General features: G+C 48.0%; 53 protein-coding genes (1 of these 53 running past the window's edge). 22 read left to right on the top strand and 31 right to left on the bottom strand.

Features of this window, described 5'->3' with window-relative positions:
- Nucleotides 1–509: 509 nt before the first annotated feature.
- The 4 genes from ACYVFD_RS16495 to ACYVFD_RS16480 all read left to right on the top strand — a co-directional run bounded on the left by ACYVFD_RS16495 (nucleotide 510) and on the right by ACYVFD_RS16480 (nucleotide 5638).
- Nucleotides 510–1877 (top strand): Gfo/Idh/MocA family protein, encoded by a 1368-nt coding sequence (locus tag ACYVFD_RS16495; protein ID WP_461091343.1) that lies wholly within the window; start codon nucleotides 510–512, stop codon nucleotides 1875–1877.
- 286 nt (nucleotides 1878–2163) lie between these two features.
- Nucleotides 2164–3480: a sugar MFS transporter gene (locus tag ACYVFD_RS16490; RefSeq protein ID WP_461091342.1), complete on the top strand. Its 1317-nt coding sequence runs from the start codon at nucleotides 2164–2166 to the stop codon at nucleotides 3478–3480.
- A 122-nt stretch (nucleotides 3481–3602) separates the two neighbouring features.
- A complete protein-coding gene (gene nagA / locus ACYVFD_RS16485; protein ID WP_461091341.1) occupies nucleotides 3603–4814 on the top strand; it encodes an N-acetylglucosamine-6-phosphate deacetylase in 1212 nt (403 codons plus the stop codon).
- Nucleotides 4815–4843: 29 nt separating this feature from the next.
- A complete protein-coding gene (locus tag ACYVFD_RS16480) occupies nucleotides 4844–5638 on the top strand; it encodes a 6-phosphogluconolactonase (protein ID WP_461091340.1) in 795 nt (264 codons plus the stop codon).
- Here ACYVFD_RS16480 and ACYVFD_RS16475 read toward each other — a convergent pair whose 3' ends face one another.
- From ACYVFD_RS16475 to ACYVFD_RS16465, 3 genes are all read right to left on the bottom strand, one after another.
- The gene (locus ACYVFD_RS16475) at nucleotides 5639–7411 is read right to left on the bottom strand and encodes a purple acid phosphatase family protein (protein ID WP_461091339.1); all 1773 of its coding nucleotides are present in this window, start codon (nucleotides 7409–7411) and stop codon (nucleotides 5639–5641) included.
- 114 nt (nucleotides 7412–7525) lie between these two features.
- Nucleotides 7526–8323 (bottom strand): queuosine precursor transporter, encoded by a 798-nt coding sequence (locus ACYVFD_RS16470; protein ID WP_461091338.1) that lies wholly within the window; start codon nucleotides 8321–8323, stop codon nucleotides 7526–7528.
- Between the two features lie 92 nt (nucleotides 8324–8415).
- On the bottom strand, nucleotides 8416–9828 hold the full coding sequence (locus ACYVFD_RS16465) for a hypothetical protein (protein ID WP_461091337.1): 1413 nt from the start codon (nucleotides 9826–9828) through the stop codon (nucleotides 8416–8418).
- 198 nt (nucleotides 9829–10026) lie between these two features.
- Between ACYVFD_RS16465 and rbfA the strand changes: the two genes are divergently transcribed.
- Both rbfA and ACYVFD_RS16455 read left to right on the top strand, forming a co-directional pair.
- Complete coding sequence (gene rbfA / locus ACYVFD_RS16460) at nucleotides 10027–10401, top strand: 30S ribosome-binding factor RbfA (RefSeq protein ID WP_461091336.1); 375 nt, start codon at nucleotides 10027–10029, stop codon at nucleotides 10399–10401.
- Nucleotides 10402–10469: 68 nt separating this feature from the next.
- On the top strand, nucleotides 10470–11693 hold the full coding sequence (locus ACYVFD_RS16455) for an ABC transporter permease (RefSeq protein ID WP_461091335.1): 1224 nt from the start codon (nucleotides 10470–10472) through the stop codon (nucleotides 11691–11693).
- A gap of 60 nt (nucleotides 11694–11753) precedes the next feature.
- Here the strand turns inward: ACYVFD_RS16455 and ACYVFD_RS16450 are convergent, their stop codons facing one another.
- The 4 genes from ACYVFD_RS16450 to ACYVFD_RS16435 form a co-directional block, all read right to left on the bottom strand.
- Nucleotides 11754–12827, bottom strand: a complete 1074-nt coding sequence (locus ACYVFD_RS16450) for a mevalonate kinase family protein (RefSeq protein WP_461091334.1) — start codon at nucleotides 12825–12827, stop codon at nucleotides 11754–11756.
- Entirely contained in the window at nucleotides 12827–14044 is a 1218-nt protein-coding gene (locus ACYVFD_RS16445) for a sugar MFS transporter (RefSeq protein ID WP_461091333.1), read from the bottom strand. The genes ACYVFD_RS16450 and ACYVFD_RS16445 overlap by 1 nt, the downstream gene beginning before the upstream one ends.
- Nucleotides 14045–14145: 101 nt before the next feature.
- On the bottom strand, nucleotides 14146–15507 hold the full coding sequence (locus ACYVFD_RS16440) for a Gfo/Idh/MocA family protein (protein WP_461091332.1): 1362 nt from the start codon (nucleotides 15505–15507) through the stop codon (nucleotides 14146–14148).
- A 78-nt stretch (nucleotides 15508–15585) separates the two neighbouring features.
- The gene (locus ACYVFD_RS16435; protein ID WP_461091331.1) at nucleotides 15586–16692 is read right to left on the bottom strand and encodes an MBL fold metallo-hydrolase; all 1107 of its coding nucleotides are present in this window, start codon (nucleotides 16690–16692) and stop codon (nucleotides 15586–15588) included.
- 292 nt (nucleotides 16693–16984) lie between these two features.
- Here ACYVFD_RS16435 and ACYVFD_RS16430 point away from each other — a divergent pair, with 292 nt between their 5' ends.
- Nucleotides 16985–17446 carry a 6-pyruvoyl trahydropterin synthase family protein gene (locus tag ACYVFD_RS16430; protein WP_461091330.1) on the top strand — a complete coding sequence of 154 codons (462 nt, stop codon included), beginning with the start codon at nucleotides 16985–16987 and terminating at the stop codon, nucleotides 17444–17446.
- Nucleotides 17409–18167, top strand: coding sequence for a GTP cyclohydrolase I FolE (folE, locus tag ACYVFD_RS16425; protein ID WP_461091329.1), 759 nt, complete (start codon nucleotides 17409–17411; stop codon nucleotides 18165–18167). The genes ACYVFD_RS16430 and folE overlap by 38 nt, the downstream gene beginning before the upstream one ends.
- Nucleotides 18168–18271: 104 nt before the next feature.
- Here folE and ACYVFD_RS16420 read toward each other — a convergent pair whose 3' ends face one another.
- The 3 genes from ACYVFD_RS16420 to ACYVFD_RS16410 form a co-directional block, all read right to left on the bottom strand.
- Complete coding sequence (locus tag ACYVFD_RS16420) at nucleotides 18272–19204, bottom strand: sugar phosphate isomerase/epimerase family protein (protein WP_461091328.1); 933 nt, start codon at nucleotides 19202–19204, stop codon at nucleotides 18272–18274.
- A 176-nt stretch (nucleotides 19205–19380) separates the two neighbouring features.
- Entirely contained in the window at nucleotides 19381–21585 is a 2205-nt protein-coding gene (gene rho, locus ACYVFD_RS16415) for a transcription termination factor Rho (protein ID WP_461091327.1), read from the bottom strand.
- 436 nt (nucleotides 21586–22021) lie between these two features.
- A complete protein-coding gene (locus tag ACYVFD_RS16410) occupies nucleotides 22022–22345 on the bottom strand; it encodes a T9SS type A sorting domain-containing protein (RefSeq protein ID WP_461091350.1) in 324 nt (107 codons plus the stop codon).
- A 593-nt stretch (nucleotides 22346–22938) separates the two neighbouring features.
- On the opposite strand from ACYVFD_RS16410, the gene ACYVFD_RS16405 reads away from it, so the two are divergent.
- The 3 genes from ACYVFD_RS16405 to lptC all read left to right on the top strand — a co-directional run bounded on the left by ACYVFD_RS16405 (nucleotide 22939) and on the right by lptC (nucleotide 25597).
- Nucleotides 22939–23733, top strand: coding sequence for a type III pantothenate kinase (locus ACYVFD_RS16405; RefSeq protein ID WP_461091326.1), 795 nt, complete (start codon nucleotides 22939–22941; stop codon nucleotides 23731–23733).
- Nucleotides 23734–23761: 28 nt separating this feature from the next.
- Entirely contained in the window at nucleotides 23762–24991 is a 1230-nt protein-coding gene (locus ACYVFD_RS16400) for a hypothetical protein (RefSeq protein ID WP_461091349.1), read from the top strand.
- A gap of 111 nt (nucleotides 24992–25102) precedes the next feature.
- Complete coding sequence (gene lptC / locus ACYVFD_RS16395; RefSeq protein WP_461091325.1) at nucleotides 25103–25597, top strand: LPS export ABC transporter periplasmic protein LptC; 495 nt, start codon at nucleotides 25103–25105, stop codon at nucleotides 25595–25597.
- 4 nt (nucleotides 25598–25601) lie between these two features.
- On the opposite strand, the gene ACYVFD_RS16390 is transcribed toward lptC, so the two are convergent.
- The 11 genes from ACYVFD_RS16390 to ACYVFD_RS16340 form a co-directional block, all read right to left on the bottom strand.
- Entirely contained in the window at nucleotides 25602–26015 is a 414-nt protein-coding gene (locus ACYVFD_RS16390) for a hypothetical protein (protein ID WP_461091324.1), read from the bottom strand.
- Between the two features lie 62 nt (nucleotides 26016–26077).
- Entirely contained in the window at nucleotides 26078–26497 is a 420-nt protein-coding gene (locus ACYVFD_RS16385; RefSeq protein ID WP_461091322.1) for a c-type cytochrome, read from the bottom strand.
- Nucleotides 26494–27165 carry an SCO family protein gene (locus tag ACYVFD_RS16380; protein WP_461091320.1) on the bottom strand — a complete coding sequence of 224 codons (672 nt, stop codon included), beginning with the start codon at nucleotides 27163–27165 and terminating at the stop codon, nucleotides 26494–26496. Before ACYVFD_RS16380 ends, ACYVFD_RS16385 begins: the two co-directional genes overlap by 4 nt.
- Nucleotides 27131–27586, bottom strand: a complete 456-nt coding sequence (locus ACYVFD_RS16375; protein WP_461091318.1) for a viral A-type inclusion protein — start codon at nucleotides 27584–27586, stop codon at nucleotides 27131–27133. Before ACYVFD_RS16375 ends, ACYVFD_RS16380 begins: the two co-directional genes overlap by 35 nt.
- A gap of 78 nt (nucleotides 27587–27664) precedes the next feature.
- Nucleotides 27665–29326 carry a DNA repair protein RecN gene (gene recN / locus ACYVFD_RS16370; RefSeq protein ID WP_461091316.1) on the bottom strand — a complete coding sequence of 554 codons (1662 nt, stop codon included), beginning with the start codon at nucleotides 29324–29326 and terminating at the stop codon, nucleotides 27665–27667.
- 46 nt (nucleotides 29327–29372) lie between these two features.
- Nucleotides 29373–30278, bottom strand: a complete 906-nt coding sequence (gene porD, locus ACYVFD_RS16365) for a type IX secretion system protein PorD (RefSeq protein ID WP_461091314.1) — start codon at nucleotides 30276–30278, stop codon at nucleotides 29373–29375.
- Nucleotides 30279–30307: 29 nt separating this feature from the next.
- Nucleotides 30308–31546 carry a bifunctional phosphopantothenoylcysteine decarboxylase/phosphopantothenate--cysteine ligase CoaBC gene (gene coaBC, locus ACYVFD_RS16360; protein ID WP_461091312.1) on the bottom strand — a complete coding sequence of 413 codons (1239 nt, stop codon included), beginning with the start codon at nucleotides 31544–31546 and terminating at the stop codon, nucleotides 30308–30310.
- An 87-nt stretch (nucleotides 31547–31633) separates the two neighbouring features.
- A complete protein-coding gene (locus ACYVFD_RS16355; protein ID WP_461091310.1) occupies nucleotides 31634–31945 on the bottom strand; it encodes a DNA-directed RNA polymerase subunit omega in 312 nt (103 codons plus the stop codon).
- 80 nt (nucleotides 31946–32025) lie between these two features.
- Entirely contained in the window at nucleotides 32026–32919 is an 894-nt protein-coding gene (locus ACYVFD_RS16350) for an outer membrane protein assembly factor BamD (RefSeq protein ID WP_461091309.1), read from the bottom strand.
- A gap of 124 nt (nucleotides 32920–33043) precedes the next feature.
- Nucleotides 33044–33709 (bottom strand): T9SS type A sorting domain-containing protein, encoded by a 666-nt coding sequence (locus tag ACYVFD_RS16345; RefSeq protein ID WP_461091307.1) that lies wholly within the window; start codon nucleotides 33707–33709, stop codon nucleotides 33044–33046.
- A 95-nt stretch (nucleotides 33710–33804) separates the two neighbouring features.
- On the bottom strand, nucleotides 33805–35637 hold the full coding sequence (locus tag ACYVFD_RS16340; RefSeq protein WP_461091306.1) for an OstA-like protein: 1833 nt from the start codon (nucleotides 35635–35637) through the stop codon (nucleotides 33805–33807).
- Nucleotides 35638–35670: 33 nt separating this feature from the next.
- Between ACYVFD_RS16340 and tilS the strand changes: the two genes are divergently transcribed.
- Together tilS and ACYVFD_RS16330 are read left to right on the top strand one after the other, a co-directional pair.
- Nucleotides 35671–37008: a tRNA lysidine(34) synthetase TilS gene (gene tilS, locus ACYVFD_RS16335; RefSeq protein ID WP_461091305.1), complete on the top strand. Its 1338-nt coding sequence runs from the start codon at nucleotides 35671–35673 to the stop codon at nucleotides 37006–37008.
- A 161-nt stretch (nucleotides 37009–37169) separates the two neighbouring features.
- Nucleotides 37170–39452, top strand: coding sequence for an OmpA family protein (locus ACYVFD_RS16330; protein ID WP_461091304.1), 2283 nt, complete (start codon nucleotides 37170–37172; stop codon nucleotides 39450–39452).
- Between the two features lie 90 nt (nucleotides 39453–39542).
- Here ACYVFD_RS16330 and ACYVFD_RS16325 read toward each other — a convergent pair whose 3' ends face one another.
- Entirely contained in the window at nucleotides 39543–39734 is a 192-nt protein-coding gene (locus ACYVFD_RS16325; protein WP_461091303.1) for a hypothetical protein, read from the bottom strand.
- Nucleotides 39735–39839: 105 nt separating this feature from the next.
- Nucleotides 39840–40355, bottom strand: coding sequence for a DinB family protein (locus tag ACYVFD_RS16320; protein WP_461091302.1), 516 nt, complete (start codon nucleotides 40353–40355; stop codon nucleotides 39840–39842).
- Between the two features lie 110 nt (nucleotides 40356–40465).
- Between ACYVFD_RS16320 and ACYVFD_RS16315 the strand changes: the two genes are divergently transcribed.
- The 3 genes from ACYVFD_RS16315 to ACYVFD_RS16305 all read left to right on the top strand — a co-directional run bounded on the left by ACYVFD_RS16315 (nucleotide 40466) and on the right by ACYVFD_RS16305 (nucleotide 43190).
- Complete coding sequence (locus ACYVFD_RS16315) at nucleotides 40466–41359, top strand: hypothetical protein (protein WP_461091301.1); 894 nt, start codon at nucleotides 40466–40468, stop codon at nucleotides 41357–41359.
- A gap of 134 nt (nucleotides 41360–41493) precedes the next feature.
- Nucleotides 41494–42270: a hypothetical protein gene (locus tag ACYVFD_RS16310; protein WP_461091300.1), complete on the top strand. Its 777-nt coding sequence runs from the start codon at nucleotides 41494–41496 to the stop codon at nucleotides 42268–42270.
- A 128-nt stretch (nucleotides 42271–42398) separates the two neighbouring features.
- Nucleotides 42399–43190 (top strand): hypothetical protein, encoded by a 792-nt coding sequence (locus ACYVFD_RS16305; protein WP_461091299.1) that lies wholly within the window; start codon nucleotides 42399–42401, stop codon nucleotides 43188–43190.
- Nucleotides 43191–43240: 50 nt separating this feature from the next.
- On the opposite strand, the gene ACYVFD_RS16300 is transcribed toward ACYVFD_RS16305, so the two are convergent.
- The 4 genes from ACYVFD_RS16300 to ACYVFD_RS16285 all read right to left on the bottom strand — a co-directional run bounded on the left by ACYVFD_RS16300 (nucleotide 43241) and on the right by ACYVFD_RS16285 (nucleotide 47314).
- A complete protein-coding gene (locus ACYVFD_RS16300; protein WP_461091298.1) occupies nucleotides 43241–44023 on the bottom strand; it encodes a glucose 1-dehydrogenase in 783 nt (260 codons plus the stop codon).
- A gap of 77 nt (nucleotides 44024–44100) precedes the next feature.
- Nucleotides 44101–45297, bottom strand: a complete 1197-nt coding sequence (locus ACYVFD_RS16295) for a hypothetical protein (protein ID WP_461091297.1) — start codon at nucleotides 45295–45297, stop codon at nucleotides 44101–44103.
- Between the two features lie 29 nt (nucleotides 45298–45326).
- The gene (locus ACYVFD_RS16290; protein WP_461091296.1) at nucleotides 45327–46163 is read right to left on the bottom strand and encodes a type 1 glutamine amidotransferase; all 837 of its coding nucleotides are present in this window, start codon (nucleotides 46161–46163) and stop codon (nucleotides 45327–45329) included.
- A 50-nt stretch (nucleotides 46164–46213) separates the two neighbouring features.
- On the bottom strand, nucleotides 46214–47314 hold the full coding sequence (locus ACYVFD_RS16285) for a carboxylate-amine ligase (RefSeq protein ID WP_461091295.1): 1101 nt from the start codon (nucleotides 47312–47314) through the stop codon (nucleotides 46214–46216).
- Between the two features lie 154 nt (nucleotides 47315–47468).
- On the opposite strand from ACYVFD_RS16285, the gene ACYVFD_RS16280 reads away from it, so the two are divergent.
- The 6 genes from ACYVFD_RS16280 to ACYVFD_RS16255 all read left to right on the top strand — a co-directional run bounded on the left by ACYVFD_RS16280 (nucleotide 47469) and on the right by ACYVFD_RS16255 (nucleotide 50833).
- On the top strand, nucleotides 47469–47636 hold the full coding sequence (locus tag ACYVFD_RS16280) for a hypothetical protein (protein WP_461091294.1): 168 nt from the start codon (nucleotides 47469–47471) through the stop codon (nucleotides 47634–47636).
- 314 nt (nucleotides 47637–47950) lie between these two features.
- Complete coding sequence (locus ACYVFD_RS16275) at nucleotides 47951–48502, top strand: RNA polymerase sigma factor (protein WP_461091293.1); 552 nt, start codon at nucleotides 47951–47953, stop codon at nucleotides 48500–48502.
- 4 nt (nucleotides 48503–48506) lie between these two features.
- Complete coding sequence (locus ACYVFD_RS16270) at nucleotides 48507–48845, top strand: hypothetical protein (RefSeq protein WP_461091292.1); 339 nt, start codon at nucleotides 48507–48509, stop codon at nucleotides 48843–48845.
- Between the two features lie 206 nt (nucleotides 48846–49051).
- Nucleotides 49052–49378, top strand: a complete 327-nt coding sequence (locus ACYVFD_RS16265; RefSeq protein WP_461091291.1) for a hypothetical protein — start codon at nucleotides 49052–49054, stop codon at nucleotides 49376–49378.
- A 12-nt stretch (nucleotides 49379–49390) separates the two neighbouring features.
- A complete protein-coding gene (locus tag ACYVFD_RS16260) occupies nucleotides 49391–49618 on the top strand; it encodes a hypothetical protein (RefSeq protein WP_461091290.1) in 228 nt (75 codons plus the stop codon).
- Between the two features lie 180 nt (nucleotides 49619–49798).
- Entirely contained in the window at nucleotides 49799–50833 is a 1035-nt protein-coding gene (locus ACYVFD_RS16255; protein ID WP_461091289.1) for a glycerophosphodiester phosphodiesterase, read from the top strand.
- A gap of 119 nt (nucleotides 50834–50952) precedes the next feature.
- On the opposite strand, the gene ACYVFD_RS16250 is transcribed toward ACYVFD_RS16255, so the two are convergent.
- From ACYVFD_RS16250 to ACYVFD_RS16235, 4 genes are all read right to left on the bottom strand, one after another.
- Entirely contained in the window at nucleotides 50953–52617 is a 1665-nt protein-coding gene (locus ACYVFD_RS16250) for a hypothetical protein (protein WP_461091288.1), read from the bottom strand.
- Between the two features lie 62 nt (nucleotides 52618–52679).
- A complete protein-coding gene (locus ACYVFD_RS16245) occupies nucleotides 52680–54908 on the bottom strand; it encodes a hypothetical protein (RefSeq protein WP_461091287.1) in 2229 nt (742 codons plus the stop codon).
- Entirely contained in the window at nucleotides 54905–56098 is a 1194-nt protein-coding gene (locus tag ACYVFD_RS16240) for a BatA domain-containing protein (protein WP_461091286.1), read from the bottom strand. Before ACYVFD_RS16240 ends, ACYVFD_RS16245 begins: the two co-directional genes overlap by 4 nt.
- Before the next feature lie 89 nt (nucleotides 56099–56187).
- Nucleotides 56188–56968 carry the 3' portion of a DUF58 domain-containing protein gene (locus ACYVFD_RS16235; RefSeq protein ID WP_461091285.1) on the bottom strand. 71 nt of this gene lie beyond the right edge of the window, so the window shows 781 of its 852 coding nt (coding positions 72–852); the start codon falls outside the window, past its right edge; it ends in the stop codon at nucleotides 56188–56190.

Below are 56968 nucleotides of genomic sequence, written 5' to 3'. Positions count from 1 at the left end.
AATCAGAAGCAGGTCAAGATTCACTGGCAGTTCACGGTGGACAAAGCCAGAGATACCATGAACAGCCAGTATGTGAAGGTCAATCCTGAAAACCTAAAATACAAGAAAACTTAGTTTACAGTGTACTTAGTACACTGTAAACTAAGTTTTCTTGTATTTTTCTGTCATTCCGACGGAGGAGGAATCTTCGGATGAGTCTAGTTTTTCTCCTTTACCCGAAGATTCCTCCTCCGTCGGAATGACAGAAAACTTACATTACACTGTACTGAGTAGGAGCCGATCAAAAAAATCTTCTGAGAACGAGGAGTCAATAGGGGGAATCGGCCCTTGTAACGGCTTTTCGGGGTCAGTGCGAACGATTTGAAAACCCGAAAAAACTAAGCTATGTCAGCCAGTCACTCCGTCCTAAGTCAAAATGTTGCGCCTGTAACCTGTAACTGCCTGTTGTTCAAGAGGCTGGTTACTACGCTTCTCTAATCAACAATAGTCTGTTTGTCAAAAGTTTTGTCATGAAAAACGCTGCACATGAACCCGCAACCGACACCCGTCGCGAATTCATCAAAAAAACACTAGTCGGCACTGTTGCGCTGTCGGCAGGGGGCGTACTGCCGGGGTTTAGTGCCCAAAGTTATGGGCGAATTCTGGGAGCCAACGAGAAAGTCCGCGTTGGAATGATGGGTGTCAATAGCCGCGGGCTGGCTTTGTCTAGCAATTTTGCGCTACAACCCAACTGCGAAGTGGCCACCATTTGCGACGTTGACACGCGAGCTGCCGAAAAAGCCATTACAACCGTAGCTGGACTCCAGTCAGGCAAACCAAAAAACGAGCCCGATTTTCGAAAAGCTCTTGAAGACAAAGATATAGATGCGCTGGTGATTGCGGCTCCCGATCACTGGCACGCTCCAGCCGCTATTCTGGCATCAAAAGCAGGCAAGCACGTTTATCTCGAAAAACCCTGTAGCCATAATCCTCATGAGGGTGAATTGCTGGTAGCTGTAGCGGCAAAGCATAAAAACGTAATCCAGATGGGCAACCAGCGCCGATCCTGGCCCAATGTTAAGCTGGCGATTCAGGACGTTCAGAATGGCGCCATCGGTCGGCCTTATTTTGCCAAAGGCTGGTACACCAACAACCGTGCTACCATCGGTATTGGTAAGCAGCAGGCCGTTCCTTCCTGGCTGAACTACGATCTATGGCAAGGCCCGGCACCGCGACGTCCGTATAAAGACAATGTCATTCATTACAACTGGCACTGGTTCTGGCACTGGGGTACGGGCGAAGCCCTGAACAACGGCACCCACATGCTCGATCTGATGCGCTGGGGGCTGGGTGTTGAGTACCCCAATAAAGTGGTGTCGCTGGGTGGTCGTTACCGGTACAAAGATGACTGGGAAACGCCCGATACGCAGGTAATCAGCCTTACATTCGACAACAACACGGCCATGACCTGGGAAGGGCGCAGCTGCAATGGGCGCACGGTTGAAGGTAGCGATGTCGGCGTTACGTTTTATGGTGAAAAAGGGTCGCTAGTATATGGAGGTGGCAATGCCTATAAAATCTTCGACCTCGACAACAAACTGGTGAAAGAAGTAAAAAACGACCTGCCGATTGATCCACGTAATAAAATGAATCCGTCGCAGGCGCTCGATGCTACCCATCTTCAAAACTTCGTTGATGGTATTAAAAAAGGCGCTCCCCTTGCATCGGGCATTGTTGGTGGCCATCAAAGTACGTTGCTGTGTCAGTTAGGCAATATTGCCCTAAGGTCGGGTGGAACGCTGGAAATCGACTCAAAGAATGGGCATATTCTGAATAACAAAGCCGCTCAGAAATTCTGGCAGCGCGACTACGAGAAAGGGTGGGAGCCGACGATTTAAAATTGGTCATTGATGGTCATTTGTTGTCATTCATTGCTATTGATAACCGTTCGTCGTGCTTTACATTACCCGGTTAGGAAGGAATGACAACGAATGACAGCCGAAGGCTAAATAAACTGTAATTTAAGTTTTCTGTCATTCCGACGAAGGAGGAATCTTCGGGTAAGGGAGAAAAACTAGACTCATCCGAAGATTCCTCCTTCGTCGGAATGACAGAAAAATACAAGAAAACTTAGTTTACACTGTACTAATGACAACGAATTACTAGTAATAACTCAACAAGCAAATGGCAACGTTAAGCATTGAGGCTGGTGTACTCAGCAAACGGGAAACAACGATTTCGATCTTTCTGGTCGGGCTGATGTTTTTCATCTTTGGGTTTATTTCGTGGGTCAATTCTATTTTGATTCCCTATTTCAAAATCGCTTGCGAACTGACTAGTTTTCAGGCGTATCTGGTCGCGTTTGCGTTCTACATTGCTTACTTTATCATGTCGGTACCGGCGTCGTATCTGCTCAGAGTTGTCGGCTTCAAAAAGGGAATGATGGTTGGGTTCTGGGCAATGGCGCTGGGGGCCTTCATTTTCGTACCGGCCGCTATGACCCGGACCTACGGTATTTTCCTGATGGGGTTGTTTACGATTGGCATTGGCTTAGCTATTCTGCAAACGGCTACCAATCCGTATATCACCATCCTGGGGCCCAAAGAGCGGGCTGCCCAACGAATCAGTATGATGGGTATCTGCAACAAAGCGGCTGGTATTCTGTCTCCCCTGATTTTTGCGGCTGTTATCCTTCGCCCAACCGATACCGATTTATTTGCCCAGCTCAATACCATGAGTCCGTCTGAACGGGGAGCCGCCCTCGACGAGCTGGTTCGGCGGGTTATCACACCCTATTCTATCCTGGGCACATTCCTGTTTGTGTTGGGTTATCTGGTTTACCGGTCGCCTTTACCCGAAATCGACACCGAACACGAGGATGCCGAAATAGCTACTGCCAATGCCGGAAAGTCCAGCATCCTTCAATTCCCACACCTGATTTTGGGGGCTGTCGCTATTTTCCTGCACGTAGGGTCGCAGGTCATCGCTATCGACACCATAATCGGGTACGCCAACTCCATGGGTATCGACCTCCTGAAAGCTAAAACGTTTCCGTCGTATACGCTTAGCTGTACCATCTGCGGTTACCTGATTGGCATCATTACCATTCCCCGGTTTATTAGTCAGGTCAATGCGCTGCGCTTCTGCACATTACTTGGTATGACATTTTCCTTGCTTATCATTTTTACGCATGGCACTGTCACGTTTCTAGGGCATACCGCCGATATTTCGATCTGGTTTGTCGTGCTGCTAGGACTGGCCAATTCCCTGGTATGGGCGGGTATCTGGCCACTAGCGCTCGACGGATTAGGGCGCTTTACCAAAATTGGCGCATCTATTATGATTATGGGCTTATGCGGAAACGCCATCATGCCCGTTGTCTACGGCTATTTTGCTGATAAATTCGATGTTCGTACAGCCTATTGGGTGCTTTTACCCTGCTACCTGTATTTGGTTTATTATGCCGTGTATGGCCACAAAATCAAACGCTGGAGCTTTTAATAAATGAATAATGTACAATGGAAAATGAATAATGGAAAACGAATAATGTACAATGAATAATGGAGATGGTTTCACGTTTTACATTATCCATTGTACATTATTCGTTTTCCATTACAAAAACCATGCGCTATAAATTAACCAATGGAACCATCCTGACACCTTTCCGGGCTATTCCAAACGGAACCCTGGTCATAGAAAGCGGAGTCATTCTGGGTGTTCATGAGCGATCGGTCGACGTACCCCAGGCTATCGAAATTGATGCAAAAGGACAGTTTATAGCACCGGGTTTTATTGACATTCATGTGCATGGTGGGGGTGGTTTCGACTTCATGGATGGTACCGAAGAAGCCTTTCTGCGCATTGCCGAATTGCACGCCCAATACGGAACGACTACACTGGTTCCTACGACACTTACTGCCGAACTCGACGATCTGTTACAAACGCTGGACGCTTTTGAGTCGGCAAATCGGGTCAATACCAAAGGATCAGCAATGCTGGGCGTGCATCTGGAAGGTCCGTATTTCGCCCTAAGCCAACGGGGAGCACAGGACCCGCGCTACATACGAAACCCCAACCCTGCGGAATACGAACGTATTCTGAGTCATTCATCATCGATTGTGCGTTGGAGTGCGGCTCCTGAGTTGGAAGGGGCTATTGCCTTTGGCCAACGACTAAGGCAGAAAGGCATCCTGGCAGCCATTGCCCATACCGATGCGCTCTATGATGATGTCCTGATCGCCTACGAAAATGGATATTCGCTGGTTACGCACTTATACTCAGCCATGTCGGGTGTTACCCGCCGGAATGCCTTTCGGTATGCAGGTGTCATTGAAAGCGCACTGTTGCTCGACCTGGACGTTGAGCTGATTGGCGATGGCATTCATTTGCCCGCTCCGTTACTCAAACTAGTCTACAAAGTAAAAGGCCCCGACCGGATTGCCCTGATCACCGATGCCATGCGAGCCGCTGGTATGCCCGAAGGGGAAAGCACGTTAGGTTCGCTTAAAAATGGCCTGGCCGTACTTGTTGAAGACGGCGTTGCCAAATTGCCCGACCGAACGGCTTTTGCGGGCAGTGTGGCCACTACGAATCAACTGGTCAGAAATATGGTGAAGCTGGCCGAGGTATCGGTGCTGGATGCCGTTCGAATGGCAAGCACCACACCCGCCCGCATCATGGGCATCGATTCCCGAAAAGGGTCGCTGGTAGCCGGTAAAGATGCCGATATTGTCCTGTTCGATAACGACTTTACCGTCAATGCCACGTTCGTTCAGGGAAAACCTATCTTTTCTAATCCTAACATCTTTATGCAAACGCAGCATCCGGTTCACTAACGGAAGCCTGTCCCCTTTTTTATTCCCGTATGACTACTCACGATTCGTTACTCCGCTCATTCAAGGTCGATCAACTGAAGGTAAGCCTCTATAAAAACCGGCAAGCGCTGGGAGAAAATGCAGCTATCGCGGCAGCAACAGCCATTCGTTCGTTACTGGAAAAACAACCCATTGTCAATATTGTGTTTGCCGCAGCCCCTTCGCAGAATGAGTTTCTGGATGCTTTGGCTATACAACCCGACATTGCCTGGAACCGTATCAATGCCTTTCATATGGATGAGTATGTCGGACTATCTGACAATGCTCCCCAACGATTTGCTAATTACCTGAAAAATCAACTGTTCGATAAGGTACCGCTGAAGGCCATTTACTACATCGACGGTAACAACGATCCTGTAGAAGAATGTGCCCGCTACGAAGCCTTGCTGAATGAGTTTCCGACCGATATAGTATGTATGGGTATTGGCGAGAACTGCCATATCGCCTTCAACGATCCGCACGTAGCCGATTTCAACGATCCAGTGCTGATCAAAAAAATAGACCTTGATCTGACCAGCCGCATGCAGCAGGTTCACGACGGTTGTTTTGCTTCGTTGGAGCAGGTTCCTGAATATGCACTTACGCTGACAATTCCGGCACTGGTTAAAGCACCTATGGTATTTTGTATGGTACCCGCTGCCCACAAAGCGGAAGCCATTTACCACACACTCACCGACACGATTCAGGAACCGTATCCATCAACGATTTTACGGCAACATGCGAATGCCAGTCTGTTTATTGACCAGGATAGCGCCCAAAAATGGCTGTCCAGCGAGGTGTCGTGACTATTGATTAAGCCAAAGTTTTGACTGATTACCCAACTGTACCTTAATGCCCGGATCGTAGGTTACTTTTTGGGCATGTACTTCGGTATTATCAGGAATGCTCACGATATGTTTTAGCTGTAAGGCATCGGCACTCGTCGGAACCCGGTTGCCCGACCAGACGCTGGGATCGGTCCAAATTCCCGCTTTTACGGTAAACATCATGCCTGCGCTGATCACCGTATAGCTGTCCTGGACACAGCTTTTGCTGTCACGCACCACGTAGGTGGCTGAGGTGCCCGGCGTAGGTGTGATGGTGATCGAACGGGTTGTTGCTGAAAAAGTCCCATCGGCAGGATTGCTCCATTGGTAATCGCTGATATATGAAGCGGTAAGTGTAGTTGATTGACCGACTGGGACCGATATAGTTTGTGTTCGGTCTACATCTTTCATGACCGTAAACTGATCACCGATGAAATAGGTGCCCCCGTTGGGTTGAATAAATTTGGCATCGAGTCGGTTATCTTCTACTTCGAAATAAAGAGCGCCACCTGGCGTTCGCTGAGTCGAAGCCATCACCGGATGTGGATTTAGGGCTGGGTTATACCCTAACGCTCCGGCTGAACCCGCTAGGACATAGACCGTTCCCTGCTTCTTTTTCGCCGATGTGTTTTTATAAGCGCATGAATTCGAAGAGCCATCATAACGCCCAGACCCTCGATCTTCAGGATAAATATAGGCCGACTGATTGGCGGTAAAATCGCTCATAGGGCCGTATTGATCATGAAGCGGATAGGAGCGTTCATAATCGTGGCTATGACCCATCAGAACCATATCGACACCAAATCGTTCGAGAATCGGGGCAATACGCTGACGGATAGCAACCAGATCGGCTTCAGTTTCGGAATTATGGCTTCCCTGGGTGTAGGGCGGGAAATGCATATAGACGATTTTCCACTTTTGATTGGTGGCCGCTAAATCCTGTTTCAACCAGATGGCCTGTGGGTGATTGGTTGTATCGCTATAGAAACGAATGTCGTTTCCAGCCACATTACGGGTACCAAATCCATCGAGCATTACAAAATGAATAGGCCCGTAATCAAACGAATACCACTCTTTAGTGCCTGAAGGGGTTCCGCCACTTTCAGCATTGGTTGGTAGGCTGAATATGGAAAAGTAAGGAATATTGTGTGAGGCCGCCAGGGTTAAGTTGTTGCTGTAGTCGTGATTGCCCGGCACGGAATACAGCATAGTATTCTTCATGAGGCTGGTTTGGTAGGGAGCAAAAAAATTCACCTGATAGGCCGCATCATCACCATCGTATGAGTTGTCGCCCATAAGCATCCATAAATCGGTCGGTGTAGCTCCCCGAAAATTCAGGAACGCATCCCGAACGTTTGATTGATTGTTGGCGGGGTTCATGCCACAATCGCCAAACGAAATCACCCGAATCTTTCGCCGGGTTGTCGTAGACGGGGCCGTCAGGAAATAATTGTCTGTGCCTTGCTGTAACACCTGACCGGTGGTGCCAACGCTATAAAAATACTGCGTGTCGCTGGTCAGGCCCGTTAATTTGATCTCATGTTCGGTGGTACTGCCCGGCTCAGTTGCGCTATGGGTAAGGCTACCCGCCGAAAGCCCGTACATGACCTGCCCAACGGTAGGAACGTCGGTTCGCCAACGGATCGAAACACTCGTTTGCGAACCGAGCTGCAAATAAGGACCTCGTGTAATGGACTGCGCTTGTACTGACGTATAAATCAGACACAACCAGACGCCTAAACCTATTCTCATAGCCAACCGTTGGAGCCGCCATACTGACAGACTGCTCCTGAAATTCTTCACTAGACTGTTAATAAATCAGGTTGGAAGGGTGTTAGATAGGCTAATTCGTAGGTTACTTCAACGCTACATAAACGAACTCATGGCCGACTCATTGGCCAGTTCTTCGGCGTGTTCTTTGCCCAGATATTGGTCAATGAAATAGTGCGCCACATACAGGATGGGGGTCAGCACAACAGCCGAAGTGGCTTTGTAAATATAATTAATAATTCCTACTGCCAGCACCTGCGTTAACGACCAGTTGCCGAAAATATAAAAGGCAATACCAAGGACAACAAACGAGTCGACGAGCTGCGATACCAGTGTGGAGCCCGTGGCCCGGAGCCAGATTTTACGGCTTCCCGTTATGCGCCGGAGTGAATGGAACACATACACATCCAGAATCTGACCAATTAGAAAGGCCGTCAACGAACCGATGATGATGCCCAGCCCCTGCCGGAAAATCATCTGGAAAGCATTGTTGATATTGATCGCGTTCCCCGCAGCATCCTTCGCATTGACGTCGAGCCAGAACTGGGCCGGGGGCAGCGTTGTGACGACATAAATAATCAGGAAGCTGTACCCGATAAAGCCCGCTGTCAGGAACGAAATTCGCCGAACACCCGCTTTGCCAAAGTACTCATTGATGATATCAGACGTGATGAATACAAACGGCCAGATAACCGCACCGGCAGTCAGATTGAAATCCAGAATAAAGTCGCCGAACAAGTGAATCTGTGCCGGTTTTGTACCCAGTAACGTTTCGACAGAAAAAATTTTAACGCCAATGATTTCGGCTACCAACGCATTGGTCAGAAAAATTGCACTCAAAAATATGTATAGATTCGTGCGTTTATTTGTAAATGAGTAGGAAGGGGAAGGCATAGAGCTAGTCGTTAGTCCGTAATCGTTGGGTGAGAGTTGGTTGGAGCAATGGCAAGATACATCACGATTGGTGGATGGCTATCGACGGAGAATTAATTTTTTCGCTTATACACATCGGCTACAGACGTTGGCTCATACTGACTGGCTAATGCCGGAATGCGCTGGAATAGCTTTTCAACCACTTTTTCGCGGTCGACAATATAATCGGGTGGATCTTTTCGGAAATGGTCGAATACATTGATGACGGCCTCGTAGTTATCAAGGTTTTTGAGGTCATACTTAGCCAAATCCCAGTTTAGATAGGGTGTTGCCAGCCGATTGTATCGGTAGGCACTCAGGTCTTCGCCGATGATAAGTACGTGTTGATTCCGAATATCGCCAGGCAGGGGGGAGGCCTGTACCTGTAAACTGCTCAACCGACCCAGCTCGGCCCCCGGAATCAACCCGAGAGCACCCTGATAAAAGAGCAGGAGAACCAGCAAAAACGCAGTCAGAAACGTAAGTTCGGCCAGCCATACCCGACGGATACCTTCAAAATAATAATAGGTGAAATAGGCCATCGGCGGCACAAAGCTTATAAAAACCATAGGAGCCAGAAAGGGCATCAGACCAATCGTTAAGAAGGCAATGACAAACCAGAGCGCCATGATCTGCTGGATTCGCTGTTGAAAATTGACATAGCGGTTACCTCGGTTCAACAACGTCAAAAAGCCCAGAATGCCTAATCCCAATGGAATCAGCAGGGAGGCCAGCAGCGATTGGAAATCGGATAGTGAATATTGACGAACCCGAAATACCGATGCCAGCAAGTTTCGATTAAAATCGTCCAGACTGTCGTAGAGATAGTAAAATAGTACGGTCGCGGCAATCGGAAACAAGAAGCCAAAAAACGACAAGGAGTACTGCCGGAACGATGCCCCCGTATAAAACAGCAGCGATAACATGGTCCAGATAATGAACAGAGCCGATGGCAGGTAAAATAAAGCGGCAATACCGACATAAAAACCAACTTCAAATACTTCGTCGGTAACCCCTCGGCGATCCATCTGCCGGGTAAGGGTACCAAATGCCAGTAATAAAAAACTGGTCGACATCAGTACCGGTGACAGCGTCAGGCAATCGTAGGATATATGCATGAACAGCATATAAATAAGACCCGGCCAGAACGTCCGATCCGGGTAAAGGTCGCGGTTGTTGCAGAGGTAATTGAAATAAACGATCTGGAACACCGAAACCAGTAAAGCGGCTGCATGAAGGGCCATAGTTGATCGGCCAAACAGGCTATCGAGCCCCCAGTACACCAGCGCCGATAGGGGACTGACACTATCCCAGATGTCGCGATACAGCAAATCTCCCTGATTGATCTGTTCCCCGATAATCATCCAGTTCAGTTCGGGCGTTAACAGGGGAAACGAATTCAGCAGGAGCGGCAATCGGATCAGAACCAGCAGTCCCAGCAAACTGACGTACAGGTAGGAAAAATATGATTGAAAAAAACGAAGCAAAGTAAATACCAGTTTACAGTTTACAGTGGCTGACGCACCATCATGTATAGTGACAGCAACAATTGCATCAGCTTACCGTAGCGACGGCCCAGCGAAAACTGCAAATCGTAAACTGACACCTGATGTAAAATTACAGTCAATTTCGGCAGAATGGAAAAATGGGTGGATATTTGCAAAATAGATTAAGCACCAGGTACTATGGAATCGAAAAGACAGCAGAAGGTAGCCCGGCAGATTCAGAAGGATTTAAGCGAAATTTTTCAACGCGAAGTGCCGCATTTGTTCAATGGAGCGTTTATTACCGTTACGAATGTGCGCGTTTCGCCCGATTTGAGCGTGGCTCGCATCTATCTGAGTTTTCTGGCCACGAAGAATAAAGCTCTTTTGCTGGAAACCATCCAGGAGAAAGGCAAAGTGATTCGGCAGCACCTCGGCGACCGGGTCCGGCATCAGCTCCGCATCGTCCCCGAGTTGAATTTCTTTATTGACGATACGGCCGAATACGCCGATAAGATGGACAAACTCTTCGCCGGACTCGACATTCCCCCAGCACCGGAAGAAGATGAAGAGTGAACGAATTTTGAATGAGTGAATAGCTGACACAACAATTATTCACTCATTCACTCATTCAAAATTGAAAAATGAACCTCCCCACCTGGATTGCCCGTCGGTATTTTTTCTCTCGCAAAAAACGCAGTTTTATTAGCTGGTTGTCCATTATGTCGATGCTCGGGGTGGGGATTGGCACGATGGCGCTGGTGGTTGTGCTGTCGGTGTTTAACGGGATGGAAGAATTGAATCGGCAGATTTTTAAGTCGTTCGAGGCCGATATGACCATTTCGCCGAAGCAGGGCAAGCGATTTATGGCTCCCCCTGCCTTGATGGCAGCGTTGCATAAGGTGCCGGGCGTTTATCTGCTATCGTCCATAGCGCAGGATAATGCACTGGCGCGGTATGCCAACGCCCAGACCGTTATCCGACTAAAAGGTGTCGATGAGAACTACCTGCAACGGCAACAGCTCGACTCTGCTTTGCTTGAAGGACGGTTACTGCTCCACAAGGATGGCGCTAATTATGCCATTGTGGCTGAGGGTGTTCGTCATGATCTGAGCATTTCGCCGGTCGATATTCTGACGCCCCTGGAAGTCCTCTACCCAAAGAGTGGGCAAACACTGAGCGTACTCAATCCAGATGCGTTCAGCCGGGAACGACTTACCGTTTCGGGCGTCTTTTTTATTGAGTCGCGTTACGACAACTTTGTGCTGGCTCCGTTGTCCGTTGCCCGTGAGCTATTCGGATATGCTCCTAATGAGGTAACCAGCCTTGAAATTCAGCTACAGCCAGGTACAAACGAGCAGACGGCTAAACAGGCTCTCCAAACCGTTTTAGACAAATTTGCGTCGGGCAATAGCCTGATGGTGCAAAGCCGCGACGACCTGAACGTTGACCTTTACCGGGCTATCTACGTCGAAAAACTGTTCGTTGCCATTACCCTGTCGTTTATTATTCTGGTGGCTTCGATCAACATTTTCTTTTCGTTATCGATGCTGGTCATTGAGAAAAAAGCTGATATCCGGATTCTGTTTGCCTTAGGAGCTACCAAGACCATGGTCCGGCGCATTTTCCTGACCGAGGGAGCTATCATTGCGTTAACAGGTGCCGTTGGCGGATTGATTTTGGGTGTGTTGCTCTGCCTGGCGCAGGAGCGCTACGGACTGGTGGGTATGGGTTTGATCGATTCAATCGTCGATGCCTACCCGGTACATCTTCAATGGGGCGATATAGCCCTGACAGGTGTTCTTGTTGTTCTGATTACGATATTAACTTCCTGGTTTCCAGCCCAGCGAGCGGCTAATGTGGAATAAGTATTTGGTTTACGTCAGCCCACCGTAACGACGGCCCGGCGTAAACCAACTACCATAAACTTATTCAACGCTTGTTCCCTTATCAATTGTAATCACATATGCTTTGCCACCTTCGCGTTCGATGGCTTCGGCTACGCGCTCAGGCTCGTTGGGCGCGTAGGCAAACATACAACCGCCCCCACCTGAACCATTAATTTTGCCACCCAACGCACCCGCTTTGAGCGAGGCATCCAGCATTCGGTCTATTTTTGGGGTGCTGATTCGTTGCGCTTCCCGAAGGTTCGTCTGGTGGTCGGTGAGTAGTTTGCCAAAACGGACATGATCCAGCTCATCTTCGTCTTGTAAAACCGTTAAGGCTTCCCGAAGGATGTCGCGGTTCGACAGATTCCCTTTCAGTAGCATGTAGTCGTCTTTACTCAGAAAGTCCTTGAATTCACCTACTTCGGTAATCTCGAAATCGGTTAGTGAAAACGCCTGGTTGATCGATTTGAGTTTTTGAATGATGTCGAGCATCCCCATTTTCACCCGTTTCAGGATACCAATAGTATCTTTTGGCTCCTGCGAATCGCCGAGAACAAATGTGCCTAATGAAGGGTGGAGCTTTTCCAGATGGATCTTCGGTTGTGATTCCAGATAGATCACATCGCCCACGGCGGTTGAGTAATGATCCATCATGCCGCCCGGTTCGCCAAATTCCAGCACTTCGGCCACGTAGGCAAGTTCGGCCAGGCGTTCCTGCGAAAGCTGCCGGGGTTGATCGGCCAGTTGAGTCAACACGTTGAGCCAGGTAACCAGCAGAGCCGATGAACTGGATGTACCCGAATTGATCGGGATATTGCCCCGTACTTCGCCTTCAATCCCTTTCGAAAAGGTAAACCCTTCGCGCAATAACACGTTCACCCCCGACCGGAAATAATCGCGGATCTGCGGATAGGTGAGTGGCTGACCATCGAACGGAATATCAATCGATGACTGGATGTCGGGCAGCTCCAGTCGGAATCCCAACTGGGGCGTTGTATGCGCTGACACCTGAATCCGACGCGAAATAGCGGCTGCTATGACGGGTAGCCCTAAATAGTCCTGATGTTCGCCAAAGAGGCAGATACGCCCAGGAGTGGATGCTGTAATCGCCATTACCAGCTCGTTTTCTTATAGCCTACTGTGGCATAATAAAGGATGAAAGTAAATAGTGGCAGCAGCAGCGCATAGGCCAGTTTAGGACTGATATGGTCAAATAGATAGCCATGTAGCGGAGGAAGTACAGCGCCACCGGCAATAGCCATAATCAGTAAAGCAGAACCAATTTTGGTAAATTTCCCCAACCGGTTCAGAGCCAGTGGCCAGATGGCTGGCCAGGCTGGAGCAATGGCAAAACCAAGTAGGGCAATGCAAAGGATAGAGGTAAACCCATCGGTAACTAAAGCCCCAACCGTCAGAATCAAGGCCAGAATCATTCCAAATCGAAGCGCATTTTGTTGTGAAATCCAGCGCGGAATTGCTACAATACCAAGGAGATAACCGGCTAGCAGGCCATAGAGTGTATACTCCGTAAAATACTTGGCTTCGTCGTTGCCAAAGCCAATAGCCTTGCCATAGTTAATAATGGTATCGCCCGAAATAACCTCAGCGCCAACATAGCAGAACAAGGCGATTACGCCCAGAACCAGGTTTGGAAACTGCCATACGCTCGTGTGAGCGGTCGCATCAGACGGTGAATCCTCCTGCTCTTCTGATACTTCCGGCAAACTTGACAGACGGATTAATCCAGCCAGCAGAATCAGAACACCCGTTAGAACCAGATAGGGAGTTACTACTTTTTCAAGGCTCTGTGGGCCCACAGCTACACTGGTTCCGGTGAGCAGTAACCCGCCAAATACCCGCTGGCTGATAATACCCGCCATTTTGTTGGCGATTCCCATAAAACTAATACGCTGGGCGGCACTCTCGCGGGGACCAAGGATGGTGGCGTATGGGTTCGAAGCTGTCTGCAAAACCGTCAGGCCAACGCCAATCAGAAACAGGCCGACCAGAAACAGCGGGTAGGAAAACGCACGGGCGGCCGGTACGAAAACCAGCGTTCCAACGGCCATAATCAATAAACCCAGCGACATGCCATTCTTGAAACCAGTGCGTTTGAGCACAGCCGATGATGGAATGGCCATCAGCGTATAAGAAATGAAAAAGGCAGAGGCTACCAGACTCGAAGCCACTGTACTGAGGTTAAAGGCCTGTTTGAAAAAGGCCATCAACACGCTATTGGTCCATGTTACGAAGCCAAAAACGAAAAAAAGAGCCCCAATGATGAGCAGAGGACCCGTATAATTCTGGGTTTTAGAAGGTGCCTGAACCAAGATTTCTATAGGTTTTAAGGATGCAGGATTTTATTTCCACGAAATGAATTCCAATGTTAACAAAATCCTGCCAATCTTTTCAATCCTGTAGCCATCCCGGCTTAGAAATTGTCAGTAAGTCCGAAAATGGGTTTGTTGGTTTTCCATTTGCCACGGGTGAAATCGGGTATTTCGACCGATTTGCTGCCACCGGCTATACTCTGCTCTGATAACGGGCTAATGGCGCTCCAGACGGCGGCATCGTACACGTCGATAGGCGGGGGTGTTTTGGTTTTCACCGATTCGATAAACGCCCGAAGTACAAAGAAGTCGATACCGCCGTGGCCTGCGTTTTCGGCAGTTTGCGTATGTCGCTTCCATAGGGGGTGATCATATTTGTCCTGATAAGCCGCAAAGGGCTCCCAGTTGTGGGGCTTCGGGCTTGTGCCTTCCAGATAAATCATATCGTTATCGTCCATCCAGATGCCTTGTGTGCCCTGCGCCCGGAAACCCAGCGAGTAGGGGCGGGGGGAGTTGGTATCATGGATGATAACGATGTTCTCGCCATTGGCGCACTGGACCATGGTGGTTACCACATCGCCCAGTTTGAAGTTGACTTTCGCGTTTGGGTGATCAGCACCGCCTTTATCGACAACGTATTTGTGCAGCCCCCGGCTTTTGGTTGCCATTGACGTCAGACGGACAAACTGATTTCCCCGATTGATATTGAGCCAATGTGCTACAGGGCCGAGACCATGTGTAGGGTAGAGGTCGCCGTTTCGATCTACCGAATGCTGGGTACGCCAATGCGCTTCCGAATAGCCTTTTGCGCCAAATTCAGCACCGACGCCACCAATGGATTTTCCATCGTTGAATTTAATATTGCGCAGGTCGTGCTGATAGCCACAGTGTGCGTAGAGCATTTCGCCAAACATCCCCTGTCGAATCATATTGAGCACGGCCAGTACATCACGCCGGTAACATACATTCTCCAGAATCATGCAATGAGAACCCGTTTTTTCGAATGTATCGACCAGATCCCACGACTCTTTTAGTGTAACCGTTGCCGAAACTTCTACCCCCGCATATTTGCCCGCTTTCATGGTCGCAACCGCCATCGGAACGTGCCATTCCCAGGGGGTAGCAATCACAACCCCGTCGATATCGTCACGTTTGAGCATATCGCGGAACGCTTCTCTGCCCTTGTCATAAACGGCGGGTTCTTTGCGCCCTGCTTTGGCGATCATGGCTTTGGTGCGGCTGATCGCTTCCGGGTCAGGATCGCTGATGGCCGTTATATCCACATCATCGCGAAACAAAGCCTGGGCTACGTGACTACGACCTCGGGCACCAACACCAATGAAGGCTAACCGAACTCTGGGATCGGCAGGTTTGGCACCGGTAAGAATAGTTGGAAAAACGGATGCGGCCGTTCCGGTAAGGGTCGCTGCTCGAATAAACTGACGTCGGTTAGGGTTTTGCATGCTAGTGTGTTGCAAATGTCGGTTAACAACCCAAAGAAAAACGTTTTAGTCTAAAAACCATATCTAACGTTCACTTAATCAGAAATTCCACCAAACTGTCCGAGGATAGGACGCATTCAGCACTACAGGTTCGCCAATGTGCGGGGTCGTTACATCCATACCCTGCTGCTCTGCTTTTTTGAGAAGTCGCTGAATCGGCTCATTCCAGGCATGCATAGCCAGTGAAAACTTGGCCCAGTGAACCGGCAGAATGGTACGGGCACGCAAATCCTGGGCGGCTGTGACGATCTCTTCGGGAAACATATGAATATTCGGCCAGTCCCGCCCATATTGCCCACATTCCAGAATCGCCAGGTCGAACGGCCCGAATTTATCGCCAATCTCCTGAAAGTGTTTTCCATAGCCCGAATCACCCCCCACAAACAGATTATAGCCATGAAGTTTCAGTACGAAGCTGGTCCAGAGTGTTCGACCCCGTGCGAAGCTTCGACCCGAAAAGTGCCGGGCAGGCGTAGCCGTTAGCTCAATGTCAGGTGCAACGGATTGACGTTCCCACCAGTCAAATTCAGCGATCTGATCGGGTTTGGCACCCCAGCTTTCGAGGTGAGCCCCTACACCCAGCGCCGTATAAATTTTCTTAACCTTCGGAATCAGTTTGCTAACGGTGAGGTAATCCAGGTGATCGTAGTGGTCGTGAGTCAGAATCAGATAATCGATGGACGGCATATCGTCGACCCCATACGCATCTGAACCTGGGTACGATTTACCAAAAAACGACACAGGAGATGCATTACCGCTAAAAACCGGGTCGACCAGAATGCTAACGCCCTTCGATTTGATCAAATACGATGAGTGCCCAAACCAGACAATGGTAGGCTTTTCATCAGCTAAGGTTTTTAAATCCGTTCTGACAGTGGGTATTGGGCGAGGGGGAACGTTGTTTTTTGGCTTGTTCAGATTTTCCCACATTACTGCCATATAGGATGCGCCTTCGCGCAGGGTAGGTGTCAACTCCAGATTCTGAAAGGCACCGTCGCGGTAGTTTGGCGATTGTTTGATTCGTTCAAGTCGGGCATCGGCGGGGTCGCTGCCAAACGGACTTTGTTGCATGAAAATGACGGTGGAGGCTACTAAACCAAGGACAATCAGGGTGAAAACTAACATGGTAGTTCGTAAACGTTTCATGGAGACAAAACGGGTAGGTCCTGATTGAGGTTCCCATCATTGTAAAGGGAATGGATAAGAGGGAACAATACCGGATGGGTGGGTGTTATGCTCTTGAAACGGTGCAATGGTTGTTCGATTTGTTTTGTTTAATATTTATCAATAAACGTTGAACAAAAATTGCCCGGAGCTGGTTAGTCAGCTATCAACTGCATACGAAAGAACGTCCTGGCTACACGTTCTGCTGTCTGCCTGTGTTGTACACATACTTTGTAACGACAGGTTGATTGAAAGTTTTTCGATTGGTCTTTTTATGGAAAATTCCAACATAGATGTTCCCGGAACGGACATCGCCAGGGTGAATACTCCCCGAGTGGCTGTATTTCGGAAAGAACATTTCAATGCGGCTCATCGTCTGAACAACCCAAACTGGTCGGATGAGAAAAACGCTCGGGTGTATGGCAAATGCAACAATCCGCATTTTCATGGTCATAACTACGATCTGATTGTCCAGGTAACCGGGCCGATCGACCCCGAAACGGGTTATGTTATTGATATGAAATACCTCGGCGACCTGATGAACCAGCATGTGATCAGTCGCTTCGACCATAAGAATCTTAACCTCGATACCGAAGAGTTTGCGGACCTGAATCCATCGGCCGAGAACATTGCCATTGTCATTTATACCATTTTACGTCCTTATCTGAGCGACAGCTTAGACCTTAAAATCAGATTGTATGAAACTGAACGGAACTTCGTCGAGTACCCCGTCTAATGGCCGGACTGTAGAGGACATCCATCAAAACGGTCATAGTTTTAACGGGCACCAGCACGACGAATTACTGGATGAGATTGGTGATGCGCACGGTGCTGCGGCCATTGATACGCCGATGCGCCCCGATGCGTTCGCACTGGACGACGACTTTAAAATCGATCTGATAGAGGAGCATTTCCGGGAAATTATGAACATCCTGGGCCTTGACCTGACCGACGACAGTCTGAAAGGATCGCCCCGGCGTGTGGCCAAAATGTACATAAAAGAAGTGTTCAGCGGCCTGAACCCAGCTAACAAACCTGACGTGACCTTATTCGACAATAAGTTCCGGTACAACGAAATGCTGGTCGAGAAAGATATTACCGTTCAGACCTACTGCGAACACCATTTCGTGCCCATCATTGGCAAAGCGCATGTAGCGTATATATCGAGTGGTAAGGTGATCGGGCTGTCGAAACTGAATCGGATTGTGGAGTACTTCTGCAAACGCCCTCAAGTGCAGGAACGGCTGACGGTTCAGATTGCCGATGAACTTAAACGGGTACTGAAAACGGATGATGTCGCTGTGATCATCGATGCCAAGCACCTCTGCGTATCGACGCGGGGCGTACGCGACGTGAACAGCTCGACGGTCACCTCATCGTATAGCGGTAAGTTTGCAGACGAAGTTACCCGGCAGGAGTTGCTCCGCATTGTAACCCAGCCTAGTGTGACGATTTAACGTAACGCGGCTGGAAAGCCGTGAAGCCGAAGGTTTATAGGTAGCAGCAATTAGTGCTTTACCCTGTAAGCCTTCGGCTTCACGGCTTTCCAGCCGCGTTACTATTAAACAATTGGTCCTACACGTTCCAGCAGCGCTTTAGATTTGCGGATGCCGTCGTATTCTTCCAGGGTATTGCCTTCATATTCAATGCCAACAATGCCTTTGAAGCCGCTACTTTTCACGATTTTCATGATGCGGTTGTAATCCGTTTCGACGCAGTTGCCGCTGGCATCGAAGTTGTAAAACTTGGCCGATACGCCTTTGGCAAATGGCATCATTTCCTGCGTACCCTTATAGCGGTCGTATTCTTCGATGCAGGCAAAATCTTTACCGGGGCTGTGCTTCAGGCAGAAATTGCCGAAGTCAGGTAAGGTGCCTACGTTTTTCATATTCACCTGCTTCATCACGTTCGCAATCCATTCGCCATTGGACGAGTAGCCGCCGTGATTCTCAACGATAACGTTAATATTCATCGTTTTAGCGAATTCGCCTAGTTTACTCAGACTATCGATGGCTCCTTTAGCCACCTCTTCGGCAGTACCTTGTCCGGCTGCGTTGACCCGGATGGTTTTACAGCCCAGATATTTGGCGCATTCGACCCATTTATGGTGATTTTCAATCGCTTTGGCTCGTTCGGCGGCATCGGTAGCGCCCAGATTGCCTTCCCCATCGATCATAATGAGGTGGTTGGTAATGCCGTTGTCTTTGCAGCGCGTTAGGAGGTCGTTAAGGTACGTTTTGTCCTGTGCTTTGTCTTTAAAGAACTGGTTAACATACTCTACAATGCTGATGTCGAATTCTTTACGAGCGATGGCCGGAAAATCCAGATTGGTGATCTTCTTGCCAAACAACGCTTTATGGAGTGACCATTCGGCCAGTGAAATATCGAAAAACATCTTTTTGGCAGGCGCTTCGGCAAAGGCAGCAGGCAAAACAGCCATACCAGCCAGAGAGCCAGCCGCTTGTTTCAGAAATGAACGACGATTAGTGGTCATCACGCAATAGGTTTTACAGGTTGATTTGGCGGTATTGAACCGCTTTCTGTGCCGAAAAAGCAAGATGTCGCGCGGAAATACTTGTTATAGATTATTTGTTTACGATGGCTTATAACAAACAACCCACATAGCTTACCTATGTGGGTTGTTTGTTATAAAACTAACAGGAAAGCGGCCTATCGGTTCATCGAAATCAGGAACTCTTCGTTGGTACGGGTTCCTTTCATGCGTTCGAGCAGGAAGTCCATCGTTTCCATGGGGTTCATGTCGGCCATGTGCTTACGCAGAATCCAGACACGCTGTAAGGTTTCTTTGTCCAGCAGCAGGTCTTCCCGGCGGGTTCCCGATGACAGTACGTCAACGGCTGGGTAAACCCGTTTGTTGGCAAGTTTCCGGTCGAGTTGAAGTTCCATGTTACCTGTGCCTTTAAATTCTTCGAAAATTACCTCGTCCATTTTCGAACCTGTGTCGATCAGGGCTGTGGCAATGATAGTCAGTGAACCGCCGTTCTCAACATTCCGGGCTGCGCCGAAGAATCGCTTCGGACGGTGTAGGGCATTGGCATCCACACCCCCCGACAGGATTTTACCCGACGAAGGTACTACCGTGTTGTATGCACGGGCCAGACGAGTGATGGAGTCGAGCAGAATAACCACGTCGTGACCACATTCGACCATCCGTTTTGCTTTTTCCAGCACCATGCTCGACACTTTCACGTGCCGGTCAGCCTGTTCATCGAAAGTTGACGAAATGACCTCGGCGTTGACGCTACGAGCCATGTCGGTCACCTCTTCCGGGCGTTCGTCAATCAGCAGGACAATCAGGTAGATCTCGGGGTGGTTTTTCGTAATGGCGTTGGCGATTTCTTTCAGCAGGACGGTTTTACCCGTTTTAGGCTGAGCCACAATCATACCGCGCTGACCTTTTCCGATTGGCGCAAATAAGTCCAGTACCCGCGATGAATAGTTTTCGGGCCGGGTGCTCAACCGAATGTGTTCTTCCGGGAACAGAGGGGTCAGGTATTCGAATGGAATACGATCTCGAATCTCTTCCGTTGTTTTACCGTTTACGGTCGATACACGCAGGAGAGCAAAGTATTTTTCTCCTTCTTTGGGCGGACGAATGGCTCCCCGAACGGTGTCACCGGTTTTCAGACCAAACAGCTTGATTTGCGAAGGCGATACATAAATATCATCAGGGCTGGCCAGGTAGTTGTAATCAGCCGAGCGGAGGAAACCATAGCCACCGTCGGACATGATTTCCAGTACACCCTCGTTATCGATAATCCCATCGAATTCCCGAATGTGCTGATTGTACTGACGACGGATGCGGTTCTGATATTCCTGCGCTTCGCGGCTAGGCTGATTAAGCTGCGCCTGAGTATGCTGACCCGGATCGACCGGCAGATTTGGGTCGGGCTGTATATCAGTGGTCATTTCTGCCGAGCCAGGCGCTGAATCGCTAACCGAAACTTCAGGCTCTCCGGCCGATTGCATATTGGGTGCCGTATCTTCCGTTACAACGGTTGGTGTCAGGAAATCGTCTTCAGCCGACCCTCCGTAATTAAGAGTCAACTCATCGGTAGCCATCCGTTGGGTCCGTGGACGGGGTTCCCGACGCTGATTGTTATCTCTGGGATTGCTCGTACCCGATCCGCCTTCAGTACGATCGCGGTTGGCGTCGAACCGTTGGCGATTGTCCCGTTGCCATTCGGGGCGGCCATTGCGTGGCTGATTTTGGTCCTGGCGTCCGTTCCGGTCCCGGTCGTTGCGGGGTGTAGTCTGCCGGAACGACCGATCTGATGCGTTTCCGCCTTCGTCGCCTTCGCGTCGGCTTTCCATCCGATTTTTTCCCTGCTGATTGAACTGGCCATTGCGTGGACCCGAGTCCCGGTTATCGCGTTGCGGTCGAGACGATTGTGATGGTTCGGCGGTCGGCTCTGCCGACGTACTTTCTGGTTCAGGTGCCGGTGTTGGCGCTACGTTTTCAACAACTGGTATCGATGGTGCGCTTTCGGTCGCTTCGATGGGGGGCGTACTCGATTGTGCAGTATCCGGACGTTCACGCCGAGCTCGTTGACGGGGTTGCGTAGTCGGCTCATTAACGGGCGTAGGCTCTACCGGCTGGGTTTCTGTAACAGGTGTTACTTCAGCAGTAGCAGCTTCAGCTACAGGCTTCTGGCGACGGCCACGTTTAGGCGCTTCAGTTGGAGCAGCTACGGCCTCAGTTTCAGCTTGACCGGGTTGTTCCGACTGTTGTTTTATGATTTCGTAAACCAGTTTTTCTTTGGTGTATTTAGAAATATTACGAATACCGAATTGCTCGGCAATGGGGTGAAGTTCCTCGCGGGACTTCTTGTCTAATTCTTCTTTCTTGAACATAAAGGTCAGGTAATAAACCTTAAAAGAACCGCCTGCGCGGTGATGATGGAACCTGGGGATTGTTGATAGTAAGAAACCGCTTTAGTGATAGGCGAGTTAAGAGACCCATATGGGCTGCGTGGGGCAATAGATTAATCAAGTTAACCTCAACCGATTTATTTACTTATGTACTGGAACAGAATTTAATCTAATTTATAAAACTTGGGATGGTTTGCCGATTCCAACTATAACCGTCTGGGGAGGCCAGATGAGATGATTATGAAAACGTTTGGAAAATGGCGGTTCGCCGTGACGATGATCTGCCGTTGCTATGAGTTCTTGTTAAACCCCTATCTACCGACTCGTGATGGTAGCAAAGGTAATAGTTTGTTGCAGTCTTGTCAAGAGAACGTTATTTCAAATGAAATGTTTCCTTTTTACATAAAAAAATGAGTTTCTACGAATACGTCCGATTCAATAAATCTGTTGCGTAGGATGCATTAATTGTACGATTGAAAACTGAGGAAAGTTGACAATGGCGAAGAGTTAGAAGCAGTGATTGTGTTGATTCAATAATCAACTTCCCGCTTAGTGTTCGCTGATCGTTGCTAATGCGATAGAAATATACGGATTTCAGTAATTTGTCAGTACGTAATTCGGTAGATTGGTAAAAAGATTTTTTCAAAATTTCGTGGCCGGTTGCGTCGAACAGAATAAAAGTCAGCTCACCTGGGAGCGACGAGCGAATCAAAACCTGCTCCTTGGCCGGATTTGGAAACACCCAACTGGCATATGCTGTTGGGGTTGTAACAGCCAATAATGGGTTGACTATCACCGTGGTTTGCGCTTTACTGACACAGCCATCTGCAGAGCTGACTGCGACTGTATACGTACCTGACTGGCCGGCCTTCGCTGCCGGAATAACCGGGTTTTGTACAGATGAGGTAAAATTAACAGGGCCTGTCTAGCCATAACTGATTCCTCCCGTAGCCATAAGCTGAATGGACTGATTTTCGAAGTAAGGGCCTGTATTAGTTGCTCCGGCTGTTGGCAGTGGAAATACCGCCAGACTTACAGATGCTGTTTGTGAACTGGCACCGCTTACTGTGCGGACCGCCGAATACGTTGTCGACTGGGTGGGCGAAACCGTAATAGAAGTACTGCTAGTGCCCGTCGACCATGTGATGGAATGAAGGGGCGAAACTCATCAGTGCGGAAAGAAATACGAGTGGCAGAAAACGTATGAGCACGTGCATACACAAACAAAGGCCGGAAGGGCTGGGTGAATGAGATAATGTTGCCGTTAAAAATCCTTAAAACAAGAAAGAATTACAAATTTTGTGCGCTCGATCAGCGTTGCACTTGCGTATACGAATGCAGACAAATACAAACCCTATTTATCCATCAACAGCTCTTAATCTGGTTGTTGATTGGGGAAACTCAAGCCTGAAGGCCGCTTGGTTCGATGGTGAAACACTACTAAAAACGGTACGTTATGCGACTCCCGATGCGCTATTGGCCGAATGGGACAATCAGCCAGTAGCGCATGTACTGGTGTCATCGACCAGTCGGCCAGCCGATGAAATTCAAAATGGCTTCAAAGGGCTACAACGGAATTTTATCGTGCTGAACAGTGAAACGGCGTTACCCATACGTAAAGCGTACGATACGCCCCAAACGCTTGGGGCCGATCGGGTAGCGGCTGCCGTAGGGGCTATGGCTTTGTATCCAGAACAGGATTGCCTGATTCTTGACCTGGGGACCTGTCTGACGGCCGATCTGATCGACAGCAATGCTGTGTTTCAGGGTGGGTTGATTTCGCCGGGTTTACGGATGCGGTTCCGGGCTATGCATGAACAGACTGCCCGGCTGCCGTTAGTCGAAGCACCGATGGAGTGGCCAGGGCTTATTACGAAGAATACACAGGCTGCCATGCAGAGCGGTGTATTGAATGGACTAACATTTGAAATGAATGGGATTATTGAGCAGTATCGGGCCGAACGGCCAGGGATTGTGGTTTTACTGTGTGGGGGAGATGGCCCCGCCTTTGAAAGTCGTCTGAAACCCCCGATATTTGCAGTCCCAAACTTGGTATTGATTGGGTTGAATCGAATTTTACGCTATAATGTTGATAATTTACAAGCGAATACGCCAGATAATCATACCTAGTTTGCTGGCCGTTGCCGCAACGTCGCCAATGGTTTTGGCGCAGGGATTGGGGAATTCACCCTATTCGGCTATGGGGATTGGCGAATTATACAGTCCCGCTCATGTGACAAACATGGGCATGGGTGGAGTAGGGGTCAGTAATGCCAGCGCATTCTATATGAACCTGCAAAACCCGGCTTTGCTGGCTCGTCGGACTCGTTTCACGGTATTTGAAGTTGGACTATTAGGTGAGTCGAAAGGGCTTAGCCAGAATATCAGCAATGAATTGCGGAATCAGAACAACACGGCTGGTAACCTTGGATACCTGGCGCTGGCGTTCCCGGCTAACTCACGCTGGAATATGGCAATCAGCTTGAAGCCGTATTCGTACGTGAACTACAACACACAGCAATTGTCGACAGTACCAGGCTCCGTTTATTCAACTCAATATACATATACCGGTCGAGGGGGATTAAATAAGGCTTCATTCTCCAACGGAGTTCGGTTGTTAAAAAATATTTTTGTAGGCGCTGAGGCTTCGTTCCTGTTCGGAAATATTACCTATTCGTCCAATTCCCGTGTTTTTACGGGTAGCACCGATGTATTGGTCAATCGCCTGAATCGGGTTACCTATAGCGATGTTGTCTTTAAATTGGGCGGTGCCTGGCGGCCAAAGCTAAGCGATACCTGGACGTTAAATCTGGGTGCCACCTACGAGCCTCAAACCGGTGTAAAAGCGCAGCAGACCGATATTTACCAGCAGACAACAACTGACCAATTAGCGATTAATGCACCAGATACACTCCGACTCAACTCGACTGGGAAGGCCATTCTGCCCAATCAGATGAACTTCGGTATCAGTATTGAGAAGGGAAACTCCTTGTTGGTAGGCGTTGATGTAGGCATGCAGCAGTGGAGCGATTACCGCACATCGGACAATAAGGCAGGCAATCTGCACAACACTATGACAGTTGCGGCTGGGGTCGAATATACACCCAAACCGGCATCGAACAAGTACTGGGATTTAGTTACCTACCGGGCTGGTTTTCAGTACAATCAGATGCCTTATCTGATCGGGGGGTTAAAAATTAATGATGTAAACGGTAGCCTTGGGGTATCGTTGCCACTTGGTTCTTATCTGGTAAACCATGTGAGTGTATCCGTAGTAGCAGGTCAGCGGGGTGTATTGACGGCCAATCAGATTCGGGAGCGTTATGTCCGGATTGCGCTGGGCTTCTCCCTGAACGACTGGTGGTTCCGCAAACCAGTAATTGATTAAATGAGTAATGCACAATGCATAATGTACAATGAACGAGGGATAATGAAGTCTGGACGACTCGCGAAAGCTGTTCGTTATTCATTATTCATTATTCATTGTACATGTCTTCTGATGGCTTGCGGAGATCCGAAGCAGGCGAAGAAAGTAGAACCTTATAGCGGCCCTATTGAGGAAATTAATGACGTAAAGTTGTTGTATAGCGAAGCCGCTATGCTCAAAGTGAAATTAACCACGGCCAAACAGCTTCGCTACGTCAACGATAATCGTCAGTATCCAAAACCTATCCATATTGTGTTTTATGGGCCCTCTGGTGAGGAAGTAACCACCGTTCGGTCTGACTCGGGTCGTTACGACAAGGCGAAGGATATTTATGTCGTTATTGGGCATGTAGAGGTGCTCAACAAGCAGAAGCAGGAAAAGCTCCTCACTCCCGAACTGACCTGGAGCCCTGTAACCAAGAAGGTTTATACCGATAAACCTGTAACCGTACTCAGCCAGCAAACGGGCGAAAAACTCAACGGCATAGGCTTAGATGCCAATCAGGACTTTACCAAATACGCCATCCGTAAAGTAACCGGCGTATTCAACGTCAATGCGGGAATTTAATAGGTTAGGGATTAGATTCTTCTCTATAATAGGTAATAGCAAATGTGCCTTTAAAAGCGGCTATCTTCTGAATTTGCGCTCCTGTAAGCCCAAAATTCCCCTGAGTTGACCGAAAAATTGCTACCCAAATACTAATGTCAGTGCCACCACATTCTTTAATGGCATCGTAATTAGTGACCAGCCTATCCAGTAATTCATCGAACTCATCAATTCGTTTGGAATGAGAGTTGGTTAAAATGCTTAGCTGGGCAGAACCATATTCATAAACTTTATTAATACTTTTTCGGGCCACTACTTCTCCTTTTTCAATGCATTTTTCCAAGGGTAAGGATGTGATAGAAAGTAATTTCCGGGGAGAGAAATTTTCTCCGGAAATTGTAGTACTTATGTTGTGTTCAAAATCTATTTCTTCTTTCATAACATTTACCATTTGATCAGATGCTATTGACGGCGCACAGTATATAATGGCAAAATGAACGCTTATTTTTTACACTTCTTTAAAATCGGCGCAACGGTCTTTACATCCGTCACTTTGGTTTCGTTGCCCCACTCGTTGTACATGTAGGTGGCTAACTCGGCTATTTCCAGATCGCTGAGTTGCGGTTGTGGCGGCATTGGGCGATTATATGATTTGCCATTTACCACTATTTTTCCCTGCTGACCATACCGCATCAAACAAATGACGTTGTTCTTATTGGCCAGATAATCGGACTTGGCAATAGGAGGGTAAAGTTCGGCTAATCCTTCGCCTTTCGGTTGGTGGCAGTTGGCACAATTATTTTTATAAATCAGAATGCCTTCCGTAATGTATCGTTGCCGCTTAATTTCTTCGTCACTTTGACAGGAAAGGAAGAAAGCAACCACCGTACTAATCGCTAAAAAGCCAGCTAATCGGATCATGATTTGTATTCGGCCAACAGTCGCTCCATATCGGCCATTAATTTATCCACACCTTCTTCGGTAGTGCCGTCGTAAATACCCCGAATGCGTTTCTGCTTATCGACCAGAATGAAGGCTCCACTGTGTACCACGCCACCCGGTGCCGACGAATCTTGTTGAGCCGTAACCATATAGCTATTTTGGCCGATGTCGTAGATTTTTTCGCGGTCGCCCGTTACAAATAGCCACTGCTGACCCGTAACGCCCAGATTCTGAGCGAACTCTTTCAAAACAGCCACCGAATCATGCGCCGGATCGATGGTATGTGATAAGAGCATGACATCTGGATTGCCCTTAAACTTTTCGTACACCCGCTTCAGTTGCACCTTCATTTTAGGGCAAATGGTCGGGCAGGTCGTAAAGAAGAAATCGGCGACGTAGATTTTGCCGTCCAGATTTTTGGCCGTGACCGTATCGCCATACTGACTGACAAATTTGAAGTCGGGCACCGTATGATCGACGGAGTCGGTTACGGTTTTGCCGTTTACCACTTTTGTGACTACTTCCCGCTGGCCCAGAATGGGAAGTTTATCATCGGTAGACGCACCACAACTCCATACTAATACAACAAGGGCAGGTAAGCCTGCCCATACTTTATGGTTTTCCCAAAAACTGGCGAGATTGCTCAATACTGGTTGTAACACGTTTCTTGACATCGGTAATTTGATCTTTTTGAGCCGCCAGATAATTCAGCGCTTCTTCGGAAGAAAGTTTAGAAAGGGTATCACCGTTATAGTGCGACATCCAGCCCATCATCAGACTGTCGGCGATAGTAAGGTCAGTAACAAGGCGGCTGGCTTGCTCTTTTTCCTCGTCAGTCCGTAAGGTAGCAGCCGCCGAGCCGCTGGCTTTCAGACTATCGAGTGAGACAATGCGTTGTTTCAGTTGTTTCTTCAACTTCATGATGTCGTCGATTTTCGGCATCACCTCATCATGAATGGCCAGTACTTCGTTTTCGGTCTTTTTGACAGTTTCTTCGCCCGAATTACAGGCCCAGAAAGCGCCACAAACGGTTAACAGAACGGCGAGGGTACGTGTAGATGTATGCATGGGTATTGTTGAATGTATGATGTATGATATAGGATGTATTTGACTGGTTGTGAGCCATCATACATCCTATATCATACATCAATTCTGTCGTTGTTTCAAGATTTCGCGGGCATTTTTTAGGGCGCTGGCCGATGGGTTTTTACCGCCGATCATCTGAGCAATTTCGGCAATTCGCTCTTCCTGAGTCAGTTTTTTGATCCGGCTGACTGTTTTATCGGACGAATGGTCTTTATACACAAAGTAATGCGCTGTTCCCTGGCCTGCAATCTGGTGGAGGTGCGAGATGGCAATGATCTGGTGACTGCGAGCCATATCCCGCATCATATTACCCATTTTGATTGCAATTTCGCCTGATACACCGGTATCGATTTCGTCGAATACAATGGTGGGTAACGACCGCTTACTGGCCAGAATATACTTAATGGCCATCATAAGCCGTGAAAACTCCCCACCCGAAGCTACATTTTTCAGTTGCTGTGGTTTTACTCCTTTATTCGCACTGAACAAAAACGAAATTGTGTCGACGCCCGTTGGCGAGGCTTTGGTCGTTTCAGCGTCGATTTTGAGCGATGCATTGGGCATACCCAGATCATGCAATAGACTGCCAATTTCGGTCTCGATGGATGGCAAAACGGCTTTTCTGGATTCCGATAAGGCTTCGGCACTGATCTGAAGCTGGGCATAGGCGGCTGATGCCTGTGCTTTGGCATTCGCCAGTGCATCGTCCAGATTCAACACTTTGCTTACTTTCTTTTCCAGCTCATTTCGAAGAGCTATAAGCCCGTCTACATCCTTTACCTGATGTTTGGTCTGGAGCTGATAAATCATGTTCAGCCGTTCGCGAATGGTTTCAGCACGGGTGTCATCGACCTCTACGCCATCCTGTTCGGTACTGATTTCGTCGGCCAGATCCCGCAATTCAATCAGGCTGCTTTGAGCCCGGTTCTGTAACTGCTCGTACTGATCCGACAATTTGCTGATGTAAGCCAAGTTACTAACTGCACCTTTCAGGTAATTGATTACCGACTGCTCCGCATTGTCGAGGTATTCGTAAGCCAATTGCAGCCGTTCCTTGATCTCTTCCGCGTTTTCGAGAATCGTTAGCTCCTGTTCGAGCGCTTCCTGCTCGTCGGGCTGGAGTTGGGCTTTGACAAGTTCTTCGTACAAAAAGTTGTTGTAGTCGAACTCTTTGCGCATGGCTGAGGCTTCGGACTGAAGCTGATCGTAGGCGGATCGCTTCGTTCGGTATAATTGATAATCAGCGCGATAGGCTCGAAGTAGATTGTCGTTTTGGGCGTATGTATCGACAATCTCAAGTTGATATTCGTTCGAACCCAGCAGTACCGAATCGTGCTGCGAGTGAATGTCCATCATCTGGCTCGTTACGCGCCGAAGCGTTTCCAGATTAACAGGCGTATCGTTGACAAAGGCCCGCGATTTTCCACTCACACCGATCTCCCGACGAACAATGCAGGTACTGGAATAGTCAAGCTCTTCTTCGTCGAAAATGCGTTCGATTGCATAGCCCGATACACCAAACGTGCCTTCGATAACGCATTTCTGCTCAGGGTTGTAGAGTACGCGTGTATCGGCCCGATTGCCCAGCAGGAGACCGATAGCACCTAACATGATCGACTTACCAGCCCCGGTTTCGCCCGTGATGATGTTCAACTCACGATCGGGCGTGAGTTCGAGTTCCTCGATCAGTGCGTAATTTTTTATTAGTAAATGCGAAAGCAAAATCTATGAGAAGTTAACAGTGGACAGTTGCCGTGATCATATAGGGTCATTGCACCAGTTTTCGGTATTTTTCAGTTTTCGCTGGATCTAAATAAGATAACAAATCAAAGGCTTTCTGGCGTTCGGTGGATGTGCCTTCAAATAAAATATTATACAGCTCTTCCGACTTAGCGTCAAAAAATGAGTTGAGTAGCACCGAGTTCGGGAGTTGTAGCCCAATTGTTCGGATCGTTGTCAGTAAATCGAGTGTCTGCTTACGAACCTGAACGGGATTTGCAGCAAATACATCCAGGCCCTGTCGGTGATAGGTGTACATGCCATCCCGGAATGGGATCAGTTGTTGATTTTGCATATTTTCCACAAGCCAGTACCGATTACGTCGGTCGCCACCGGCCTGCCAGGCTCCGTTTGGCGATCCTTGTTGAGCCAGGTTGGTAATGGTATAGGCACGTTGAATAAATGGTGTCCCTCCTTCTTTGCTGAAGGTATCATAATCAACAGCGAGGATGACATTGGCATAAAATGCCAGCAATGATGTTAAGTCGTCAGAAAACTGATTTTCCCGAAAATAAACCGGCGTTGTAGGTAGATAAACAAAGTTGAAGGCGCGGTCTACGTAGCTGAAAATAGTTGTTTCGTAGTTGGTACCATAAACAGGGCGCGTCGCTATGATTTGGGCGGTGGCTTCAAAGACGCCCTGCGTCAATGATTTAACCAGATTGATATTGATTGAGCAGTTAATTCGTTCATTCACGGCAAACTGGTCATTACTCCAGCGCCGGTTGTTCATGAACTCTGTGATGATGCCCTTCAACTGATTGACATAGGAGAAGTCCGTTTTCTGCTGGGCAAACAACTGGTCGGAGTTGATCGTCACCTGGCAGTTCAATTCCTGAGCCTGCGCCGAACCAGCCAGACAACTCAGCACCAATAAAACTCTGATTATTTTCATACTGGATTGCTCTGTAAATTTCTGGAGATTCACAGAGTTTTAAGTTTTTCGATTACCAGGTTGACAAGATCATGAGCCACCTCATCTTTCGATTTGAGTGCAAATTCGTGGGTTTGATCGTCTTTGTCAATAACGGTAATTTTATTCGTATCGTGCCCGAAACCGGCACCCGGATCGCGTAGTGAATTTAACACAATCCAGTCTAAATTCTTAGCGTGAAGCTTCTTTATTGCATTCTCTACTTCGTTGTCGGTTTCGAGGGCAAACCCCATCATCAATTGACCCGCTTGCTTTTGGGCGCCGAGTGTAGCCGCAATGTCGATTGTTTTGGTCAGCTCAATGGAGAATGTAGCTTCTTTCTTTTTTATCTTCTTATCGGCGGGGTGAGCAGGGGTATAATCAGCTACGGCAGCACTCAATATCACAATATCGGCTTCAGGGAAAACCGACTGGGTAGCTTCAAACATTTCCTGGGCCGATCGTACCGGAATACGCTGAATACCTGGTGATGGGATAGCTAAAGCCGTCGGACCACTGACTAAAGTAACGTCAGCCCCCGCCGTAGCAAAAGCTTTGGCAATCGCATATCCCATTTTGCCAGTCGAGTGATTGCTGATATAGCGAACCGGGTCAATAGGCTCCTGTGTAGGTCCAGCTGTCACCAGTACTTTTTTGCCTTGTAAGACTTTGTGCTCCTGGCTCCCTGCTCCGCGCCAAAACTCAATCAGCACCTGCATAATGGTTTCGGGTTCGGCTAATCGTCCTTCGCCAACTAAACCGCTGGCCAATTCACCGTGTTCGGCATGGATAATATGATTGCCAAATGATTCGAGCCGACGCAGGTTTTCAACGGTTGACGGATGATGGTACATATCCACGTCCATGGCCGGTGCAAAAAATACCGGGCAACGGGCCGATAGATAAACGGCCAACAGTAGATCATCGCAGAGGCCGGCGGCACAACGGGCCAGCGTACGCGCCGAGGCAGGCGCAATAACTATAGCATCGGCCCACAAACCTAGCTCGACATGATTGTTCCAACTGCCATCGCCCGATTGGCCTGATTCCGAATTGACAAAGGCTGACAAAACAGGCCGTTTCGACAGGGTAGCCAGCGTGAGAGGGGTAATAAATGATTTAGCCGACTCGGTCATAACTACCTGCACGTCGGCCCCAGCTTTTACGAGAAGCCTTACCAGCAGAGCTGATTTATAAGCTGAAATACTACCTGTTACGCCTAGGAGAATTCGTTTGCCTGCAACTGACATAAATTCAGGAAGTCGATCTAAGTATAAATAGGAAAACCGCACGGCAAATCTACCATGCGGTCTTGAAAAACAGACGAGATAATTCCCTTATTGCTGAGGCTCGTCGTTATAACGCCAGTAGACTTTTCCTTCCAGAAACTCGTCGGTAGCGATGGACGTTGGTTTCGGCATCCGCTCGTAGAACTTCGAGATTTCGATCTGCTCCCGGTTTTCGAACACTTCTTCGAGGTTATCTACCGCCGACACGAACTCCGACAGTTTGTTGCTCAGTTCCTCTTTATTTTTGGACGCAATCTGCCGGGCGCGTTTCGAAATGATCGATACGGATTCGTAGAGGTTACCAGTATGGGCCGCAATTTTATCGTTATTGCGGGTAATGATAGATTGATTGGTTGCCATAGCTACTTGTTTGCGGTTTATGATCTTCGGTTTACGCCGGGCCGTCGTTAGGGTAGCTGACGCCGAAGACCGTAAACTAGTTAATTAGCCGCTGTTACTTTAGCGGGTTGATTTTTCAGTCGTTCTCTTTCTTTTTCGCGCTCCTGTTCCAGCTTGTCCAGGCGCTCAATTTCTTTCTGGCTGGTTTCGTACATTTTCTCCGACTGCTTGATGTATTTGCTGTTCGGGTACTTATCGATGAATGCCTGATGATAACTAATTGCTTCCTGATAACGTTCCTTCTGCTTCGTTTCCAGGCTGTTTTGGGCTAAACTGAACTCGGCATCAACTTTTTTGAACGCTAACTCTTCGTTGTATTCTGAATCAGGAAAATCTTTCTGAAAATTGTTGATCGCTACAACGGCCGATTTGTAAGCTGCAATGTTAAACCCACTGGTTTTGTAATAAAGCAGTGCTTTTTCGTACGCTTTCCGCTCTAGTTTACCCCGCAGTTCCAAAATTTGCTTGGTGGCATCATCTTTATATTTACTATCGGGATAGGCGTTGATAAAGTCTTGTAGAGCTGATGTCGCGGTCAGTGTATTCGACTGGTCGAGGTTAAAGGAAGGTGTGTCTTTATACAGCGAGTACGCGTACATATACATAGCCTCCTGAGCGTAGTCGGACCTGGCGAAGGTTTCGTAAAACTTCTTGAACAGCGTGGCGCCGAGCAGGTATTGTTGCTGATGGAACTGGGTATAGGCGTAATAAAACTGCGCCATCTCCGATTCGTTGCTTCCTTTCAGGACCGGGATCAGTTCTTCAAACAGCAAACCAGCCCGATACCAGTCGCGTTTGGCATAATATTCAAGAGCGCCTTTGTACTTCTGATCGTCGCTACCACTTTTCTGCAATTTTGCGAACGGGCTACACGAACCCAACAAAAACACGACGCAAATACCTAGCAGAACCTTACCGAAATGACGTTGTTGCATATGAGTGCAAAGATACAAAAAAAATACAGGCTACACCGTTTTAACGACGGTACAGCCTGAGATAGTGCCAAAAATAACCCACAGACGCAGCCGTTTAGATTATTTTAACAAATGCTGAATTGATTTACTGATGCCGAACGAGTAACCGCTTGGTTGCCACTTTCTTACCATCGACCGTGAGTTGGTACAAATAGTAGCCCGTATCCAGCGGACGAGTCACGATTCGAACTTTTCGGTTGCCGGGTTCCAGTTCAATCTGCTCATAGCCAGCCACGGGCGAACCCAGAATATTGAGCAGCGCTAATTTTGCTTCCGAGCCGTTTCCGGTGAACTGATAATCGAGTTCGGCAACATCGTCGGCCGGGTTCGGATACGCGTTCGAAACCCAAAGCTTCTCGTTGTTGAACAACCGGCTATCGGCTTTTATTTCCTGAGAAGCGGCTACCCGAAGTTCGGCCGAAGAAGCTGGTGTGCTTTCGGTTGAGGCTGTCCGAACGGTAGTTTTAGAGCCTGACTTTGGCAGTAGCAGCGACCGGTAATGCTCGTTAATCGCACTGTTTTTGTTCAGCGTTATCGACCGATCAAGCCCTGACAAAGCTGGATTAGGAACCATCGAAAAACGCTGCGATGGCAACCGGGTCGAACTGGTTTTCGCTGGTGACGATGTTCGACCCAGTTCGAGTCGGCTTCCTTTTCGAGCATCCGAATCCCGGAGCGCTACCTGCGCCCTGATTGGGATCGTTGCCGTTAGCAAGCCCATCAATACACCAATAAGTATAAATTGTTTCATGAAAGTCTATTTCGGGTACACACGTATTCACCACAAACCTATTCACCGCAAAAGACAAAGTCAACGGGGTATCGTCTAAAAAATTGTTAAAACGGTCAATTATTAGCCTTTTGAACCAATTTTTGAGCTAAAGGTTTAATTTGACCCTTATTTTTTAATGGTTTTTTTACCGCTGGGGTCTCTTTGGGCGGTGCTTCAAGCCACAAAACCTGATTCTTGGTTGGCTTTTCGGCATCACGCCAACGAAAACCATCAAGTTCCTGCACCTCACCGGTAATCTCTTTGGGCGGAATCAATTTTGAATCGGGATGCCCATAAAATCGAATTCGACCCACTTTATTATCATTGAATTCGATGTTCATTTTACTGCATTCAACATGATTCAACCCAATCATTTTATTTTGCTCGTTGAGTGCGTAATAAATGCTTTGCCCATTGCCATCTACGATCACTCGCTCCAGGGAGGTCTGTTCCTGAAGCGTTGCCGTTTTTGACGAAGGTAATGTACTCTTTTTATCAGATACGCCTTTAGGCGGGGCATTCGTTGCAACGACTGAATTATTTCCCGGACCAGTAGCTTTTACAGTAATTTTTGGGCCTTTTTTTGGCGTCTCCGGCGCATCGGTAAGCGTATCGGTCGAAACCAGTTTTGTGGTAAAGTAAGCGGTGATCGTACGCCCTTTTATCTGATTATAATCCTTCAGCGTATCCAGCGAAATCACGAAGGATTTTGTTTTTAAGAACATTGTATTGATTTTGTTATTTTTAAGCAACGCCCGCATCGAATCGGCTTCCATCTGGTATTTATTCTGGCTCCAGACAATCGGCTTTTTATAGAAATAAATTGTCGAATCAGCCGTGTCGTAAATAAGCGAATCGCATTTGCTTTGCAAGTCAGATTTGTAGATAAAAACGTTTTTATGAGCCAGCAAACGACGTGTATTTGTTACTTTATTATCAAATAAAAACAGCGTGTCGGCTCGTAAGAACAAGGTGTCTTTTGAGGTTTCACTGCCTACGCTTTTTGCTACAGCATGGCCTGTTACACGCGAAATACCTGCTTTACCATTGTAACGAACATGATCGCCCAGAACAACCGCTTTCTGGTCTTTAGCCACCATAACGACTTTCCCTTTGGCAATGCCTAATTCCGTTGCGTTGTCGTAATACAGTGAGTCGCCAGTCAGTCGGTATTTTGGCGTTTCGACGGTAGCTCTGTGTTCGAAGTTAGAAATGCCGGTTGTGGTGTTATATTGACCAGCAATGGCCATTAAGACACCGTCTTTGTTGGTAATGCGCGTTGGTCCCTGGAATGTTGCAATGCGTGATGTAGAGTTATATAGCAACGAATCGGCTACCAGTGTACCTTTGGTGTTGACTAATCGAACGTTCTGGCGAAAGGTAAATAGTTTGGTGCGTGTGTCGTAGTAGCCTTCCCGGCTGGTCAATTTGTTTTCTTTATCAACAATGCGACCGGGAGTAGGGTAGTGGGCAATTCCCGAAGCCATGTCATAATCGAGCTGAGCGGTGTTCAGCGTCATTTTACGGTCACGCATGGTTACGCGTCCCCGCATGTTGGCCTGACGGGTATTGCCATAATAAAACATGGTATCTCCTTTGACCGAGATGGTATCGCCCTGAATGAGTCGGACATTTCCGTATGCCTCAATTATATTCGTCGTTACGTTCTGAACGGCCAGGTTGCAGTACATCAGGACACCTTTATGGCGTAGCCGAACGTTATTATGCAGCTTCCGAACCACCTGACCCGGTACGTTCAGTACAACCAGACTATCAGCATGGTACAGCTCCACTTTGTCGCCAGCACCAGCAGGTGATGGCGTTCCCTGCGCCAGAACGCTAATCGACGGTGCGAGTAAACTGAGCCCGAGAGCCAGAACCAGTAAGCGAACAAACAAACGAATCATATTGACAAAACTACGGCATTGGGCCGACACCGGATGTTGGAACAGGATTTTTTAGCATTTATTAACGGCAATCGCCTGTTTACCCCGACCGACCGGGTACTGCTGGCAGTAAGCGGTGGTCTGGACTCAATGGTGATGGCCGAACTGTTCCATCGCATTCACCAGCCATTCGCTATTGCCCACGTTAACTTTGGATTACGCGGTGAAGAATCCGATGCCGATGCCCTTTTTGTAAAAAACAAGGCGGAGCACTATGGGGTTCCGTTTCACCTAACCACCTTCGATACCACTACGTTTGCGAACGAGCAAGGTATTTCGATTCAGATGGCAGCTCGGGAGCTCCGTTATGCCTGGTTTGCAGACTTGCTTCGGCAGTTTTCGTATGCCTGCGTAGCCACAGCGCACCATCAGAACGATGTGCTCGAAACGCTATTGCTCAATCTGACCCGAGGGACAGGGCTGGCTGGATTGCACGGTATTGCCAACAGGCAGAATGATGTAGTGCGCCCACTTTTGTTCGCGACTCGTGACCGACTGGCCGCTTATTTGACTGAACAGAAGCTGAGCTTTCGGGAAGACAGTTCCAATCCGGAGGATAAGTACGCCCGCAATCGGATTCGCCATCATGTGGTGCCTGTACTAACCGGGATAAACCCAGCCTTGTGGCAAACGTTGCCCCGAACGGTGGACCGACTTCGGTCGGCTGAGGAGTTGATGAAAGCTGAACTAAGTCGGTCCTGGCAGGAAATGGCTGTGCAACAGGGGGAAAACACGTTGTTGCCAACGACTAAATTGATGGGTTTGACTGAACTACCGTTTCGACTGGCTGAGTGGCTCAAGCCGTTTGGCTTTACGGAAGCTCAGGTTACGCAAATGGTTGAATCGCTTGGTCAGGAGGTTGGGCAGGTATTTACGTCCAGTACCCATCGGGTGGCGCATGAGCGAGCAGGATTACTTCTTGAACCGTTATCTGGACAGCCTAGCTACGAACTTGTCCTGACCGAATGGCCCAATGAACCGTTGCTCCTTCCAGATAGTAAAAAGCTCACGTTTACAGTAGAGACCAAACCCGCCGATTTCCGCCCGCCCTCGATGTCAATCGTTGCCAGTCTGGATGCGGATAAGATAACCTTTCCGATTACGATTCGACTGTGGCGACAAGGTGACCGATTTCGGCCGTTGGGTCTAAAGGGGCATAAATTGGTTAGTGATTTTCTAAATGATCATAAACTGACTCGCTCCGAACGGGAACAGGCCATGGTGCTATTGGCTGGTAACGAAATCGCCTGGGTGATTGGCCGGCGAATTGACCACCGGTTTCGAATCGTACCTGAAACCGCAAAAATTGTACGGATATTAATCGATCAGTGAAATAATTATTACTAAATACTAGCTATAGTAAATTGTATTTTTACATTATAGAGTAAAAAAGTAGTTCGTTTTACGATAGGTTTTAACGAGTTACAAAAAAGTTGGCACTCTATTTGATAGCTTTCGGTCGAGCCCAAAGTTTCTATTAATGTACTAACACCATGAACCGAATTGTACAGGTCCTCATTATTGCAGGACTGGCCTTCTGGAGCCTGACTGCTCAGGCACAAAGTGCGCGGCTACGAGCGGCTAATAAGCAGTTCGATAATCTTAGTTATGTCAGCGCAGTGCGAGCGTATGAGGATTTTCTGCGGGCCGACCGGAAGAAAGACCCCGCCGAAACTCGTGAAGCCCTAATTAAATTAGGCTACAGCTACCGTAAACTACAGGATACCCGAAACGCTGAGCGAGTCTATGGCGAACTGGTAAAAGATTATACCGAACTCGACAGCGAAGTTTATCTCTATTACGCGCAGGCGCTGGCGGCTAATGGCAAATACCGGGATTCGCAGAAAATGTACAGCCAATACGGCGAGAAACAGTCGCAGGACCTTCGTGGACGTCGTTTTACGGTGTCTTATATGGATATGAACCGGTTCTACCAGGATTCATCGTCGTACCGGATGTATAGTTTGCCGATCAACTCACGACAGGCCGATTTTAGTCCGATGTATTACAAAAACGGGTTGGTTTTCGTATCGGCACGTGATGAATCGGGGGTATTGAAACGGGTTTTCAACTGGAACCAGACACCTTTTCTGGATCTGTATTTTCATCCGGACACCAACCAGCTTCGAGTGCCGGGAGCGGAATTAATGCGGCCTGGAAGCTCTGCCGTGCTGGGTGGTGGTAGTGATGCCAAACCCGGTGCTGCCGACCCGGCTACCGAACAAACCAAATTAAGCAAAACGGAAATTTTTAGCCGAACGATCAATACGAAATACCACGAGGGTCCTATGACCTTCACTAAAGATCAGAACTTTATCGTCTTCACCCGAAACAACACCAGCAAGGGGAAAGCCGGAAAAAGTTCGGATGGTGTACGGAAATTAAAATTGTATTCTTCCGTGAATCGCAACGGGAAGTGGGTCGAGATTCAGGAACTGCCGTTCAATAGTAACGAGTACTCAGTAGGACACCCGGCGTTCTCGCCTGATAACACAAAAATGTACTTTGCTTCGGATATGCCGGGCGGATATGGTGGTACCGATATTTATGTTGTTGAGTTTAACAACGGCCAGTGGGGGACCCCCGTAAATATGGGTAAAGAGATCAATACCGAAGGGAATGAGATGTTTCCTTTTGTGGCCGAAGGCGATAACCTGTACTTCTCCTCCGATGGCCACGAAGGACTGGGTGGCCTGGACGTATTTGTAGCTGAACTTAAAGATGGAGTAGCGTATAAGGGCGTTCAGAATGTAGGTGCACCGATCAACTCAGAAAAAGACGATTTCGGGTTTATTACTGATAAAAACCGGACGTCGGGTTATGTAAGCAGCAACCGGAAAAAAGGAGTGAGCGACGACGACATTTATTCGTTCCGGCGTACCTGTAAACAGCTTAACATTCTGGTGTATGACGCTAAAACAAATACACCCCTCGAAAATGCCGATGTTCGAATCCTGCGGAATGGCGTGAATCAGGATCTTCGGGTGACCGACATGCAGGGCAAAACAGATTTGTGTGTCGATACAAACACCGAATACGAATTCAAGGCGATTAAAGAAGGCTATGCTATGAACAGCGTCCGGTTCTCAACCCTGACCCAGTCGCCTAAGCCAGTCATGAATGTGTCGATTTATCTCGAACGGTCGGAAAATACGCTGGTTAAAGGCGTAATCAAAACGGAGGTGGATCAGCAGCCTGCCAAAGGTGTTCGGGTAACGCTTCGGAACGAGAAAGATAAAACAGAGCAGACCGTAATGACGGGCCCAGATGGTGGTTATGAATTCGATGTAAAACCGAATGCACCTTACACCATTACAGCCCAAAAGGATCGGTATGCTACCAAGAAGGCTCAGTATAGCAAAACCAAGCGGAAATCCAAAGTGGTTACCGACTCGCTGGGCCTGTATGGAGTGGGTGATGTATTCCAGCTTAAAAACATCTACTACGACCTGAACAAGTTCTTTATCCGTGCCGATGCAGCCCACGAGCTTGACCACGTTTTGGCCATCCTGAAAGAATACCCGCAAATGCAGATTGAACTTCGGTCGCATACAGATGCCCGCGCTACGGATGCCTACAACTTGCGTTTGTCGGAAAACCGCGCCCGGGCTGCTATGGATTATCTGGTATCGAGGGGAGTTACGGCGAATCGACTTGTGGCTCGCGGCTATGGGGAGTCGGAAATTCTGAATGGTTGCGTCGATGGGGTAAATTGCTCAGAAAACGAGCATCAGCAAAACCGACGCACGGAGTTCAAAATTTTGTCTGTGCAATAAGTCAGTTAAAAAATCGCGGGTTTCCATCCGCCTTACAAACGAAAAAGCAGTCCAGCATCGATGCTGGACTGCTTTTTCGTTTTTGTTTGCCTATTCTGTGCTATGCTTTACGTGTTTTTTATGAACCGACTTGGTCATTGCTTTTGACTTTACTGGAGTCGTTTTCTTTACCATTGTGGTCGATGTGGTTTTGGTAACGGGTTTATCCTGTGAAGGAGTGGCAAAAGCCGTGTTCATGCAAAGGGCGGCTACCACGCAGGCAGCCCAAACGGACGTTTTCATAAGTTTAAGAATGGTTTTAGTGAATAAACCCACCGTGTGGCAGGCTTTTCGGCTGAAAGTCGGTCACTCAGATGAAGTACCGATAAAGAATAACTTAAAAACGCCTTAAACTGTTATAACCCGTGCTGTAACAGACAATTGTCCCACATGCCGCATGGTATGCTCCGCTGCGTGTGTGAATAAACCGATGACGGTCGAAGGTAATTGTGATCGTCCAACACCCCGCACGTCGGTTAACGTTTCTTCCTTCGTTTCTCGAAGCTGAGCAAGCGCCCGGTCAACCTGCTCATTAAATTGTTCTACCAACTTCTGAACGGTCGGTACGGGAGCTGATGGCTTTCCTTCGGCGGCTAAGGCTGCTAACTGGTCGGTCGAAAGAGTTTCGGCACGCGCATAGGTAAGGAGCCGGTCTAGTACACCCGTCAGGTGTTGCAGATGATAGCCGACAGAGGCAACATTAGCGGGTCGTTCCCAAAGCAATGGTTCGGGAAAATCCTGCATGAGAGCCTGTATTTCCTCCCGCGCCTGCATTAGCGCATGAGCGATAGGCTGGAGTAGGGGAGGCATATCGGGAAGTGGCCCACGAAGCCACACTTCACGCGTTTCAATAGGTGGTTTCATAGATAATGTCGTTATAACGTATGATGATTAGTAGATAGTGACTACTATTTTTTCTACTCGTCCAAGGCTGGTGTCTGCATTAGCTTAGTCAATCAATTATAAGTGCGTTTATGAAAATAACTTTTATACGCTGCTTGCTTATTTTGGTAAGTTTGGTTCTTTTCTTTTCCTGCAAAGATGATGATTTGCCAACAGGGCCAAGATTTCGGCTCAAGAAAGAAGTAGAACAATTTGGTGTTGGCCTAAGTCGGGGACGTTTACAAACGACAACCTATTCGTATAACGGCCGGGGCAATGTAGCAAGTTTTACCATGGTTACTCAAGATAATTACTACGGTAAATTGGATACAGCTAGTGGAGTATTGACGTATGATGCTCATCATCGTTTGATAAAATGCACAACAAAAATTACACACGTTGGAAGTTATATTTATTATGAAGTTGCTCAAACAGAGTTCAGTTATGATACAAAAGGGGATATGACCCTAATAAAGGCCTACGGTGCTCAGGTTGTAGTTGGAAAGCAACCTCCAAGCCCTCTACCATTCGTGGCTCAGAGTACCTTTACATACAACTATGACCACCAGCCAATTAAAGAAATATATGAGAAGAACAAAGCTGTTTCACCTTACATCGACCAGTATAAGTATATCTGGAAGGATGGTAACATCGTTGAGTCAAATTTCTCTACTACTGATAGCCTTCTGGCTACTAATATTGATACTATTAAGCTAAGTTACGACGCGCAGGTTAATCCATACTTTAGTCTCTATTTTCGGAGTGGTATACGTGAGCTTACGTATGGATTTTGGGCCGGTACTCTATGGGGAAGCGGACTTAGAAATGGATACATAACCAATATTTACCTCTTAGCCAGGAATAACTTGCTGATTGATAATCAACGACTCATTTATAACGATCAGGGATTACTAATAAAGCGTATAGGAAATGAAAACAATAGGAATTTTTATTTTTTCATCAATTATGAATATGAGGAGTATTAGGAGAATATGAATTTTTAGAAGATAATACCTGTAAAAAAAGTATTAATATATATTTAAGTATATAAAATTGTCATAATGAGTTAATTGGTTTAATATTGCCGCCGTATTCACAACTATTTACACTTGCACATTATATGCGTCTCACACTTAACACTTGGTTGGGGGTTTTAGCTCTGTTGGTTAGTTTCTCAGCCTGCCAGGATCACAGAATTCCACAAGCTCCAGGCTCAAAGTTTCGAATAAAGAAAGTTACAGTAGGTTATGAGAATGCAACAGATTATTCATATTCCATTTATACCTATACGAACAATGGATTATTAGCCAGTATTGATCAGTTTTCAGTTAAAGGTAATTCTTCTGCCGTTCAGAATTCCAAGACTGTTATGACGTATGATGGACAGGGGAAAATACTAAAGGCAGAAATGCAGCTACCATCATCAAACGGAGCTACTCAATGGGTACCTTTTCAAAATTATAGCTATGAGTATGATAAAAATGGTGTCATCACACAGGTAAAACGGTATGATCTGGCAAATCCTGCCTCTCCAGTTCTGATTGATCAATATCTACTAGAGTACAACGCGGCTAAGTTGCCAAGTAAAGTGAGTTATACCATCGGTGCTAACCAATGGGTAGAGCAGTATACGTACATTGGAGGTAACGTGGTTAAAGTAGACAGAAATGATAATTTATCTGGACTCGCAACATTGACCTTCAACTATGATAATAAATCTAATCCTTTTTATGGCTTAATTACTGGGCCTCCCAGTTATACTATTTTTAGCGCTAATAACATCATTGCGCCTAACCAGGTATATACGTATGATTCAAATGGCTTACTTACAAAAGGTACTTTAGCTGTATCTGGTTTCGGGAATTATATTACCAAGTTTGAATACGAGCCCTATTAATTGATGATTTTACCAAACATAGCAAGAATCGGTTCCGAATAGTTAATTCAGAACCGATTCTTGTATTTACTTTACTCAAATCGTTCTGTGTTTGATCAATATGTACGGTTTAAATCACTTACTTATTTATGAAAACTGTTCACTTGTATTGGTTTTCTGGTTTAGTTTTAATGCTAATGCTAGTGTCTTGTAAAACAGACCAGATACCCACAGCACAACCGTTTCGGATCAAGAAAGTTAACTATAAAAGTATTTATAAAAATGACTCGTTTATATTTAACTATTCAACTAATGGACGAATAGATAGTATTACAACTCCAACGGGAGGTAGAAAAGTATTTTACTATGACAGTGAAGGAAAACTAGAACAAATAGAGAGCCAATATAAAGCGACCTCCTATGATATACTTTATACGATTGGTGAATACATTACTACAAGGCGGTACTTATATTATTATCTACCTAACGGTAATCTGGGCACTATTTATGAAGAACAGGTGAGTGAGCGTAATGCCTTTGTTAAATTCTATGGTGAGTGGGATCTCGATTATGATGATGGAGCTAAAGTGCCAAATCGAGTCACAATTATTAGTGTTGGACCTCCCTCATCGGGACGAGCCCAATATTCGTATATTTACTATGGTTATGAAAACGGTAATACTGTCCGTAGACAAGCAGTGGGAGGAGTATATACAGAAACCTTTCAATATGATGATAAGCCCAATCTTCTCAAAGGGTTAGTGTATGGAAGCTTCTATTCCGGCGAAAATTTCGACTCGTATGACGATTTAAGAGCCTTTAGCCAAAATAATGTTTTGCTAAGTAACGAACGCTACACGTATGATGCCAATGGTTTGCTGGTAAAGGCTACACACCGTGATGGGGCTTATGAAGTCACCTATGAATATGAGCCGTACTGAATGGGCCTATTAAACTATACTTTACCATTTTTGACCACGCTTGACATATGTTAAATCACCGTCCCCCCGTCTGCATAAAACAAACTTCCTGTACTATACGATGACGCATTCGAGGCTAAAAACAGTGCCAACGGGCTGATTTCGTCGGTGGTACCCATCCGGGCAATGGGGATGTGTTTGGTAAAGCGGGCCAGAATCGCTTCGTTTTGCCAGAGTGTCTGACTGAACTTGGTTTTGATCAGGCCGGGGCAAATGGCGTTGACCCGAATACCATCCGTTCCCCATTCTTTTGCCAGTACTTTGGTAAGCATGTTCAGCGAGGCTTTACTGACGCTGTAGATACCCAAGCCGGGGTCGGGCGTATGGCCGGCAATACTGCTGATCATAATCACACTGCCACCGCCCCGCTCTTTCATGCTTGGGTAACAAAGCTTACTAAGCTCAAACGGAGCCTTCACATTGGCCTGCATGATCTTGTCGAAGGCGCCACCATCGCATTCAAGCGCAGGGCCAAAAACCGGATTGGAAGCCGCGTTGTTCACCAGAATATCGATACTACCATAGATAGCCAAGGTTTTTTCAACCAATTGCTTAAGCTGTTCGGGGTCGCCTACATGGGCAGCAATGCCCGTTGCTTCACCCCCCTGCGCCCGAATGTCATCCGCAAGTGCATCGCAGGCTTCCTGCTTCCGGCTGCTGACGATGACTTTGGCACCAAAACGGGCAAATACACGGGCTATGTCCTCGCCAATACCTTTGCTGGCTCCAGTAATGATGGCAACTTTGTTTGTCAAATCAAACAAGGCTTTCTCGGCAGTGAGTGGGGTTTCCATAAGGGTTTAGAAGGTAGTTTCAGGTTAACAAATGCTCGTACAGCATGCCTCCGCCAACCTGAAACAAATTTGAAGAATTACTTTTCAAAAAAACAAACCGAGCCGCCAACCCAATCTTTATTTTTATTGAAGTTGACGCCAATCATTTCACCACGGCTCAGTCGACTAAGGTTGGTGATGAGCGTTGGTTTCGAGTCGGCTTTGGGCCAGATGAATAGCATGCGGATTTCGCATTTGACAAGCCCGTCCGGTGATTGAATGACCGGTTCGTATTTTACCTTGCGCTGGAGTAGGTATCCATCGCGCTGGTCGGCTGGAATAGCGTCGAGATCGGCTTGCGTAATGTTCAGCTTGACGCCACTACCTGCAAATGAAAACAAGGGTTTCAGCACGTAATTTTCCAGATCGGCTGGGTATTCGGTCAGATCCGAGAGGTAATAACTTGTTGGAATGTAAGGACTCTTCAGCAGGGGAAGGGTGTATTTGCTGATGCGGAAAAACCAGTTCGGATGACCAACCCACTCTACATCTACATCATCGGTGAGGTGAAAGTCCGTTTTTAGATCAGGAAAATTCTGTAAATCATCGAAAATGAGCCGATTATAAATGCGCTTGATTTGGATCTGGCGCCCGTCTTTTTCGTAATACAACGCCCGGCCTTCTTTCCGAATTTTGGTCAGACAAACTGCTCCAACACCTGTGTGTTTTTTGGTCAGTACGAAGTCGATGCGTGTTTTTTGCTTTTCGGGATAGATTTCCAGCAAAATAACTTCTTCGGGTTTGTACTCACCCACCAGCAACTGACGGAGTCGTTCCAGATACTCAGCATTGTCGGAAACTGTAAACAGATGCGAGAGTGTATCGGGAATTGGATAAAAACTCCGAAATAAACTGGCTACATACGGCTGAAAACCATACAGCGATGGAAACCCCTGCAACTCAATAAGCTGTGGGGTTAGTTCTCCCTGTTCGTCGTGACAGACAGCAAAGTCGACGGCCAGAAACTGCGTATGATCGTCCTCGTTCGGGACACGCTGGCCGTCTGGAATGGCTTTTTCGGTCAGTGCTTTGAAATCATCGCGGGTAATTACGTCAATGATATCGTTGCAGACGTTCAGCAGTTTATCGGTTAGTACTTTCGGAACAAAGACGGGCGTTTCGGCAACGCGGAAGTCGAGCTGGCCGGGTAAGTCGGCATCTATTTGGGCTAAAAAAGCCCGGTATTGCTCCGGGCTAAAGGCTTTATTGTAAGCTTGGCGAACAGACTGAATCATACATCCAACAGGAATGGCAAAACGATCAATTAAACGGCTTGTGTTTCTTCAACGTGGGTTGTTAAATCCTGAATAGCCTGCCGTAAGAAACCCGGTAAAATGATGGATTCTGTCAGGGCAATTTTGTCGGGGTCCTGAAGATAAGACACCATCGCGTCGTACTTCTCCTGTCCAAAATTCAGCACAATATGGTTTCGCTTTTCGTCCTGTAGAAAATACCGTAGCATCCCTTCATTGTCGGCCTCGGGGTGGAATTGAGTACCAATAATTTCGGGTGAAAAGCGAATGGCCATCACAGCGCGTTCGAGCAAGACATGCGGTCGGATTTTTTCCAGACACAAAATGCTGGCTCCCATTTCTTCCAGCCGTTCCATATTAGGTTCCGTAATCTGAAAATCGCGTGAGTCGACGGCGAAGAATGGGTCAGGTAAACCTTCCAACAGGGCTTCTTCAAGCCCTTCGTCCGTTTTATGAACGGGGAAAATACCAAAGGAGGTCGATTTTCGACGACTTAGTAAACCTAAATCAAGGTGCCGGACAATCAGTTGGAACGAGTGGCAAATCAGGAATACATACTTCTTTCGCTCGTTGTGCTTGTTCCAGTCGATAATCTGGTCAATAAGCTCGAAATAGCGGGCTTCCCACTCATCGGGTGAGGCTAGCGGACTTCCTGGACCGCCCGACGAAATATAAATGTCGTATTCCAGATCGGGGACTTCGTCCTTCGAGCGAACATCAAAAATATCAAACGCGAGTTCTACCGGTTCACTGCCTTGTATGTTCCGGATCGCGTGCAGAATACAGCGCATACCTTCGTTGGCATGGCTGTTATTCATATCCAGAACGGCAATTTTTACTAAGTTCATAGGTGGTTGTATTGCAGTTAGTTAGTTGTTGACGGTGGTTCAGAAAATAACTACTGTATGCCGAAAGAAGTTTCCTCGACAATATAATCAACGACACTTTTCAGGCTATTCGTCTGTTGGAAAACGGCCAGTTGGCGGTCGGCTCCGGTGCCCATTTCCAGGATCTTCAACACATATTCGCACTCCGCCCGAGATCCCAGTTCATCCACCACGTCATCAATAAAATTAAGCAATTCGTGAATAAGTTGGTGAGTCGGGACTTCTTCCTGTTTGCCGAAATCGATTAATTTTCCTTCGATACCGTAACGGGCTGCCCGCCATTTGTTTTCGTTGATCAGAATACGTCGGTAGGGACGGAAATTCAGGTTTTGCTTGTGTAGTTTGTAAATTTTGGCAACCAGTGCCTGCATAATAGCGGCCAGGCAGATGGTTTCATCGACCCGCATGGGTACGTCGCAGATTCGGAATTCGATGGTGTTGAAAAACGGATGGAGCCGGATGTCCCACCAGATTTTTTTGCCGTTGTCGATACAGCCCGTTTTCACCAGCAGGTTGATGTACTCGTCGTATTCGGCAGCCGATGAAAAGAAATCGGGAATCCCTGTGCGCGGAAACTTATCGAATACTTTGGACCGATACGACTTGAACCCTGTATTGCGCCCCCGCCAGAACGGTGAGTTGGTCGATAAGGCATAAATGTGGGGAAGGAAATACCGCACGGCGTTCATGATCTGAATACCTTCATTCCGGCTTTCGATTCCCACGTGAACGTGCAGCCCAAAAATCAGATTGGAACGAGCTACATCCCGCATTTCATCAATCAGCCGATCGTATCGTTCGTTGGGTGTAATGAGTTGGTCCTGCCAGTCGGAGAAAGGGTGCGTACCGGCGGCTGCAATTTTCAGATTTTGCTTCTCGGCCAGTTCGATGATCATTTTTCGGAGGTATGTCACCTCCTGAAGGGCATCCTGAATATTGTTGCAGATATTGGTGCCGACTTCAACGACGGCCTGGTGCATTTCGGCCTTAACGCGCTCCTGAAGGACAATCTGACCACCGTCGACAATCTTCGACATGTGCGAACGTAACTCGCCGGTGTTGGGATCAATGGTTTGGAATTCTTCTTCGATACCGAGGGTGAATACGGGCATTGGTGCTGTGGGTTAGAAATGACTGTCTCGTTTTGTGGAGAAACGATGAGGTAAGATACTAGTTTTTCGATTGCTTCGCTAAGGTTGGCACAGACTGCCCGTTTTTTTTGTTGGGCGAATACAAATAGATTTGGTGACTTAAAGCAGTGAAATTATGGTAGAGGATACACACCCTGAACAAAGTAACGGAGCCAGCAACGAACGGGCGGTTGCCTGGGCTCGTCAGATGGTGGCCCGCAAACGCGCTACTCAAAAGAGTATGGAGGAAGAGTTTAAAACAAATTATAAACTACAGGCTGCTTTAGCTAAACTTCGTGAATAAACGTCAAGTGACTTTTCAAAGATTGTCATATTACAAGTCTCTCAGGCGAGATATATTTGGTTTCCCACAGACTGTCTGATATTTAGTTTGAGTGCGTTTTTGTCATTCCGACGAAGGAGGAATCTCAAATTATACTCACTTGAGAGTAGGGAAATATTTAGATTCCTCCTTCGTCGGAATGACAAAAAGCTCCTGTTTTCGGCTTTATTTTAAATTTTAGACAGTTTTAATAACCCTAATAAAGTCAGAATCTTTGAAGCCTTCGACCGCCTGACATCGGGTCAGGATGGGGAGAAACCCTAAGGCATCCATTTATGGCTGAACGACCCAAACGTACCATTATTAGAACCGTCAGAGAGTACGGGAGTCGGCTGTCGCGGTTTATCCGTGGGCAGGTGCGTTCGGATGAAGATGCCGAAGATATTTTGCAGGACGTTTGGTATCAGCTTAGCCGGGTCGTTGATCTGGATGCTATCGAAAGCATTAGCGGCTGGCTCTATCAGGTGGCCCGCAACCGGATAACCGACGGATACCGAAAAAAGAAGGAAGACCCGCTGTCGGATCTGATGATCGAAGACGATGAAGGGGAGGTTAGTTTTCGGGAGATTCTGCTGGCCGATGCCCGAACGCCTGAAGATCAGTTTTTTAAGGATATTTTCTGGGAAGAACTCATGCGGGCACTGGACGAACTACCCGAAAACCAGCGAACTGTATTTGTTCAGAACGAACTGGAAGACCGTACCTTGCAGGAAATAGCCGATGAAACCGGCGAAAATCTGAAAACCATTATTTCGCGAAAACGTTACGCCGTTCAGCACTTACGGAAGCGACTACAAACCCTTTACGACGAACTTAACAACCTCTAAGACGATGAGACCCCGCTACGGACGAAGACGGTTTGGCTTTTTTCCTCTATTCTTTCTGGTTGCCCTGCTGGGTATCACCTACATTGTCTACTGGCTTTGGAACCAGGTCCTGGTAGCCGTTGCGCCAGTGAAGGCCGTTACGTTCTGGCAGGCATTGGGGCTATTGGTTTTGTTTCGGATTCTATTTGGCGGCTTTCGCTTCAATCCGTCGGGTGGAGGGCCACCTTATGGGCCACGGCATCAATGGCGGGAAAAATGGCGTCAGATGTCCGATGACGAGCGTGCTGAGTTCAAAAGTGAATGGCGACGGCGCTGGGGCGGCTGGAAACGTACCAATGAGTAACAGCCATTAGGATTTTTGACCTGTTTAGCTCGAAGTGTATCGCCATGCTAAAGGCCTTGCCAGATAATCTGGTGAGGCTTTTTTTATGCGTTGGGTGCCTGTTTCTGATCGAAAACAAAAAGTTAAAAAATTTTTCAAAATCGGTAAAGTAATTAGCCCTCTTGTCCGTCATCCACTGTAGAACAACACGTTAAACACAACATACAATGAATAACAATCTGTTAAGGTCCATTTTAGCCGGAGTGCTTTTGGGCGCTGCTTTATTTATTATGCCATTTTTCCTGCTTCGGGTCATCCTGTTTTTCGTCATTATCGGTACACTATTCCGGCTTTTCGGTGGGGGGCGTTTCCGACGAGGAGGCTGGGGTCGACGGGGCTTTGGGTATATGCCTGCTTTTGCCGATCGAATCCGGCAAATGAGCGATGAAGAGTACAATCAATTCAAACAGCGCTTCGAACACGGGCATTGTGGTGGCTATACCGACTGGAAAACCACTGAGACAACAGCAAACGAAGGAACAACCAAGATCTAAACGACGAGACTAATGAGACAACGATTAAATCCCTGGGCAGTGGTACTTACTGCTGCCCTTACTTTCGGGAGCCTGATGGCTTTCGTAGGCCCCCGGTCGGCAGGATATCACTATTGGGGACACCGTGGTTATTATGGCCACTCGTATGGGTATCACCACGGTGGCTGTGATGGGGCGTATCAAGACAAACACCACAGGGCAACCGAAAAGGCCGATACCGACACGAGTTTACGGCAATAATCGGCCGTTGGAATGGATTGACTAGTGAACGATTGGTAATGAAAAGGTAATCCAGCTTGGGTTACCTTTTTCTGTTTTTAGCCGTTATTCGCACCCTGTTCTTGCAAGAATAATCGGCAGAGTTAAAGTAGCTCTGCTGTCACGTTCACTTTTCAATTAGATTATTGCTTAACGATGTCCATGAACTCTATTGGTAAAGCTACTTTTCTGATCGTTACCATGACCCTATTAGGGCCACTATTTGGAATGGCGCAATCCAAACTTTCACTGTCCAACTACACCTATACACCGTCGCAATTGACCGTCGGTACTATACAAACAGCAGAGCCTGTCAAACGTATCACCTTGAAAGGCCCTAACGCAAAGCTCTTTTCGCTGGATAAAACCAATCAACTCGCTATAAAACCCGAAGCCGCTTCGGCCGATAGACCCTGGTATGATGTGGTGGTTGAAGGGACAGGAGCAAAAGGCGTTGTACGCGATACGTTCCGATTGGTGAAAGATACGTTTATTCGGAACCAGGTGATTGCCCACCGGGGTGCCTGGAAGCAGGCAGGTACAACCGAAAATTCAATCAAATCGCTCCAGAACGCCATTAACTTAGGGTGTATGGGTAGTGAATTCGATGTCCATATGTCGTCGGATTCGGTCTTGTTTGTGAATCACGACCATGTCGTGCAGGGGATTGATATCGAAAAAACACCGGCTGCCGAACTCGAAAAGGTCAGACTGAGCAACGGCGAATCGCTGCCGAAACTTTGGGCTTACCTAACCGAAGGGATGAAGCAGACGAAAACCAAGCTGGTTCTGGAAATCAAAACATCACGACTTGGTAAGGAGCGGTCGCTGGCATTGACCGAGCACGTGGTGCAACTAGTTCATCAGATGAAGGCTCAGGCCTGGGTCGATTACATTGCCTTCGATTACGATGTCTGCAAAAAAGTGAAAGCGCTAAACCCCAACGCGAAGGTGTCGTATCTGAACGGCGATAAAACACCGGAGCAGCTAGCGGCCGATCGTCTGGATGGCTTTGACTATCATCAGAGTGTAATTAAGAAAAACGAAGCCTGGATTCAGGACGCCCGCCAACGCAAACTGACCACCAATGTCTGGACGGTAAATGATAAGACTGATTTAAGCTGGTTACTGAACCAGCAGGTCGATTACATTACCACCAATGAGCCGGAATTGCTTCTGTCGATGATACAGAAGTAGTTGGGGTAGCGAATAGTTTGTCATTCCGACGAAGGAGGAATCTCAAGTTTGACTAACGAGAAAGTTGAGATTCCTCCTTCGACTACGCATCCCGGTCGGAAAGACAAACAGTAGAAAGTTTACCGCACCTTCGGCTCTATCCATAAAGCGGTAAAGCAAATCAGTAACAGAATCAGCCAGGTTGAGTTGGGTAACGAAGCCGTTTGGGTTTGTTCGATGGTACTGTGCGCCAACTGCGCCTGTTCGTGCGCCAGCATGAATTGCCGAACTACCTGCCGGTCGCGCAACTGATCACGCGTTTGAGTGCTGGTTGGCCCATTCACATAGAGGGCAAGTGAATCTTGTACCGATTGCCAGCCCGCCTGATTAAACGATGACTGACCGGTAGCCGAGCGTTCGTTCAGGGGCGAATCCACCAATCGGAGTGTGTCCTGACCAACTCGTAACGTCGAAAGGCGATTCGTTGGATTATTGACCGAAATAGCTTGCCGGATGTGGCTATAAATTGGCGCATCGACCTGAACGGTATTCTGGTTCGTAGCTGACAAACGGGCCAGAATCGCCGTCCAGATGCGGCTGTAGGCTACACTATCACCACTTAACGAAAGCGGATAGGTTTCCGATAATAGACTGACACCAACACGGCCAATCGTCCGCTGAACAGCTACCGGATACCCGGAAACCGCAAACTGCGTTGGTTGATCGGCAAAACGATAGGGGAGGGCAGTCAACCCATTGCCAACCGGAACCTGTGGTTCATTGGAGAACTTACGCACCTGCCAGCGACCGCCCAACGCCTGATTGATCGCCCGACTGTCGGTTTCGGGATTCGTCAGGTTGATAAACAGAACAGCTTTTCCATCGGCAACGGCTTTGCGAAGGGTTGGGTTGGCGGCATTGGTCGGTTCGGTAATGATCAGATCGGGTGTTGTTTTGACCGTTGATTTCCCCGACTGGTTAATGGTTAAATTGCTGCCAATGTTTTTAGACAAGGTAGCCGAAACCGAAACTGTATGCCCATGCTTACCCAGCCAATCGGCCAGAGTTTTGCTTTCAAAATCAGGGCTATTCAGCAGAAACTGGACCTTAAGCGGTTCGGTAGGCCGGGTATAAAAGCGAAGCGTATCGAGTGTTGTTGTACTTCGTGCCGTGCCGCCCAGCACCAGCTCAATCTGGCTGTGGCCGTTTCCGAATGCCGGAAACTGGAAGGTAAATGGGTTTGGCCCTTCATGCAGCAACAGACTATCGAGTGTTTTACTGCCGAACCGGAGCCGCAGCCACTGCTCTTTGGAAGAGGCCAGCAACCCCGTTACGCGCTGGATTTCGCCCTGCCGCACCATGCCTTTCCAATGAATGGCCTGAAGTTCGTCGGGAGCATTGTACGGAACCCACCGAAGGTTGGTACCGCTTAGCTGAGTGAGTAGTTCGACTGGGAACTGTTGGCCTACCAGCGTTACCGAATCATATTTTGGTTTGAAATTTCGACTCGTAAAACTCTTCGGAATGTGCAGGCTGTCGGTTATCTGTCGGGCAAAGGCCGCAGGAACTTCATCGCCCATGAGTAGCGCATGAGTACTAGCCCGGTCGATAGACCATTGAATGTTGAGGAAATAACCAACCAGTAACAGCCAAAGCGCTCCGTTCAGACTACCCCGAATCCATTTTCGGACCGTGGACAATGATGTATTACGGACAATAAGCCAGACTTGAACCAACAGCAATACCAATAGGGCCAGAACAATAAGCCAGCAAATCGGTGAAGTCCAGTTTACGGTTGTATGCATTTAACTAGTGGTAAAGCGGGTGGAAACCCGCTATTGGGTTTTCTAGCGGGTTTCCACCCGCTTTACTTCAAATGTTGCCAGAAAGCTTGCTGCAATTTTCGATCACTGACGTAAGCGGAGCCAGTTCGTTCGGATGCGCCCGAAAAGGCATAAAGCCTGGTTTTTAGACTGGTTTTTTCGGGATCTGACAAGGGTTTTCCAGTCGCTAATTTTTGTAAGGTGGCCAGCACCGACCAGTTCGATAAGCCGCTATTGACAACCTGTTCGGCCAGAGCATTTCCGAGTTGCTGGGTCGTTTGTTTCTGTTGGCTATTTAGTTGGACAAGGTCCAGGTACCCCAGCACATCCGCTACCAACGCTTCAATTCGCTGCTGACTGTAGCGACGGTCCTGCCGGAGGGCATCGGTAACGTTCTTGAACTCGCCCGTCAGACGGGTTTCTTTTTCTTTGGTTTGTGGTGGGTCGAAGCCGGTTTTCTTTACGTATGAGCGGGCCTTTTGCTGCGACAGCTTCAGGTATTTCAGAGCTTCCTGCTCGTAAGGCAGGGCCTTTTCGGGTTCGTAGAGTCGCAAATGCAACTCCGACTGCCACATATTTTCCAGGGCCATCTTTAGCAGCGAGCGGGTCGACTGCTCATGGAATGTATTGGTTTCGGCATCGTCGTGGTTATGCACATATTGTTCCATCAGGGCAGCCAGTGGGTCTTTATCATCGCTGGTACCTCCGCCATGATTGTGGTCGTGTCCATGTTCATCGTCATCATCGTGATGGGCCTGAGCAGGGCCGGAATGGTCGCCTTCGCCTTCATCGTGCTTATGCATATAGGCTTCCACAGCAGCCATCCCCGATACCGGAGCCGCATCGGGCGGAGGGCCACCGCCACCAATTGATTTCTCAAACTCTTCGCCCAAAAACTGGCCGTAGCGCAATCGAAGGGCTTTTTGGTCAAAACCGATTTCGTTCGATTGGCTCTTAAAAGGCTTGTCGGCCATTTTTTTTCGACCGGCAATCAGTTTTTCGGTATCGATAATAATTTGCCGTTGGCTGCGGAAATACTCGGGCATTATGTTGACGGCCATGGTCGCCAGTTCACTCTCTTCAGCTTTAGTGGTGTCTTTGTAAACCACAAAATAGGTGTCTGATTTGGTGAAGTTTGGTTCAGGCTGGCGATTGTCGAAAGCGGCCCAGTAGTAATAGAGTTCGTCGCCGGGGGCAAAGTTCAGGGCTTTCAGGTCGATGGTTTTGGTAAGCCGGGAGTCTTTAAAATTGGTTGGGCTTAACGGCATTTTAACTTCCCGAAACTTCACATTTTCGCCCGATCCCCGCGCCACGGTTGCCACAATAAAGGTCTGCGTAACGCTGAAATCATCTGAAATCCGCGCCCCGATGTTCAGCATTTTTGGGTCTTTCAGGTAATGATACCGATACAATTCTTTCGAGTCAGGTTCAATTTTAGGAGCCAGGTCTGGACGGGCTTCCAATCGGTAAAAGTCTGATTGATAAATGAGCGAATCGCGGTTGTTTTCAGTATGCCAGTAGGCTTTTATGGCATATAGACCGGAATTAATCAGCCGATCCTGATACACAAACTCATCGCCCGATAGCTTGAACGGTACTTCTTGTCCTTTGCTACCGACCAATTTTACAGCCAAATGGTCGGAACCACTGAATTGAACCCGCCAGGTCAGCGTTGCCCCGACTATCGACGAGGCATTTAGGTTCGAGGAATTGGTTTCGGGCAAGCGCGTGTAAGCGGGTGGTTGTATACGCAAACGGGCTGACTCAAATGTGGGAGCAGTGGGTTTCTGTTCCGGCAAAATGTTCGAAAGGAAACTCTTCTTTTTCGGATTGGCCGGTGATGAGGCCGTTTGCAAACGCGGATAGCCTATATAGACACCCAGAGCCAGTAGCAGAAATACACCATACAAGCCAGCTTTCGATAGCACAACAACGGGCATTTGTACCTGCTGCACCTGTTGATTGAGCCGGTCAAGCTGGAGCTGTTCGGCCAGATTTAACTGGGGTTTGGTTAGCAAAGGCAGACTGTATTCAGCATCGCCCACCGTCTGGTGAATCAGCCGTATAGCCTGTGGCTTTTTGTCCTGATAGAGTTTGTTGACAAAAGCACAGGCTCCAAATCCAGACAAACCCGCCAGTAACGACCAAATGAGAGAACCTGTAAAAGTAATCGACACCAAATAAACCGCAACGGCTACCAGCAAGCATCGTAGCAGCACATTGGCATAAAGCTGATAAGTTACTGACGATATAAGACGTTTGAGCTCGTTCATGCATTTTTGGTTAAAGCCAGCCAACGTTCGACTCCTATAATAACGAGTACCAGCAGAAAAAGGGCATTTTGGAGCCCGGCCTGTTGTTCGGTCTGGGGTTTCGTTGTAGGAATAAACAAGGCAGTCAAATCCTGATGACTCAATGGTTGCGTAGTCGATGCCAGCCCGTAGTGCCGAACCAGTAGCTCGCCCAACCACTCCGGCAATTGCCCATTTTCAACCCGCCCCGACGTCTGAGGAGTCAGCACGTCATCCGTTGTAATGACGTTATCAAGGGCCGGACGTTGCACCGTTCCCGACATTGTATATAACGTTTTGGGCGATGGGTTTAAGGGTACCTGGTCGGTCAATACCCAGTCATACGTTTGTCCCGATACACTTTTTTCGTCTACTCGTAAATCCAGTCCATATACGTCGGTCAAAGCCGCCAGCGACGCTTTTACGGTTTGCTGTTCACGGACATTTTTGTAAGCCAGTAGGGTTCGGATTGGCCCCGAATGCACAGGTTCAGGCTGGTATTTCAGAGCGGGGTCGAGTGTTGGACTACTGACCAGCCGGCCTGCCCGATTCACAAACAATTTACGGTCGTTTTTAACTGTCAGGTATGGGCGAGGCTGACGGGTCGAATCAACAACGCTATGGAGTTTGAACCGAGCGGGTACGGTTATGGCTGGTACATCAGTTAGAGCTTGATTGCTGCCGATATACAAATGGAGTTCGGTATTGGGTTTAGTTGCCTGATTGATGGCCGTCTGCAAGTCCAATGGCCCAAATGACTCCGATGATTGAGGCAATTTCAAATCGGTCTCGACTGATTCCAGTGTAGGGTTGGCCCAGATCACCCGTTCTCCTTTTCTTAGTGCTTCGGCCAGTTCAAAACGAAAGTTATCGGTTATTGCTGGACTTGGTTGTACCAGATGGGTTTTGGTAATGGTTGGCTTTTGGGATGCCCAGTTTACAATGGGTTGGGCCAGCAGAACCGCCAGCAGAATAACCAGTATACAGCGCACGATCAGTAGCAACAGATTGTCAAGCCGAAGACCGCGACTCTGCTGTTGCTGCTTTTCGAGTAGCCATTGGGTAGCCGCCCAGGGCAATAATTTCCCCTGCTTCTGATGCCAGAAGTGAATGGCGATCGGCACAGCAACCGCCAACGTTCCCCACAAAATAACAGGTTCTATAAATGTCATAATCAATGTTGTAGAGACCGGTCTGCCGTTGCGGCAATCCGTTGCGTCTCCTATGCGTCAGCCATAAACCATCCGGTCAGGAGACGCCATTAGGATAATAAAAACTGTTTCAAAACCAGCGCAATCGGGTCGCTCAGTCGCACTCGGATCAGCCGGACATGCGGAATGCGTAGGCTTTCTTCCAGACTGCTTAGGTAAGCCGAAGACCGCTGCCGGACAATATCCTGAATCGCATCGGCCTGTAATTCAATTTCCCGACCCGTTTCCAGGTCCTGAAATCGGTAAAACCCACTCATCGAAAAATCCATTTCCTGATCGCCCAGCAACTGGAAAATGATGATTTCCCGACGTGGTCCCGCTACTTTCTGGATTAGGTTCACCCATTCGTCGTTGACCTGTAAAAAGTCGGATACCAGAATGAGCATCTCGCTTTGCTTCCGGCTGAATTCTGGAAACGAACTCGCCTGTGTGGCCCACGGTCCGGATGCCTTCGCAGCTTCGAGCGTAGCCACAATTTTCAGAAAAGCTTGTTTCCCCGCCGGAACCAGTGTTTGAATAGCCCCATCGTGCAGGCTGTACAGGCTTATCTGATCGCTTTGGCGGTTGGCCAGGTAAGCCAGTGATGCCAGCAGAATTTTCGCGTATTGTAGGCGACTAACACCCGCTTCGGCATAATTCATCGACCCCGACAAATCGATCACAAACCGAATCTGCTGGTTACTCTCCGTAGCCGACTCGCGTACCAGATACTGATTCGATTTGGCGAACAGTTTCCAGTCGATGCGCTTCGGATCATCGCCGGGGGTATAGTGCCTGAACTGCTCGAACTCCGTCCCAATCCCCGACCGCTGACTCGCCTGAATACCCAAC

The sequence above is a fragment of the Spirosoma gilvum genome, assembly GCF_054776815.1.
Note: the sequence above shows the minus strand (reverse complement) of the source record. Positions and strands in the feature narration are given on the sequence as shown.

Excerpts from the sequence above, each read along its gene's own strand:
- ACYVFD_RS16495 (WP_461091343.1), top strand. The coding sequence starts at position 510 with ATGAAAAACGCTGCACATGAACCCGCAACCGACACCCGTCGCGAATTC.
- ACYVFD_RS16490 (WP_461091342.1), top strand. The coding sequence starts at position 2,164 with ATGGCAACGTTAAGCATTGAGGCTGGTGTACTCAGCAAACGGGAAACA.
- nagA (WP_461091341.1), top strand. The coding sequence starts at position 3,603 with ATGCGCTATAAATTAACCAATGGAACCATCCTGACACCTTTCCGGGCT.
- ACYVFD_RS16480 (WP_461091340.1), top strand. The coding sequence starts at position 4,844 with ATGACTACTCACGATTCGTTACTCCGCTCATTCAAGGTCGATCAACTG.
- ACYVFD_RS16475 (WP_461091339.1), bottom strand. The coding sequence starts at position 7,411 with ATGAGAATAGGTTTAGGCGTCTGGTTGTGTCTGATTTATACGTCAGTA.
- ACYVFD_RS16470 (WP_461091338.1), bottom strand. The coding sequence starts at position 8,323 with ATGCCTTCCCCTTCCTACTCATTTACAAATAAACGCACGAATCTATAC.
- rbfA (WP_461091336.1), top strand. The coding sequence starts at position 10,027 with ATGGAATCGAAAAGACAGCAGAAGGTAGCCCGGCAGATTCAGAAGGAT.
- ACYVFD_RS16455 (WP_461091335.1), top strand. The coding sequence starts at position 10,470 with ATGAACCTCCCCACCTGGATTGCCCGTCGGTATTTTTTCTCTCGCAAA.
- ACYVFD_RS16450 (WP_461091334.1), bottom strand. The coding sequence starts at position 12,827 with ATGGCGATTACAGCATCCACTCCTGGGCGTATCTGCCTCTTTGGCGAA.
- ACYVFD_RS16440 (WP_461091332.1), bottom strand. The coding sequence starts at position 15,507 with ATGCAAAACCCTAACCGACGTCAGTTTATTCGAGCAGCGACCCTTACC.
- ACYVFD_RS16435 (WP_461091331.1), bottom strand. The coding sequence starts at position 16,692 with ATGAAACGTTTACGAACTACCATGTTAGTTTTCACCCTGATTGTCCTT.
- ACYVFD_RS16430 (WP_461091330.1), top strand. The coding sequence starts at position 16,985 with ATGGAAAATTCCAACATAGATGTTCCCGGAACGGACATCGCCAGGGTG.
- folE (WP_461091329.1), top strand. The coding sequence starts at position 17,409 with ATGAAACTGAACGGAACTTCGTCGAGTACCCCGTCTAATGGCCGGACT.
- ACYVFD_RS16420 (WP_461091328.1), bottom strand. The coding sequence starts at position 19,204 with ATGACCACTAATCGTCGTTCATTTCTGAAACAAGCGGCTGGCTCTCTG.
- rho (WP_461091327.1), bottom strand. The coding sequence starts at position 21,585 with ATGTTCAAGAAAGAAGAATTAGACAAGAAGTCCCGCGAGGAACTTCAC.
- ACYVFD_RS16405 (WP_461091326.1), top strand. The coding sequence starts at position 22,939 with ATGCAGACAAATACAAACCCTATTTATCCATCAACAGCTCTTAATCTG.
- ACYVFD_RS16400 (WP_461091349.1), top strand. The coding sequence starts at position 23,762 with ATGGTTTTGGCGCAGGGATTGGGGAATTCACCCTATTCGGCTATGGGG.
- lptC (WP_461091325.1), top strand. The coding sequence starts at position 25,103 with ATGGCTTGCGGAGATCCGAAGCAGGCGAAGAAAGTAGAACCTTATAGC.
- ACYVFD_RS16390 (WP_461091324.1), bottom strand. The coding sequence starts at position 26,015 with ATGAAAGAAGAAATAGATTTTGAACACAACATAAGTACTACAATTTCC.
- ACYVFD_RS16385 (WP_461091322.1), bottom strand. The coding sequence starts at position 26,497 with ATGATCCGATTAGCTGGCTTTTTAGCGATTAGTACGGTGGTTGCTTTC.
- ACYVFD_RS16375 (WP_461091318.1), bottom strand. The coding sequence starts at position 27,586 with ATGCATACATCTACACGTACCCTCGCCGTTCTGTTAACCGTTTGTGGC.
- porD (WP_461091314.1), bottom strand. The coding sequence starts at position 30,278 with ATGAAAATAATCAGAGTTTTATTGGTGCTGAGTTGTCTGGCTGGTTCG.
- coaBC (WP_461091312.1), bottom strand. The coding sequence starts at position 31,546 with ATGTCAGTTGCAGGCAAACGAATTCTCCTAGGCGTAACAGGTAGTATT.
- ACYVFD_RS16355 (WP_461091310.1), bottom strand. The coding sequence starts at position 31,945 with ATGGCAACCAATCAATCTATCATTACCCGCAATAACGATAAAATTGCG.
- ACYVFD_RS16350 (WP_461091309.1), bottom strand. The coding sequence starts at position 32,919 with ATGCAACAACGTCATTTCGGTAAGGTTCTGCTAGGTATTTGCGTCGTG.
- ACYVFD_RS16345 (WP_461091307.1), bottom strand. The coding sequence starts at position 33,709 with ATGAAACAATTTATACTTATTGGTGTATTGATGGGCTTGCTAACGGCA.
- ACYVFD_RS16340 (WP_461091306.1), bottom strand. The coding sequence starts at position 35,637 with ATGATTCGTTTGTTTGTTCGCTTACTGGTTCTGGCTCTCGGGCTCAGT.
- tilS (WP_461091305.1), top strand. The coding sequence starts at position 35,671 with ATGTTGGAACAGGATTTTTTAGCATTTATTAACGGCAATCGCCTGTTT.
- ACYVFD_RS16330 (WP_461091304.1), top strand. The coding sequence starts at position 37,170 with ATGAACCGAATTGTACAGGTCCTCATTATTGCAGGACTGGCCTTCTGG.
- ACYVFD_RS16325 (WP_461091303.1), bottom strand. The coding sequence starts at position 39,734 with ATGAAAACGTCCGTTTGGGCTGCCTGCGTGGTAGCCGCCCTTTGCATG.
- ACYVFD_RS16320 (WP_461091302.1), bottom strand. The coding sequence starts at position 40,355 with ATGAAACCACCTATTGAAACGCGTGAAGTGTGGCTTCGTGGGCCACTT.
- ACYVFD_RS16315 (WP_461091301.1), top strand. The coding sequence starts at position 40,466 with ATGAAAATAACTTTTATACGCTGCTTGCTTATTTTGGTAAGTTTGGTT.
- ACYVFD_RS16310 (WP_461091300.1), top strand. The coding sequence starts at position 41,494 with ATGCGTCTCACACTTAACACTTGGTTGGGGGTTTTAGCTCTGTTGGTT.
- ACYVFD_RS16305 (WP_461091299.1), top strand. The coding sequence starts at position 42,399 with ATGAAAACTGTTCACTTGTATTGGTTTTCTGGTTTAGTTTTAATGCTA.
- ACYVFD_RS16300 (WP_461091298.1), bottom strand. The coding sequence starts at position 44,023 with ATGGAAACCCCACTCACTGCCGAGAAAGCCTTGTTTGATTTGACAAAC.
- ACYVFD_RS16295 (WP_461091297.1), bottom strand. The coding sequence starts at position 45,297 with ATGATTCAGTCTGTTCGCCAAGCTTACAATAAAGCCTTTAGCCCGGAG.
- ACYVFD_RS16290 (WP_461091296.1), bottom strand. The coding sequence starts at position 46,163 with ATGAACTTAGTAAAAATTGCCGTTCTGGATATGAATAACAGCCATGCC.
- ACYVFD_RS16285 (WP_461091295.1), bottom strand. The coding sequence starts at position 47,314 with ATGCCCGTATTCACCCTCGGTATCGAAGAAGAATTCCAAACCATTGAT.
- ACYVFD_RS16280 (WP_461091294.1), top strand. The coding sequence starts at position 47,469 with ATGGTAGAGGATACACACCCTGAACAAAGTAACGGAGCCAGCAACGAA.
- ACYVFD_RS16275 (WP_461091293.1), top strand. The coding sequence starts at position 47,951 with ATGGCTGAACGACCCAAACGTACCATTATTAGAACCGTCAGAGAGTAC.
- ACYVFD_RS16270 (WP_461091292.1), top strand. The coding sequence starts at position 48,507 with ATGAGACCCCGCTACGGACGAAGACGGTTTGGCTTTTTTCCTCTATTC.
- ACYVFD_RS16265 (WP_461091291.1), top strand. The coding sequence starts at position 49,052 with ATGAATAACAATCTGTTAAGGTCCATTTTAGCCGGAGTGCTTTTGGGC.
- ACYVFD_RS16260 (WP_461091290.1), top strand. The coding sequence starts at position 49,391 with ATGAGACAACGATTAAATCCCTGGGCAGTGGTACTTACTGCTGCCCTT.
- ACYVFD_RS16255 (WP_461091289.1), top strand. The coding sequence starts at position 49,799 with ATGAACTCTATTGGTAAAGCTACTTTTCTGATCGTTACCATGACCCTA.
- ACYVFD_RS16250 (WP_461091288.1), bottom strand. The coding sequence starts at position 52,617 with ATGCATACAACCGTAAACTGGACTTCACCGATTTGCTGGCTTATTGTT.
- ACYVFD_RS16245 (WP_461091287.1), bottom strand. The coding sequence starts at position 54,908 with ATGAACGAGCTCAAACGTCTTATATCGTCAGTAACTTATCAGCTTTAT.
- ACYVFD_RS16240 (WP_461091286.1), bottom strand. The coding sequence starts at position 56,098 with ATGACATTTATAGAACCTGTTATTTTGTGGGGAACGTTGGCGGTTGCT.